At 31.2% G+C, this 56481-nt stretch carries 63 protein-coding genes and 1 other RNA gene (1 of these 64 only partly in view); 26 read left to right on the top strand and 38 right to left on the bottom strand.

The genetic code is table 11. The annotated features are described in order from the left end of the window. Nucleotides 1-643, bottom strand: partial view of a GDSL-type esterase/lipase family protein gene (locus PBN93_RS00320; RefSeq protein WP_271081162.1) — the 5' portion only. 2 nt of this gene lie to the left of the window's left edge; only the first 643 of its 645 coding nucleotides appear in the window; the start codon lies at nucleotides 641-643; only part of the stop codon is in view: it crosses the left edge, with 1 base visible at nucleotide 1. Between the two features lie 275 nt (nucleotides 644-918). Between PBN93_RS00320 and PBN93_RS00315 the strand changes: the two genes are divergently transcribed. From PBN93_RS00315 to PBN93_RS00290, 6 genes are all read left to right on the top strand, one after another. Beyond that, nucleotides 919-2205: a DEAD/DEAH box helicase gene (locus tag PBN93_RS00315; protein ID WP_271081161.1), complete on the top strand. Its 1287-nt coding sequence runs from the start codon at nucleotides 919-921 to the stop codon at nucleotides 2203-2205. 5 nt (nucleotides 2206-2210) lie between these two features. Beyond that, nucleotides 2211-2438, top strand: coding sequence for a VF530 family protein (locus tag PBN93_RS00310; RefSeq protein WP_271081160.1), 228 nt, complete (start codon nucleotides 2211-2213; stop codon nucleotides 2436-2438). A 96-nt stretch (nucleotides 2439-2534) separates the two neighbouring features. Next, entirely contained in the window at nucleotides 2535-3311 is a 777-nt protein-coding gene (mazG, locus tag PBN93_RS00305; protein WP_077402516.1) for a nucleoside triphosphate pyrophosphohydrolase, read from the top strand. 54 nt (nucleotides 3312-3365) lie between these two features. Next, nucleotides 3366-4739: an MATE family efflux transporter gene (locus PBN93_RS00300; RefSeq protein ID WP_271081159.1), complete on the top strand. Its 1374-nt coding sequence runs from the start codon at nucleotides 3366-3368 to the stop codon at nucleotides 4737-4739. A 2-nt stretch (nucleotides 4740-4741) separates the two neighbouring features. After that, complete coding sequence (locus PBN93_RS00295; RefSeq protein WP_013619642.1) at nucleotides 4742-4969, top strand: hypothetical protein; 228 nt, start codon at nucleotides 4742-4744, stop codon at nucleotides 4967-4969. A 9-nt stretch (nucleotides 4970-4978) separates the two neighbouring features. Beyond that, nucleotides 4979-5548: a phosphatase PAP2 family protein gene (locus tag PBN93_RS00290; RefSeq protein ID WP_077402522.1), complete on the top strand. Its 570-nt coding sequence runs from the start codon at nucleotides 4979-4981 to the stop codon at nucleotides 5546-5548. Here the strand turns inward: PBN93_RS00290 and PBN93_RS00285 are convergent, their stop codons facing one another. The 4 genes from PBN93_RS00285 to PBN93_RS00270 all read right to left on the bottom strand — a co-directional run bounded on the left by PBN93_RS00285 (nucleotide 5549) and on the right by PBN93_RS00270 (nucleotide 8623). Next, nucleotides 5549-6211: a hypothetical protein gene (locus tag PBN93_RS00285; protein WP_077402525.1), complete on the bottom strand. Its 663-nt coding sequence runs from the start codon at nucleotides 6209-6211 to the stop codon at nucleotides 5549-5551. An 82-nt stretch (nucleotides 6212-6293) separates the two neighbouring features. Next, nucleotides 6294-7010, bottom strand: coding sequence for a glycosyltransferase family 2 protein (locus tag PBN93_RS00280; protein WP_077402528.1), 717 nt, complete (start codon nucleotides 7008-7010; stop codon nucleotides 6294-6296). 12 nt (nucleotides 7011-7022) lie between these two features. After that, nucleotides 7023-8060 carry a methylmalonyl Co-A mutase-associated GTPase MeaB gene (meaB, locus tag PBN93_RS00275; protein WP_077402530.1) on the bottom strand — a complete coding sequence of 346 codons (1038 nt, stop codon included), beginning with the start codon at nucleotides 8058-8060 and terminating at the stop codon, nucleotides 7023-7025. Nucleotides 8061-8062: 2 nt separating this feature from the next. After that, the gene (locus PBN93_RS00270; protein WP_077402533.1) at nucleotides 8063-8623 is read right to left on the bottom strand and encodes a DUF2911 domain-containing protein; all 561 of its coding nucleotides are present in this window, start codon (nucleotides 8621-8623) and stop codon (nucleotides 8063-8065) included. Between the two features lie 212 nt (nucleotides 8624-8835). On the opposite strand from PBN93_RS00270, the gene PBN93_RS00265 reads away from it, so the two are divergent. The 3 genes from PBN93_RS00265 to PBN93_RS00255 are packed head-to-tail and all read left to right on the top strand — an operon-like array spanning nucleotide 8836 to nucleotide 11291. After that, nucleotides 8836-9378: an RNA polymerase sigma factor gene (locus PBN93_RS00265; RefSeq protein WP_077402536.1), complete on the top strand. Its 543-nt coding sequence runs from the start codon at nucleotides 8836-8838 to the stop codon at nucleotides 9376-9378. Next, on the top strand, nucleotides 9362-9940 hold the full coding sequence (locus PBN93_RS00260) for a hypothetical protein (protein WP_077402539.1): 579 nt from the start codon (nucleotides 9362-9364) through the stop codon (nucleotides 9938-9940). The genes PBN93_RS00265 and PBN93_RS00260 overlap by 17 nt, the downstream gene beginning before the upstream one ends. After that, on the top strand, nucleotides 9921-11291 hold the full coding sequence (locus PBN93_RS00255) for a hypothetical protein (RefSeq protein WP_077402542.1): 1371 nt from the start codon (nucleotides 9921-9923) through the stop codon (nucleotides 11289-11291). The genes PBN93_RS00260 and PBN93_RS00255 overlap by 20 nt, the downstream gene beginning before the upstream one ends. Nucleotides 11292-11299: 8 nt before the next feature. On the opposite strand, the gene msrA is transcribed toward PBN93_RS00255, so the two are convergent. Then, a complete protein-coding gene (gene msrA / locus PBN93_RS00250) occupies nucleotides 11300-11977 on the bottom strand; it encodes a peptide-methionine (S)-S-oxide reductase MsrA (RefSeq protein ID WP_077402545.1) in 678 nt (225 codons plus the stop codon). A gap of 87 nt (nucleotides 11978-12064) precedes the next feature. On the opposite strand from msrA, the gene PBN93_RS00245 reads away from it, so the two are divergent. The 5 genes from PBN93_RS00245 to PBN93_RS00225 all read left to right on the top strand — a co-directional run bounded on the left by PBN93_RS00245 (nucleotide 12065) and on the right by PBN93_RS00225 (nucleotide 14580). Continuing rightward, a complete protein-coding gene (locus tag PBN93_RS00245; protein ID WP_077402548.1) occupies nucleotides 12065-12745 on the top strand; it encodes a peptidoglycan DD-metalloendopeptidase family protein in 681 nt (226 codons plus the stop codon). A gap of 186 nt (nucleotides 12746-12931) precedes the next feature. Beyond that, nucleotides 12932-13168: a hypothetical protein gene (locus PBN93_RS00240; RefSeq protein WP_077402551.1), complete on the top strand. Its 237-nt coding sequence runs from the start codon at nucleotides 12932-12934 to the stop codon at nucleotides 13166-13168. A gap of 204 nt (nucleotides 13169-13372) precedes the next feature. Next, nucleotides 13373-13621: a hypothetical protein gene (locus PBN93_RS00235; protein ID WP_077402554.1), complete on the top strand. Its 249-nt coding sequence runs from the start codon at nucleotides 13373-13375 to the stop codon at nucleotides 13619-13621. A gap of 254 nt (nucleotides 13622-13875) precedes the next feature. Continuing rightward, the gene (locus PBN93_RS00230) at nucleotides 13876-14112 is read left to right on the top strand and encodes a hypothetical protein (protein WP_077402557.1); all 237 of its coding nucleotides are present in this window, start codon (nucleotides 13876-13878) and stop codon (nucleotides 14110-14112) included. A 225-nt stretch (nucleotides 14113-14337) separates the two neighbouring features. Then, nucleotides 14338-14580 carry a hypothetical protein gene (locus PBN93_RS00225; RefSeq protein WP_077402560.1) on the top strand — a complete coding sequence of 81 codons (243 nt, stop codon included), beginning with the start codon at nucleotides 14338-14340 and terminating at the stop codon, nucleotides 14578-14580. Between the two features lie 206 nt (nucleotides 14581-14786). Here the strand turns inward: PBN93_RS00225 and secA are convergent, their stop codons facing one another. The 8 genes from secA to PBN93_RS00185 form a co-directional block, all read right to left on the bottom strand. Continuing rightward, the gene (secA, locus tag PBN93_RS00220) at nucleotides 14787-18149 is read right to left on the bottom strand and encodes a preprotein translocase subunit SecA (protein ID WP_271081158.1); all 3363 of its coding nucleotides are present in this window, start codon (nucleotides 18147-18149) and stop codon (nucleotides 14787-14789) included. Between the two features lie 201 nt (nucleotides 18150-18350). Next, the gene (locus tag PBN93_RS00215; RefSeq protein WP_013551418.1) at nucleotides 18351-18575 is read right to left on the bottom strand and encodes a DUF2795 domain-containing protein; all 225 of its coding nucleotides are present in this window, start codon (nucleotides 18573-18575) and stop codon (nucleotides 18351-18353) included. 134 nt (nucleotides 18576-18709) lie between these two features. After that, nucleotides 18710-19285: a cob(I)yrinic acid a,c-diamide adenosyltransferase gene (locus PBN93_RS00210; protein WP_034645205.1), complete on the bottom strand. Its 576-nt coding sequence runs from the start codon at nucleotides 19283-19285 to the stop codon at nucleotides 18710-18712. A 3-nt stretch (nucleotides 19286-19288) separates the two neighbouring features. Beyond that, the gene (locus PBN93_RS00205) at nucleotides 19289-19639 is read right to left on the bottom strand and encodes an SdpI family protein (RefSeq protein WP_077402566.1); all 351 of its coding nucleotides are present in this window, start codon (nucleotides 19637-19639) and stop codon (nucleotides 19289-19291) included. A 5-nt stretch (nucleotides 19640-19644) separates the two neighbouring features. Further along, on the bottom strand, nucleotides 19645-19776 hold the full coding sequence (locus tag PBN93_RS00200; RefSeq protein ID WP_262487733.1) for a hypothetical protein: 132 nt from the start codon (nucleotides 19774-19776) through the stop codon (nucleotides 19645-19647). A 31-nt stretch (nucleotides 19777-19807) separates the two neighbouring features. Next, nucleotides 19808-20281: a hypothetical protein gene (locus PBN93_RS00195; RefSeq protein WP_077402568.1), complete on the bottom strand. Its 474-nt coding sequence runs from the start codon at nucleotides 20279-20281 to the stop codon at nucleotides 19808-19810. A gap of 12 nt (nucleotides 20282-20293) precedes the next feature. After that, on the bottom strand, nucleotides 20294-22168 hold the full coding sequence (locus tag PBN93_RS00190; protein WP_077402571.1) for an ABC-F family ATP-binding cassette domain-containing protein: 1875 nt from the start codon (nucleotides 22166-22168) through the stop codon (nucleotides 20294-20296). A gap of 13 nt (nucleotides 22169-22181) precedes the next feature. Then, nucleotides 22182-23297, bottom strand: a complete 1116-nt coding sequence (locus tag PBN93_RS00185) for an Lnb N-terminal periplasmic domain-containing protein (protein WP_271081157.1) — start codon at nucleotides 23295-23297, stop codon at nucleotides 22182-22184. 230 nt (nucleotides 23298-23527) lie between these two features. Between PBN93_RS00185 and PBN93_RS00180 the strand changes: the two genes are divergently transcribed. After that, entirely contained in the window at nucleotides 23528-24289 is a 762-nt protein-coding gene (locus tag PBN93_RS00180; RefSeq protein WP_077402577.1) for a CDP-alcohol phosphatidyltransferase family protein, read from the top strand. 18 nt (nucleotides 24290-24307) lie between these two features. Here PBN93_RS00180 and lptB read toward each other — a convergent pair whose 3' ends face one another. The 4 genes from lptB to PBN93_RS00160 form a co-directional block, all read right to left on the bottom strand. Next, nucleotides 24308-25048: an LPS export ABC transporter ATP-binding protein gene (lptB, locus tag PBN93_RS00175; RefSeq protein WP_034645320.1), complete on the bottom strand. Its 741-nt coding sequence runs from the start codon at nucleotides 25046-25048 to the stop codon at nucleotides 24308-24310. 64 nt (nucleotides 25049-25112) lie between these two features. Further along, on the bottom strand, nucleotides 25113-25469 hold the full coding sequence (locus tag PBN93_RS00170) for a carboxymuconolactone decarboxylase family protein (protein ID WP_077402580.1): 357 nt from the start codon (nucleotides 25467-25469) through the stop codon (nucleotides 25113-25115). Continuing rightward, nucleotides 25450-26292: a twin-arginine translocase subunit TatC gene (gene tatC / locus PBN93_RS00165; RefSeq protein WP_077402583.1), complete on the bottom strand. Its 843-nt coding sequence runs from the start codon at nucleotides 26290-26292 to the stop codon at nucleotides 25450-25452. Before tatC ends, PBN93_RS00170 begins: the two co-directional genes overlap by 20 nt. Next, nucleotides 26292-27257, bottom strand: coding sequence for a KpsF/GutQ family sugar-phosphate isomerase (locus tag PBN93_RS00160; protein ID WP_077402586.1), 966 nt, complete (start codon nucleotides 27255-27257; stop codon nucleotides 26292-26294). Before PBN93_RS00160 ends, tatC begins: the two co-directional genes overlap by 1 nt. Nucleotides 27258-27454: 197 nt before the next feature. Between PBN93_RS00160 and recQ the strand changes: the two genes are divergently transcribed. Beyond that, nucleotides 27455-29656: a DNA helicase RecQ gene (recQ, locus tag PBN93_RS00155; protein ID WP_271081156.1), complete on the top strand. Its 2202-nt coding sequence runs from the start codon at nucleotides 27455-27457 to the stop codon at nucleotides 29654-29656. Between the two features lie 86 nt (nucleotides 29657-29742). On the opposite strand, the gene PBN93_RS00150 is transcribed toward recQ, so the two are convergent. Genes PBN93_RS00150 through PBN93_RS00140 form a run of 3 tightly spaced genes read right to left on the bottom strand, consistent with a single transcriptional unit; the run spans nucleotide 29743 to nucleotide 30715 of the window. Beyond that, nucleotides 29743-30054, bottom strand: a complete 312-nt coding sequence (locus PBN93_RS00150) for a CCC motif membrane protein (protein ID WP_077402592.1) — start codon at nucleotides 30052-30054, stop codon at nucleotides 29743-29745. A gap of 14 nt (nucleotides 30055-30068) precedes the next feature. Beyond that, nucleotides 30069-30398: a CCC motif membrane protein gene (locus PBN93_RS00145; protein WP_077402595.1), complete on the bottom strand. Its 330-nt coding sequence runs from the start codon at nucleotides 30396-30398 to the stop codon at nucleotides 30069-30071. A 17-nt stretch (nucleotides 30399-30415) separates the two neighbouring features. Beyond that, complete coding sequence (locus PBN93_RS00140) at nucleotides 30416-30715, bottom strand: DUF2752 domain-containing protein (RefSeq protein ID WP_077402598.1); 300 nt, start codon at nucleotides 30713-30715, stop codon at nucleotides 30416-30418. A 111-nt stretch (nucleotides 30716-30826) separates the two neighbouring features. Here PBN93_RS00140 and PBN93_RS00135 point away from each other — a divergent pair, with 111 nt between their 5' ends. Further along, nucleotides 30827-31372 carry a Smr/MutS family protein gene (locus PBN93_RS00135; protein ID WP_077402601.1) on the top strand — a complete coding sequence of 182 codons (546 nt, stop codon included), beginning with the start codon at nucleotides 30827-30829 and terminating at the stop codon, nucleotides 31370-31372. 2 nt (nucleotides 31373-31374) lie between these two features. Here PBN93_RS00135 and PBN93_RS00130 read toward each other — a convergent pair whose 3' ends face one another. Beyond that, a complete protein-coding gene (locus PBN93_RS00130; protein ID WP_271081155.1) occupies nucleotides 31375-31881 on the bottom strand; it encodes a hypothetical protein in 507 nt (168 codons plus the stop codon). Between the two features lie 112 nt (nucleotides 31882-31993). On the opposite strand from PBN93_RS00130, the gene PBN93_RS00125 reads away from it, so the two are divergent. Beyond that, a complete protein-coding gene (locus tag PBN93_RS00125) occupies nucleotides 31994-33142 on the top strand; it encodes a cysteine desulfurase family protein (RefSeq protein ID WP_077402606.1) in 1149 nt (382 codons plus the stop codon). Here the strand turns inward: PBN93_RS00125 and PBN93_RS00120 are convergent. Further along, on the bottom strand, nucleotides 33139-33792 hold the full coding sequence (locus PBN93_RS00120; protein WP_077402609.1) for a hypothetical protein: 654 nt from the start codon (nucleotides 33790-33792) through the stop codon (nucleotides 33139-33141). The two genes, PBN93_RS00125 and PBN93_RS00120, sit on opposite strands and share 4 nt — an antisense overlap. 174 nt (nucleotides 33793-33966) lie before the next feature. Beyond that, a complete protein-coding gene (locus PBN93_RS00115) occupies nucleotides 33967-35658 on the bottom strand; it encodes a M23 family metallopeptidase (RefSeq protein WP_271081154.1) in 1692 nt (563 codons plus the stop codon). A gap of 196 nt (nucleotides 35659-35854) precedes the next feature. Between PBN93_RS00115 and PBN93_RS00110 the strand changes: the two genes are divergently transcribed. From PBN93_RS00110 to rny, 4 genes are all read left to right on the top strand, one after another. Further along, a complete protein-coding gene (locus tag PBN93_RS00110) occupies nucleotides 35855-36145 on the top strand; it encodes a hypothetical protein (protein ID WP_077402615.1) in 291 nt (96 codons plus the stop codon). A gap of 16 nt (nucleotides 36146-36161) precedes the next feature. Further along, nucleotides 36162-36458: a cell division protein ZapA gene (locus PBN93_RS00105; RefSeq protein WP_077402618.1), complete on the top strand. Its 297-nt coding sequence runs from the start codon at nucleotides 36162-36164 to the stop codon at nucleotides 36456-36458. Between the two features lie 61 nt (nucleotides 36459-36519). Then, a non-coding RNA gene (gene ssrS / locus PBN93_RS00100) (6S RNA) lies at nucleotides 36520-36630 on the top strand. Nucleotides 36631-36676: 46 nt separating this feature from the next. Further along, complete coding sequence (gene rny, locus PBN93_RS00095; RefSeq protein WP_077402621.1) at nucleotides 36677-38248, top strand: ribonuclease Y; 1572 nt, start codon at nucleotides 36677-36679, stop codon at nucleotides 38246-38248. Between the two features lie 84 nt (nucleotides 38249-38332). On the opposite strand, the gene PBN93_RS00090 is transcribed toward rny, so the two are convergent. From PBN93_RS00090 to PBN93_RS00040, 11 genes are all read right to left on the bottom strand, one after another. Then, nucleotides 38333-38566 carry a DUF6095 family protein gene (locus tag PBN93_RS00090; protein WP_077402624.1) on the bottom strand — a complete coding sequence of 78 codons (234 nt, stop codon included), beginning with the start codon at nucleotides 38564-38566 and terminating at the stop codon, nucleotides 38333-38335. 17 nt (nucleotides 38567-38583) lie between these two features. Further along, a complete protein-coding gene (locus PBN93_RS00085) occupies nucleotides 38584-39396 on the bottom strand; it encodes a DUF4249 domain-containing protein (protein ID WP_271081153.1) in 813 nt (270 codons plus the stop codon). A 5-nt stretch (nucleotides 39397-39401) separates the two neighbouring features. After that, nucleotides 39402-41774 (bottom strand): TonB-dependent receptor, encoded by a 2373-nt coding sequence (locus PBN93_RS00080; RefSeq protein ID WP_271081152.1) that lies wholly within the window; start codon nucleotides 41772-41774, stop codon nucleotides 39402-39404. 126 nt (nucleotides 41775-41900) lie between these two features. Further along, entirely contained in the window at nucleotides 41901-44111 is a 2211-nt protein-coding gene (locus tag PBN93_RS00075) for an NADP-dependent isocitrate dehydrogenase (protein ID WP_271081151.1), read from the bottom strand. Between the two features lie 653 nt (nucleotides 44112-44764). Beyond that, complete coding sequence (gene rplS / locus PBN93_RS00070; RefSeq protein WP_013619598.1) at nucleotides 44765-45115, bottom strand: 50S ribosomal protein L19; 351 nt, start codon at nucleotides 45113-45115, stop codon at nucleotides 44765-44767. Nucleotides 45116-45254: 139 nt separating this feature from the next. Beyond that, nucleotides 45255-45575: a hypothetical protein gene (locus tag PBN93_RS00065; protein ID WP_077402634.1), complete on the bottom strand. Its 321-nt coding sequence runs from the start codon at nucleotides 45573-45575 to the stop codon at nucleotides 45255-45257. Next, nucleotides 45568-46248: a tRNA (guanosine(37)-N1)-methyltransferase TrmD gene (gene trmD, locus PBN93_RS00060; protein ID WP_077402637.1), complete on the bottom strand. Its 681-nt coding sequence runs from the start codon at nucleotides 46246-46248 to the stop codon at nucleotides 45568-45570. Before trmD ends, PBN93_RS00065 begins: the two co-directional genes overlap by 8 nt. 38 nt (nucleotides 46249-46286) lie before the next feature. Continuing rightward, entirely contained in the window at nucleotides 46287-46730 is a 444-nt protein-coding gene (locus PBN93_RS00055) for a GNAT family N-acetyltransferase (RefSeq protein ID WP_077402640.1), read from the bottom strand. Between the two features lie 46 nt (nucleotides 46731-46776). After that, nucleotides 46777-47403 carry a tRNA (guanine-N1)-methyltransferase gene (locus tag PBN93_RS00050; RefSeq protein ID WP_077402642.1) on the bottom strand — a complete coding sequence of 209 codons (627 nt, stop codon included), beginning with the start codon at nucleotides 47401-47403 and terminating at the stop codon, nucleotides 46777-46779. 158 nt (nucleotides 47404-47561) lie between these two features. Further along, nucleotides 47562-49010, bottom strand: coding sequence for a glyceraldehyde-3-phosphate dehydrogenase (locus PBN93_RS00045; protein WP_077402644.1), 1449 nt, complete (start codon nucleotides 49008-49010; stop codon nucleotides 47562-47564). 130 nt (nucleotides 49011-49140) lie between these two features. Beyond that, nucleotides 49141-50541 (bottom strand): S1C family serine protease, encoded by a 1401-nt coding sequence (locus PBN93_RS00040; RefSeq protein ID WP_271081150.1) that lies wholly within the window; start codon nucleotides 50539-50541, stop codon nucleotides 49141-49143. 118 nt (nucleotides 50542-50659) lie between these two features. Between PBN93_RS00040 and dapF the strand changes: the two genes are divergently transcribed. From dapF to PBN93_RS00020, 4 genes are all read left to right on the top strand, one after another. Beyond that, on the top strand, nucleotides 50660-51433 hold the full coding sequence (gene dapF, locus PBN93_RS00035; RefSeq protein WP_271081149.1) for a diaminopimelate epimerase: 774 nt from the start codon (nucleotides 50660-50662) through the stop codon (nucleotides 51431-51433). After that, nucleotides 51427-51951, top strand: a complete 525-nt coding sequence (locus tag PBN93_RS00030) for a GNAT family N-acetyltransferase (RefSeq protein ID WP_271081148.1) — start codon at nucleotides 51427-51429, stop codon at nucleotides 51949-51951. Before dapF ends, PBN93_RS00030 begins: the two co-directional genes overlap by 7 nt. Beyond that, nucleotides 51951-52994: an endolytic transglycosylase MltG gene (gene mltG, locus PBN93_RS00025; protein WP_271081147.1), complete on the top strand. Its 1044-nt coding sequence runs from the start codon at nucleotides 51951-51953 to the stop codon at nucleotides 52992-52994. The genes PBN93_RS00030 and mltG overlap by 1 nt, the downstream gene beginning before the upstream one ends. Nucleotides 52995-53156: 162 nt before the next feature. Further along, nucleotides 53157-53813, top strand: coding sequence for a hypothetical protein (locus PBN93_RS00020; protein ID WP_271081146.1), 657 nt, complete (start codon nucleotides 53157-53159; stop codon nucleotides 53811-53813). A 53-nt stretch (nucleotides 53814-53866) separates the two neighbouring features. Here the strand turns inward: PBN93_RS00020 and PBN93_RS00015 are convergent, their stop codons facing one another. The 3 genes from PBN93_RS00015 to dnaA are packed head-to-tail and all read right to left on the bottom strand — an operon-like array spanning nucleotide 53867 to nucleotide 56481. Continuing rightward, nucleotides 53867-54586 (bottom strand): SAM-dependent methyltransferase, encoded by a 720-nt coding sequence (locus tag PBN93_RS00015; protein ID WP_271081145.1) that lies wholly within the window; start codon nucleotides 54584-54586, stop codon nucleotides 53867-53869. Nucleotides 54587-54589: 3 nt separating this feature from the next. Continuing rightward, entirely contained in the window at nucleotides 54590-55045 is a 456-nt protein-coding gene (locus PBN93_RS00010) for a low molecular weight protein-tyrosine-phosphatase (protein WP_077402665.1), read from the bottom strand. A gap of 11 nt (nucleotides 55046-55056) precedes the next feature. Beyond that, nucleotides 55057-56481: a chromosomal replication initiator protein DnaA gene (dnaA, locus tag PBN93_RS00005; protein WP_077402668.1), complete on the bottom strand. Its 1425-nt coding sequence runs from the start codon at nucleotides 56479-56481 to the stop codon at nucleotides 55057-55059.

Raw genomic sequence — 56481 nt, 5'->3', positions numbered from 1 at the left:
AATTAATATAGTTTGTAATTACGCTTTGCCAAATTTGGTAACCTTTAGCGTTCATATGTAGATTATCTTTTGTAAAAATATCAGTCTTAACTTTATTGCCATTTAGCATTGGTTTCCATACATCTACATAACTAATGTTTGGGTCTTTTTTTGCTATTTTTTTGTATTTTCTGTTTAGCTTTTTATAGTCCTTTTTTAAATGCCATCTTGCAATACTGGGCTTAACAGATATTAAAACAATTTGTGTGGTAGTATTAGCACTTTTTATTTTAGTAATTATTTGTTTTAGTTGTGTTAGTATTAGATTGCAGTTTCTGTTCCCTGCTATATCATTATCACCTTCATAAATAAAAACTTGTTTAGGGTTGTATGCTAATATTAAATCATCAGTAAAAAACAATAAATCTTCTGCAGTAGAACCACCAAAACCAGTGTTTATAATGTTCTTGTTTGGAAAATCTTTTTGTATTGTTTTCCAATATTTAATGCTAGAACTACCAGTAAAAACAATGCTTGGTTGTGTGCTATTACGTTTACTACTATATTTTTCTTGAAGCGTTTGTACTTCATTATAAAAACGATGTTTGTTTTGGCTAAAACCAAAAAAGGTGATAAATAAAAAAAAGGATAGTAAAACTCTCATACTTTCAAATATAATGTTAATATGGCTTGCATTTATATGTTATATATGTATTTTTTATAGGTATAAGATAATATTTTAATAAAGGTAATTTTTAAAAGTAACAAACTTTTTTGTAGTGTGTGCAGAGTTTTATTAATGTATTCTATTAGAGTTAATTACAGTTTGGGTCTTAACATTTTCTAAAAGAAAGTGTTAACCATAAAAATAGCATTACTTTTGCATTTAATTTTAAGAACAGACTCTAATATAAAGTTACAGTTCAGTAATACTAATTTATGACATTTAAAAACTTAGGTTTATCTAATAATCTATTAAAAGCAATAGATAAAAAGGGGTATACTACTCCGTCTCCAATACAAGAAAAAGCAATACCACCAGTTTTAGAAGGTAAAGATGTTTTAGCATCTGCACAAACAGGAACAGGTAAAACAGCTGGTTTTACTTTACCATTATTACATTTGTTATCTCAAGAAAAACCATTAAGAAACAGGCCTGTACGTGGTTTAATATTAACGCCAACAAGAGAATTAGCTGCTCAAATATATGCTAATGTTAAAGAGTATAGCGAGTTTTTAGATTTGCGTTCTGCCGTAATATTTGGTGGAGTAAACCAAAAACCGCAAATAGCAAATTTAAAAAGAGGAATGGATGTTTTGGTGGCTACACCTGGGCGCTTACTAGATCTTCATAACCAAAAGTTTTTGTCTTTAAATAAAGTAGAAATTTTTGTTTTAGACGAAGCAGACCGTATGTTAGATATGGGTTTTTTACGAGATATAGAGCGCGTAATGAAATTAATACCAGTAAAGAGGCAAAACTTAATGTTCTCGGCAACTTTTTCTAAAGACATTAAAAAACTAGCTCACGGTATTTTAAATAACCCTATACAGGTTGAAGCTACACCAGAAAATACAGCTGTAGAAGTAATTAAGCAAAAAGTTTATAGAGTTGCAAAAGGTAAAAAAACGGGGTTAATTATAAAGTTAATTTCCGACGGTAATTGGCAACAAGTTTTAGTTTTTACAAGAACTAAACACGGTGCAAATAATTTGTGTAAAAAAATGAGTGCTAAAGGAATTTCTGCAGCAGCTATACACGGTAATAAAAGTCAGGGTGCACGTACAAAAGCTTTAGACGGATTTAAAAAAGGTACCTTACGTGTTTTAGTAGCTACAGATATTGCAGCACGTGGTTTAGATATACCTTTATTACCGCACGTTATTAATTATGAAATTCCAAACGTGTCTGAAGATTATGTACACCGTATTGGTAGAACAGGAAGGGCAGGAGCTAGTGGGGAGGCTGTTTCTTTAGTAAGTGCAGATGAAACAACTTATCTTAAAGACATCCAAAAATTAATTGGAATGCAAATTCCTGTAGAAATTGTAGAAGGTTTTGAGCCAGATCCTAATGCGTCTACAAAACCAATAAAACAAGGGCAACGTGGTGGTTCTAGAAACTCTAGTAACAGACCTAAAAAAACAGGATCTAAAACTAGTTCTAGTAATAATCGTAAACCTAAACGTAATAATGACCGTAGGTCTAACAATAAACACAATTAATAACAATGCAAAAGTCTAATGACCCTTTACACGGTGTAAAACTAGCAACTATTATAGATGAGCTGGTAGACTTTTATGGCTGGGAATATATGGGTAATACAGTTAATATACGCTGTTTTACCCACAGGCCAACAGTAAAATCTAGCCTTCATTTTTTACGCAGAACACCTTGGGCGCGTACTAAAGTAGAGCAAATGTATTTACAATTTTTGCAAGAAAAAGAAAAGCAATAATGCTATTCTACTTTTTGTTAGTTTAAATAAATTACTCTTAATTTTTGTGCCCTAAAAAAATATAGTCTTTGTACTTTTACCAAAACTTTTTTTAGGATGAACTCTAGAAGCAAACAATTACAAGCTATAGACAGGTTATTAACCATAATGGAAGAGTTGCGAGAGCAATGTCCTTGGGATAAAAAGCAAACTCTACAATCTCTGCGTCATTTAACTATAGAAGAAACGTATGAGTTAGGCGATGCTATTTTAGACAACAATTTAGAAGAAGTTAAAAAAGAATTAGGAGACTTATTATTGCACATAGTATTTTATGCTAAAATTGGTAGTGAAACAAATGATTTTGATATAGCAGATGTTGCAAATGAAATTTGTGATAAATTAATTCATCGTCATCCACATATTTACGGAGATGTAAAGGTAGAAGATGAAGAAGAGGTAAAACGCAACTGGGAAAAACTGAAACTAAAAGAAGGAAAAAAAAGTGTTTTAGAAGGTGTTCCTAAAAGTTTGCCTGCCTTAGTAAAAGCAAGTAGAATACAAGACAAAGTTGCCGGTGTAGGATTTGATTGGGAAGAACCACAACAGGTATTTGAAAAAGTGCAGGAAGAACTAGCAGAGTTGCAAGAAGAAGTAAATGATGCTAACCAAGACAAAATAGAGGCAGAGTTTGGTGATGTGTTATTTTCTATGATAAATTACGCACGTTTTTTAAAGGTAAACCCAGAAGATGCTTTAGAACGTACCAATAAAAAGTTTATAAAAAGATTTCAGTATTTAGAGAATAAAGCAATTGAAATGAATACATCTTTACAGGATATGACACTCGCCGAGATGGATGTTTTTTGGAACCAGGCAAAAAAAGAAAATTAATACTGTTATTAGATCTAAAATAATTTTACTTTCATTTTTTAAAGCATTCTAAATTTGAAACAATATACCAAAGAATTTAAATACAACTTAAAGCTAGCATTCCCAGTTATATTAGGCTTGTTGGGGCACACATTTGTAGGTTTTGCAGATAATATAATGGTTGGCCAATTGGGAACAGCAGAATTGGCAGCTGTATCTTTAGGCAACAGCTTTGTGTTTATAGCAATGTCTTTTGGTATTGGTTTTTCTACTGCAATAACACCATTAGTGGCAGAGGCAGACGGAGCAGATAATGTTAACAATGCTAAAAGTGCATTAAAGCACGGACTTATATTGTGTACCGTTTTAGGTTTATTTTTGTTTGGAGTTATACTGTTAGGTAAGCCTTTAATGTATTTAATGAAACAACCGCCAGAGGTTGTAGAATTGGCTATGCCTTATTTAGATTTGGTAGCTTTTTCATTGGTTCCACTGGTAATTTTTCAGGCATTTAAACAATTTTCAGACGGTTTATCGCAAACAAAATATCCTATGTATGTTACCTTAATAGGTAATGCTATAAATATACTTTTAAACTATTTGCTAATTTTTGGAACTTTTGGTTTTCCTAAGCTTGGTATAATTGGTGCCGCTATTGGTACTTTGGTATCTAGGGTTGCTATGGTGGTTTTATTTTGGGTAATACTAAAACAAACCAAAAAATTTCATAAGTACGTTACAGGTTTCAACTTTAAAAAAATAGAAAGTAATGTAATGAAAAAAATTATGAGTATTGGTTTTCCATCTGCATTGCAAATGTTTTTTGAGGTAGCAATTTTTACGGCAGCAATATGGATAAGCGGTGTTCTGGGTAAAAACCCACAGGCAGCAAACCAAATAGCATTAAACCTATCTAGTATGACGTTTATGGTGGGTATGGGGCTAGGTGTAGCTGCAATGGTACGCGTAGGTAACCAAAAAGGATTGGGTAACTTTAAAGATTTGCGCAGAATGGCACAATCTATATTTTTACTCACATTTTTATTAGAAGTTATTTTTGCTGCTCTATTTTTAATATTTAGACATTGGTTACCAACAGTGTATTTAGATGTAAATGATGCCGCAAATATTGTAGATAATACAGAGGTTATTATAATAGCAGCTCAACTACTACTTGTTGCAGCATTTTTTCAAATTTCAGACGGATTGCAAGTTGTAGTGTTAGGAGCATTGCGTGGTTTACAAGATGTTACCATACCAACAATAATTACCTTTATTGCTTATTGGCTAATTGGTTTTCCTATTTGTTTTTATTTAGGGTTATACACACCTTTAAAAAGTACAGGAATTTGGATTGGCTTATTGGCTGGCCTAACTGCATCTGCCTTATTATTGTATATTAGATTTAATATGCTAACAAAAAAATTAATACTTAATACAGAAGAATAATTATGGATTTTCCAAAATTTTTATTGGGCGACAACACAGATTACCCAACCGCTATATTTATTATACATACAGATTATCCTAGGTTTATAATTAATTTAGAGGATGATGAGGTAGAGTGGCTAGAAGATTTTACAAAAGAGGATGAAGCAGAACTAACAGAAGAGGCAGAAAAATTAATTGCTGAAGCTACAGCTTTTTACGACAGAGAAATTTCTCGTTACGAAGAATAATTTACTATTATGCTTGAAGAATTAATACAATACGATACCAACTTTTTTTTATACTTAAATAATTTAGGAACTAGTACTTGGGATGGTTTTTGGATGTTTGTTACCAATAAAAAAAGTTCTATACCATTGTATGCTGTGTTGTTATTTTTTACGTACAAGCAAGTTGGATTTAAAAAAACAATTTTAATATTAGTATCTGTAGGTATTTTAATAGGTGCAACAGACCAATTGGCTAATTTTTTTAAATATGGTATTGCACGTTTAAGGCCTTGCCATAATACAGATTTAGATGGTTTAGTACGTTTGGTAAAAAGTTCCTGTGGTGGTAAATATGGCTACTTTTCTGCACACGCAGCAAATTCTTTTGCTGTTGCAGTATTTTTTGGAAATGTGCTTAAAGATAAATTTAAATACATAAAAGTACTCCTACTTACTTGGGCAGCATTTGTTGCCTACAGCAGAATATACATTGGTGTACATTATACATTAGATGTTGCTACAGGTATTGTAATTGGTAGTTTTTTAGGCTTTATTTTCTGCAAATTAATGCAACTAATGGCAGCTAAGTTAAAGCTATAATTATGGTAGTTTTTTAAATATAGAGTTGTTTAGTGGCGCTAAAAATATAAGTATAAAAATAGCTCCAAAAACTAGTTCATAAACCTCCCAAGTTCTACCAGCAGGGTTGCTAACTACTAATGCTGTTGCTATTAAAAAGGCAATTGTATGGTGCCACTTAACCATTGGCACAGCAAACATATTAACTAGCTTTTTAAACCACTCTTTTTTTCTGTAAAGAATAGGGGACACAATTAAATACATAACCATTACAACCATAAGTAATTGGCTAAAAATAAGTTTATTTACCTTAGTTTCTCCTACAACCATATTGTGTAAGTTGGTTTCTCCCTGTGCATTGTTCTCTATAAAAAACTCACTAGATTCTACACCAAGAATGCGTTGGCCCCATGAAACTTCTTCTCCGGCTCCAAATAAAAACAAAATAGCAAAAAGTAATGTTCCAATTTTCCAGGTAATAGATTTTCCTTTAGATATTGTAACTAACCTGTATAAACAAATTAAACTAATAATAAACAGCATTAGTGCTGTTCCGTACTCTACTAAGCCGTCTTCTTGAGCATATGAAGTATCAAAAAAATCTTTATCTGTTAATCCATAATATAAACCTATACTACAAATTAAAAATAAGGCTGCGTAAACTACTTTATCTAATGTTTTCATTTTGTTTTTTTTGCTAATTATCAAAGGTAATAATTGCCATTTAAAGGTATGTTATACTTTGGTAAGATTTTAACTTTTATGTTTAGTTTCCTTTTTTAACTACTTTGTAATTTAAGTATTTATGTTTCATCCATAAATAGGCAAAGCAGTCTGTTAAAGGTCCAATAGACCTATTCCAAAAACCAAATTTTGATTTTCCTTCAATTCTAGAAGAATGTTGCACAGGAACTTGTTTTATTTTTCCATTTTGTAGCAACACCATTGCGGGTAAAAATCTGTGTAAACCATTAAAAAGGGGTATTTTTTTTGCATAAGTTGCTTTAATCACTTTTAATGGGCAACCAGTATCTTCTACGCCATCTTTAGTAAAAGCACGCCTAATTTTGTTGGCAAGGTTAGAGGATAACTTTTTAAAAAAAGTATCTCTTCTTTGTATTCTAATGCCAGTAACTAAGTCGTATTCTGTTGTGTATTTTAATAAGAGGTTAAAATCTAACGGAGATGTTTGTAAGTCTGCATCAATATAACCAATAAGCTCGGTTTCTGCTGCATCAAAACCTGCTTTAATAGCAGCTGTTAAACCGTAATTTTTATCAAATTGTAAAAAAGAAAAAAGTGGATTATTACAGCATATTTGTTCTAGTAAAGCCTGACTATTATCTGTAGAACCATCATTTACAAACAAAACAACTGTTTTTTTTAGTGCAACTTTTAGGTAATTGTTTAACTCTTTTCCTAACCTGGCTATACTGTTCTCTTCATTATAGATAGGAACAACTATTGTAAATTCATACATCATAATATATAACTATTACTTACTGTGTAACTTTAGTAATTTATCTGCAGCAGTAAAGGGTGATGTTTTATTGTTTATAACAGCATCTATAGCAACTTGTAATTCTGCCTTTACACTTTTATTGTTGTAAAACTGTTGCTTTAATTGGTCTTCAATGGTTTGTAATAGCCAATATTTATTTTGCTCTTGTCTTTTTTGTATAAAAAAGTTGTTTTTGGTGTTAATAGCAACATAGTTTGTTACTGTTTCCCAAACCTCTAAAATACCAATATCTTCTAATGCAGAACAAGCAAGTACTTTTGGTACCCAACCATTATCTTGTGTTTTTAATAAATGCAAGGCCCGCGTAAATTCTACTTTGGCCTTTTTTGCACGTTGTATATTATCTCCATCAGATTTATTTATCACAATAGCATCAGCCATTTCCATAATACCACGTTTAATGCCTTGGAGCTCATCACCAGCACCTGCTAATTTTAAAAGAAGAAAAAAATCTACCATACTATGTACAGCAGTTTCACTTTGTCCAACACCAACAGTTTCAATTAAAATAACGTTGTAACCAGCAGCTTCACATAGCACAATAGTTTCTCTGGTTTTACGTGCAACGCCTCCTAAAGAGCTCCCTGAGGGCGAAGGTCTAATAAAAGCATTTTCATCTTTTACCAGCTCTTCCATACGTGTTTTATCTCCCAATATACTGCCTTTGGTAATAGTACTTGTTGGGTCTACAGCCAAAACAGCCACCTTTTTACCTTGTGCTGTAAGTTTTTTTCCAAAACGCTCTATAAAGGTACTTTTACCAACTCCAGGAACACCAGTTATACCAATTCTAATACTCTTAGTTTTGTGCAGTAGGCATTGCTCTATAATTTCATTAGCTTGTTTTGTATGTGTACTATTAGTACTTTCTATAAGTGTTATAGCTCTACTTAAAGCTGTTTTGTTACCACTTAAAATACCTTTAGCTAAACTGTCTGTGGTAGGTAAATCTCTTCTAAACTTTTTAATTCTAGAAGCACTTTGGTTGCTTATATTTTTATTTGTGTTCAATATTATTTACTAATAGGTACGCTAACTTTGGTTTTGTCCCAAGCTAAAGTTAAGTACGGTTGTTCTTTATGTTCAAAGTTAATGGTAAATCTTTCTTTAACCGAATCTAATTTTGTTACAGGTACAGTTACTGTTACAATATCTTGTTTTGTATTTCTGGTAGTTTCTGCTCCACCGCTTAAAATTGTAACTCCCCAATCTGGAACTTCTTTATTAAAAATGATATCCCAACTATTTTTGTTTGGTTTAGACCATAGGGAGTAAGTGCCAGCGGCTAAATTTTTACCATCTATTTTAATGTTAGAAGTTGTTTTAAAAGTAGTAGGCTCATTAGCACCTGTTCTCCAAACTTTATTGTAAGGGACAAGAGAGCCAAAAATTGCTCTATCTTTTTTAGATGGACTACAATAAACTACACTTAGGTTGTAATTATTTTTGTTATAGGTAACAGTTTCTTCTGGACTAAATTTTTTTGTTTGGTCTTTCATCATTGGTATACCAACAAAAACAGTAAGTAGCCCCAATACAACTACGGTAATAATCATCCATTGTATAACTTTCATTGTGTGGTTTTTTTAGGTTTTTTCTAAGTTACTAAATCTTGTTTAATTAAGAACAGCCCAAATTACACTTTTAGCAGTATTTTATTTAAAGTGTAAAATTGCTTTAAATTTATAGGGATTACCATAAAAAACTAAAAATAAATTATGTTTTTGCAACATCAATAATTTTGTGTCGTCTTTATTTAAACAAACGCAACCAAAAAAAACAATTAATGTCTACTGCTGATATTGTTAAGAAATGTAAAACAAACAACCGTAAAGCTCAAATGCAGCTTTACAAACAATACTGCAATGGTATGTATTGTGTTGCAATGCGTTTTTTAAAAAATGAGAATGATGCAGAAGATGTGGTACAAGAGGCATTTATTAATGCTTTTCAAAAAATAGAGCAGTATAGCGGTGAAGTAACTTTTGGTGCTTGGCTTAAAAAAATTGTAGTACACAAATGTTTAGATTTTATAAAGGTTAAAAAAGATAAATATGTTGCCTTAACGGAAACCAGTTTAACAATTGTAGAAGATGATGATTGGTTGGTAGAAGATACGGTAACCCTACAGCAAATAAAATTTGCAATTGCACAACTACCAGATAAATACCAATGTGTAGTACAATTATATTTAATAGAAGGATATGACCATAAAGAAACATCTGAAATATTAGATATTACAGAGTCTGCTTGTAGAACACGTTTACTAAGAGGCAAAGGCTTATTAAAAGAACTTTTAAAAGAGAAAAGATATGGGACAGGATCTTAGGGAAATATTTAAGAAAGAAAGAGCAAAGCAAAAGCACAACTTAAAAGATGGGCATATTACTAGGTTTGAAGACAAGTTAAACGCTGCTATGCCTGCCCCAAAGCAAAATAAATGGTATGTGTACAAAATTGCCGCAAGTGTGATTGTATTGCTTACTATTTCTATTTTGGTTTATCACAATCAATCTAAAAATACAACAGTTAACAACACCGTAGTAGACATAGAAAAGCCATCTAAGGAAAAAGAAGGTATAACATTAGGAGCTCTTTCTCCAGATTTAAAAAAGATTGAAGATTATTACAAAGTAAATATAAATTTAGAGTTAGCACAGTTGCAAGTGTCTAATGATAATAAAACATTGGTAGATAGTTATATGGAGCGCTTAGCAGAGTTGCATAAAGAGTACCAAGATCTTAATACAGAGTTAAATACCATTGGGCCTAATGATCAATTAATTTCTGCTTTAATTAACAATTTGCAATTGCGTTTGCAGTTGCTACAAAAACTTAGAAAAAAGTTAAACGAATTAAAAAGCAATCAAAATGAAACAATTAGTGTGTAAAAGTATAATAGTATTAACAATACTTGCTTGTACAAGTATATACGCCCAAAGGCAAACAAAAGTATTTAAAGAGGTGTTTAATGTAAATAAAAATGCTGTTTTAGATTTAGATACCAATAATGCAGATATAGAGTTTGATACTTGGAACAAAAATGTAATACAAGTAGAAGCAACCATAGAAGTAGAAGGTATGTCTATAGATGAAGCAGAAAAATACTTTGCTCGTAACAAAATGGATATTTTAGGAAATTCTAGTAAAGTAACTGTATCTACAGGAGGAAATAAATTTTTTAGTAAAACTGATGCTTTTGTTAATGCGCAGCCAATTCATTTTAATACCTCTAATTTTCCTGCAAGAGTGTCTTTTGATATGGACACAATAAGAATGGATACTATAATGTTGGGCTATGATTTGAAAGATGTAAAGTTTGTGGACTTTAATTATGATGAATACCAAAAAGGTGGTAAAGAGTATATAAAAAAGTGGCAACAAGAGTTTCAAAAAGATATGGGAGCAAAAAACGAAGCCGAAATAAAAAAATGGGTAGAAGAAGTTAAAAAGAAGGCTATAATTACTCAAAAAAAGTCAAAAATTTTAGCCGAGAAACATAAGGAGCTTTCAGAAAAAGTAAAAGCTAAAGTCTTAAAAGCACAGCGCAACGGAGATGTAATTTATATGAACTCTAATGAATTTTACACTAGTCCCAATACATTTTACATTTCTAAGGATGGTGGTACAAAGAGCTTAAAAGTTAAAAAAACAATCAAGATTAAAATGCCTAAATCTGCAACCATAAAAATGGATGTACGTCATGGTAAAGTAAAACTTGCGGATAATACAACAAATATAAATGCAAACTTGTCTTATGCAAGTTTGCTAGCTTCTACAATTAAAGGAGAAAAGACGTATGTAAATGCGTCTTATTCTCCTATATATGTTACTAATTGGAATGTTGGGCAGTTAAAAACCAGCTATACTAAAGATGTAGAATTAAAAACGGTAAAAGAGCTTACTTTAAGTTCTGTATCTTCTAACATAACCATAGATCAGTTGTTAAAATCTGCTTTTATGAAAAATGATTTTGGAAATGTACAAATAAACTCAATATCATCAGACTTTGAAGATTTAGATATTACTATTACAAATGGTGAATTAGAGGCCATTTTACCAAAAACACCTTATACTATATATATAAAGAGCAAATCATCAAAAACAGTTTTACCTTCTAATTTATCAATAAAAAAATCTTTAAATCAGAATATGGTAGTGCACAAAGGCTACAACAACTCAAAAAACACAACAAGGTCTCTTAACATAGATGCATCATACAGTGATGTTGTTTTAAAGTAGTACTAAATTTAGTGAGTATTTTTCTTTAATAACTCAGGAAACTTATTTTTGAATCTATTTAATCTTGGTACAGATACATTTTTAATGTACGGGTTATTAGGATGTTTTTTTTCGTAATCTTGGTGGTAGTCTTCTGCCTTGTAAAAAGTTGTAAAAGGGGTAACCTCGGTAACAATTTTAGAGCTAAATACTTTTTCTTTAGTAAGTTTAGCTATATAGTCTGTTATAATTTTTTGTTCTTGCTTGTTCTTATAAAAAGCAATAGATCTATATTGTGTGCCTTTATCTGGTCCTTGGCGGTTTAATGTTGTTGGGTCTTGAGATCCAAAAAAAACTTTAACCAAAGTAGCATAAGAAACTTCCTTGGGATTGTAATATACAACCACAGCTTCTGCATGTGTGCTATTACCACTACCTACTTGCTCGTAAGTAGGATTTTTTTCTGTGCCTCCTGCATAACCAGATATTACTTCCTTAACACCTTTAACACTCTCAAAAACAGCTTCTACACACCAAAAGCAACCACTTGCAAAATAGGCAGTTTCATAAGAGCTTAAATCCTGGATAATTGTTTTTGTCTCTACCTTTACCTCTGTACTAGTTTCTTTTTTTGTATTGTTTTTAGATGAACAACTGGTAGATATTAATATTGTGCTTAGTAATAATGCAACTTTAACTATTCTCATAAATTTTCTTTTTAATAAATTAGTGTGCTACTTTTAAATATACTTACAAGGGTACACTTATTTTAAAAATACATTAACATTTTATCTATGCAAAATACAGCAAATTTTTTGCAATCTGTAACGGCAGGTTTTACTTCTATTATTAATACAACCAATTTAAAAGACAGTTATATTCCTGTGGACTTATCTACAGGTAATAAAGAGTTAGATAAGTTAGATATTACTAGGGCAAATGAATGTGAAGCCTACATTACACAACAATTAGAAAGTAATAATGCCACTGTTGCTTATGGTGGTTATTTAGAAATAAGAAACTTATATGCTAATAACAAAAATTTTTCTAAAGAAAGTGATAATATACGTAATATACATTTGGGTATAGATTTTTGGGCAAATGCTGGGGCAGAAGTTATAGTGCCTGTAAGTGGAGTAGTGCACAGTTTTAAAAATAATAACGTGTTTGGAGATTATGGGCCTACAATAATTTTAGAGCATACTATTAATAATCATTCATTTTATACTTTGTACGGACACTTAGCTCTTTCTTCTTTAAATGATGTGTATGTAGGTAAAGAGTTTGCAAAAGGATCAGTTTTAGCAACTTTAGGAACGGCAGAAGTTAATGTAGGTTATGCGCCACATTTACATTTTCAGGTAATAATAGATATTAAAGATTTTAAAGGAGATTACCCAGGAGTTTGTGCTAAAAAAGATGTAGAGTTTTACAAGCAGAATTGCCCTAATCCAAACTTACTTTTAAAAATATAGCTGTCTTTTACTAAGATTAAATGCACTTAATTTCGATTAGCGGATTTTTACTTATTATCAGTCATCGAAGATTTTTTACACTTTATCATATAATTTGTCAAATACCGAAAAATAAGGGTGTTTAAGCGATTTTGATTTCTGTAACATTATGTTGGTAGTAATTTTACATCAACAAACAAAGTTACTATGAAAGCAATTATCACTTTATTATTCGTTATTACAGTAGGCGTTACAGCACAAGCACAAGAAGCTAAAGTTACTCCTGTTTTAAAAATGGAAACTAAAGAGGTAAAAGCAACAGTAGTAACTGAAGAAGCTGCGGAAAAAGAAACTGAAGTAGCACGTTTGTACAAGTTTAAAAATTCTAAAATTAAAAAGGCATTATCTTTTTCTACAAAACGTAGCAAGTCTAAAATAGCTTAATCTTCTCATTTTATTCAATTAACTAATTTTTTATAGCAAATACCTTAATTTTAGAAATTGCAAACACTATATTTAGTAAAAGTTGAGATAAACGTAGTTTAAAATTGTCTTTTTCCTTTCATCTATAGTTTAGCGTTCTTTATCTACAATTAGCAATTTATGTTGTTTAGGGTAAGTAGCTTTGTAATACAAAACAAAAGTATTATGAAAGCTATTATCACTTTTTTATTTATTCTTACATTAGGATTAACAGCAAAAGCACAAGTACCAACACAAGTAGACAAAACCGTTACAGTTTTAAATTTAAAACCAACACAAGTAATATCTTTAGAAAAAAAAGTAGAAGTTGTTAAAGAAAAAGCTGAGGTAGCGCGTTTATACAGATTTAAAAATGCTAAAATTAAAAGAGAATTAACTTTTACAGTAAAAAAAATAATTACTAAAATAGCTTAGTTTTTTCTTTAAATTTTTGTTTTGTTAACTTTTATCTACTCTTAAAAACTACGTTTATATTTTTTGTAGTCATATAACATCAGTTGTAATGCACTTAATTTCGATTAGCTGATTTTCACCTAATTTCAGTTGTCGAAGATTTTTTACACTTTATCATATAATTTGTCAAACACCTAAAAATAAAGGTGTTTAAGCGATTTTGATTTCTATAACATTATGTTGATAGTAATTTTACATTAACAAACAAAGTTACTATGAAAGCAATTATCACTTTATTATTTGTTATTACAGTAGGCGTTACAGCACAGGCACAAGAGGCTAAAGTTGCTCCTGTTTTAAAAATGGAAACTAAAGAGGTAAAAGCAACAGTAGTAACTGAAGAAGCTGCGGAAAAAGAAACTGAAGTAGCACGTTTGTACAAGTTTAAAAATTCTAAAATTAAAAAGGCATTATCTTTTTCTACAAAACGTAGTAAGTCTAAAATAGCTTAATTTTAAACATTTTGTAACTAATTGTTAAATAGTTGTTTAGTTTTTTTAAATCCGATAAAATGTTTGTTTTTTAGGATTAAGTGTTGGTTAACAAAAAAACTACTATTTTTTAATAGGTAGTTCATCTAAGTTGTTGCAAGTCAACGATAAAAAAGTGTTTTTAAACGAGTAAGAAAAAGTTCGGGAAAATAAGGGTTGTAATTTTATGGTAAACAAAACCTATTTATGAAAACTCTAGTTACCTTATCTTTAATTTTATGTGTTGGTGTATCTGTACAAGCACAAAAAACTAAAAAGTTACCTGTTAGTAAAGTTGAAGTGCCAAAAATAGCTTCAATTGTAAAAGGGTCTACAGTTTTAAATAATACAAAACAGAATAGCGTTGCACGTTTGTATTTAATTAAAAATGCAAATATTATTAAAGCGCTTTCTTTTGAGACAAAAGCAAATAAAGCAAAATTAGTTTAATTATGATATATATAACTTTAATTACAATAGCAGCTATTACATTTGGCCTGTTATTTAATAATAAACCAAAAGTGCGTGCAATTAAAGTTCCTGTTCGTAATAAACATATTAAAAAGTAACTAACGATGACAGCAGTTTTACACTGCATATAAATAAAAAAGCAGCTCTAAAAGAGCTGCTTTTTTTATGACTATTAAGTACTAGTTTTATTCTTCAACTAGTACCCATTCACCTCTAGTTAATAAAGGTTCTGCTTGTTTAAATTTAACAACTTTAGATTCGCCATTCATTACATTTTTAATTGTAACTCTGTCATTTCTACCAATTTTTGGTCTTTCTCTAGTAATTGTTTCTGTTACTTGTGGTCTATTACCCTGTGTTTGGCTAGCAGCCCTGTTTTGTGCAGCTAACTCATCACTGTTAGGTATTTCTTCTTTTGTAGTTTGTAAGTTTGCTTGTGGCCTTCTTACAGTTCTTGCTTCCTGTATGTCTGATGTGTCACCAGTTGGTAATTCTGCTTTAAACAAGAATGATACTACATCTTTATTAACAGTATCTACCATAGCTTTAAAAAGCTCAAAAGCTTCAAACTTATAAATTAATAGCGGATCTTTTTGTTCATGCACAGCTAATTGTACAGATTGTTTTAACTCATCCATTTTACGTAAATGAGTTTTCCAAGCATCATCTAAAATTGCAAGTGTTATATTCTTTTCAAAATCGTTTACCAATTGCTTACCGTTACTTTCGTATGCTTCTTTAAGGTTGGTAACTATTTTAAGAGCTTTAATTCCGTCTGTAAAAGGAACTTCTATACGTTCAAAATTATTGGCAGCATCTTCATAAACATTTTTTATTACCGGAAAAGCAGTAGCAGCATTACGCTCCATTTTATTTTGGTAATAATCATAAACTACCTTATAAGTTTTGTTTGCAATATCTTGTACAGACATTTTAGCAAACTCATCTTCGTTAATAGGAGCTGTTACAGAAAAATACTTAATTAATTCAAATTCAAAGTTTTTATAATCACTAGCAGCTTTATTACCATCTGCAATAGACTCGCAGGTATCATAAATCATATTAGCAATATCTAATTTTAAACGCTCTCCTTGTAAAGCATGACGTCTTCTTTTGTAAATTACCTCTCTTTGGGCATTCATAACATCATCATACTCTAACAAACGTTTACGTACTCCAAAGTTGTTTTCTTCAACTTTTTTCTGTGCACGTTCTATAGATTTTGTCATCATTGAGTGCTGAATAACTTCGCCTTCTTCTAAGCCCATTTTATCCATCATTTTAGCAACTCTATCAGAACCAAATAAACGCATAAGGTTATCTTCTAAAGAAACATAAAATTGAGAACTTCCTGGATCTCCTTGACGCCCGGCTCTACCACGTAGCTGCCTATCTACACGTCTAGAATCGTGACGCTCTGTACCAATAATTGCCAAACCACCAGCATTTTTAACGTCTGTAGATAATTTAATATCGGTACCACGACCTGCCATATTGGTAGCAATAGTTACAATACCAGCATTACCTGCTTGTGCAACTACATCTGCTTCTTTCTTATGTAACTTGGCGTTAAGTACATTGTGCGGTACTTTACGTATGGTTAACATTCTAGATAACAATTCTGATATTTCTACAGAAGTTGTACCAATAAGTACCGGTCTGCCAGAGTTAGATAGTTGTGTAACTTCCTCTATAATGGCATTGTATTTTTCTCTTTTTGTTTTGTAAATTAAATCGTTTCTATCATCACGAGCAATTGGTCTGTTAGTTGGTATTTCCATAACATCTAACTTGTAAATTTCCCAAAATTCACCAGCTTCTGTAATGGCTGTACCAGTCATACCAGCAAGCTTGTTGTACATTCTAAAGTAGTTTTGTAATGTAACTGTAGCAAAGGTTTGTGTCATTGCTTCAATTTTTACATTCTCTTTAGCTTCTATAGATTGGTGTAAACCATCTGAGTAACGACGACCGTCCATAATACGACCTGTTTGCTCATCTACAATCATTACTTTATTGTCCATTACTACGTACTCCACATCTTTCTCAAAAAGAGTGTAAGCTTTTAGTAATTGGTTCATAGTATGTATTCGCTCACTTTTAATAGAGAAATCTTTAAATAACTCTTCTTTTAGTTCAGCTTCTTTTTCTATGTTTAGGTTTTGGTTTTCTATTTGAGCAATTTCATAACCAATATCTGGCATTACAAAGAAATTACTGTCTACATCACCAGAAATATGTTTAATACCTTTATCTGTTAACTCTATTTGATTGTTTTTTTCATCAATTACAAACAGCAACTCTTCATCAACCGTTGGCATTTCACGGTTGTTATCTTGCATATAAAAGTTCTCAGTTTTTTGTAACAACTGTTTAATACCTTCTTCACTTAAAAACTTAATTAGCGCTTTGTTTTTAGGTAAACCACGGTAAACACGTAGTAGTAAAAAACCGCCTTCTTTTGTGTCACCTGCTTTTATTAATTTTTTAGCTTCGGCTAAAACACCAGTTAAGTATTGTTTTTGTAGTTGTACAATGTCTGCAACTTTTGGTTTTAACTCGTTAAACTCGTGTCTGTCTCCTTCGGGTACAGGACCAGAAATAATTAACGGTGTACGTGCATCATCAACCAAAACAGAATCTACTTCATCTACAATAGCAAAGTTATGCGGGCGCTGTACTAGGTCTGTAGGTTTGTGCGCCATATTATCACGCAAATAGTCAAAACCAAATTCATTATTTGTACCGTAGGTTATGTCTGCATTGTATGCAGTTCTACGAGCATCAGAATTAGGTTGATGATAATCTATACAATCTATTGTAAATCCATGAAACTGAAAAATTGGTGCCATCCACGCGCTATCTCTTTTTGCAAGATAATCGTTAACGGTTACTAGGTGTACACCATTACCAGTAAGAGCATTTAAGTAAACTGGCAATGTAGCCACAAGAGTTTTACCTTCACCAGTTTGCATTTCTGCAATTTTACCTTGGTGTAGTGCAATACCACCAATTAGCTGTACATCATAATGTACCATATCCCAAGTTACCTGCTTACCTGCAGCATCCCAAGAGTTTTGCCAAACGGCTTTGTCACCTTCTAAGCTAACATAGTCTTTAATACCAGACAACTGCCTGTCATATTCTGTAGCAGTAACTGTAAGTGTAGTGTTGTTTGCAAAACGTTTAGCAGTTTCTTTTACAACAGCAAAAGCTTCTGGTAAAAGATCTGAAAGTGATTTTTCTAACGTTTTATATACTTCTTCTTGTAAACGATCTATTTCTGTATAAAGATCTTCGTTTTTATCTATATCTGTAGAAGACTCAACCTCAATTTTAAGAGCTTCTATTTGTTCATTTAACTCTTTAGTGTCTGCCTTTAATTTTTCTTTAAACTCTACTGTTTTTGCCCTTAGCTCATCTAGATTAATAGCTTCTAAACTTTGTTCAAAGGCTTTAATTTTATCTACTATTGGCTGTAATTGCTTAACGTCTTTTTTGGCTTTATCACCAACAAAGGCCTTTAGCACGGAATTAATGAAACTCATATGTATTATAATTTATAAAGTCTGTGGTTTACAAAGTAAACACATTCAACTATTTAGATTAATGTTCCGTATAAAATGCGGAATGTAATTTGTTACGCAAAAGGTATTCCAGTTTTTTAAAAGGCTAAAATAGCCACCTGCGTCTGCCAAAATTACATAAAAAAAAAGCCTCCAAGGAGACTTTTTTATGTATTTCTTTATTTAATATTCATCCTCGTTCCAGAGGTAATCTTCTTCTGTAGGATAGTCAGGCCATATCTCCTCAATAGATTCGTAGATTTCTCCACCTTCTTCTTCCATAGATTGTAAATTTTCTACAACTTCTAATGGTGCACCAGTTCTAATGGCGTAATCTATTAATTCATCTTTGGTCGCTGGCCAAGGCGCATCACTTAAATAAGATGCTAGTTCTAATGTCCAATACATGGTAATAGTTAATTTTAATTTTTTGCAAAAATAAATTTTTAAACAAGAAAAGCAAGTTTTTTTGTAGTTTTTTAATTTATTTTTATAAAATTGTTGATATTCAATATGTTGATAACGTTAAAATAATGTAAATATTAGTCTTTCTTCTCAGGAATCCACTTTATTTCGTTTGCATCTAGGTCTTTACTTAGTTTTCTAGAGAGTACAAATAAGTAGTCGGACAATCTATTGATAAATGACAAAACATTTGCTTCAAAAGGTTCGTTCTCGTTTAAATGAGATGCTAAACGTTCTGCTCTACGGCAAACAGTACGTGCAATATGACAGTATGACACGGTTGTGTGTCCGCCAGGTAAAATAAAATGTGTCATCTGTGGTAAAGATTCATTCATTTTATCCATTTCTTGCTCTAATAGTTCAATATCTGCGTTGCTAATTTTTTCTATATTTAGCCTTTCTTTTCCGTTTTTAAGAACCATTTTTTCTGGATCTGTAGCCAAAACAGCACCAACGGTAAATAATTTATCTTGTATAGTAGCTATAATATCTTTGTAGTGGTTATTAATTTTTTGGTCTCTTATAAGTCCCATCCAAGAGTTTAGTTCATCTACAGTACCGTAAGATTCTATACGTAAATGATGTTTGGGAACTCTAGTGCCGCCAAATAGGGCAGTAGTTCCTTTATCTCCTGTTTTTGTATATATTTTCATATGTTATTCTTCTTTGAATTTTGAGTCTATAGCTTTTTCTACTTTTAAAACTAAAGTAATAATACTTGTAAGCAATAGCGCTATACAAATAACAACTGCAATTTCTTTTTTAGGTTGATATAGAATACTAAATAGAGATGATAATGCAAGTAAAAAACCAATTTTTATTAATTGTATTGATGAATATTTTTGCGCAAAATTCCACCTGTTTTGGTTTAACATAGCCTTGCTAGTTCTGTAACCATATAGATTATTTATTTTTTTAGGAGGAAATTTAAGCTGAAAAAGTCCAACAATTATAAATAAGCTGCCGGAGCCAAGAGGAATGTGAAATAATGGGTTGCTAAAATCCAAATTGCTTACTCTTTACGTTTGTAATTACTCATAAATTTACGAGATTTTCTTTCTTTGCTTTTCTTTTTGTTTCTAAAATTTACAACAAGAAAAATAACTAGTACAATTCCGCAAACAATAAATGTAGTATAGTCCATTGTTAATTTTTATAATTTTAAAAATACAGTATTATATTCTTATTTTAAAATGTTCTTTTGCTTGTTCTTTTCTAAAAAATACAGCTGCACCATAAAAAACATCTACAGTAACGGTGACAAAATCTAACATTTTAATTTGCTCCCAGATTTGTTCTGTTTGTTTATTTTTATAAATGTTATTAATAAAAACCATTGTGTTATTATGGTAGTTAACACTTTTAAAAACGGTTAAATCTGGAGTGTTTAAATACCCAAAGTCTACATTAGTATTGGTATAATTTATGTTGGTTTTTATATGTTTTTTTAATTCTTTATTCGTTACAAAAGCAGTTTTTACATTAAAATAAGAAATACTTTTTAGTACAACGTTAAAACTTTTATTACGGTGTAGCTTCTCTTTTTTATACAAACACTTAGTAACGTAATTATATATAAAAGGTGAGTGTACACCGTGTTGGTTAGTTGCTTTTAATAAAAAACCTAAATGCGCAAGTGTTTGAAACATAGTTAAGCAAAATTAACCTTCAACAATTGCAGAAAGCTCAAACCAGCGTTCTGTTTTTTCATCAATTTCATCAATAACAAGTTGTAGTTCTTTAGATAGCTTATCTATCTCATCACCACTTAAGCTAGCATCAGAAAATTTGTTTTGTAGTGCTACCTTTTTTTCTTCTAACTTTTTAATTTTGTTTTCTATGTTGTTATATTCTTTTTGTTCTTGAAAAGATAATTTGTTTGTTTTGCCTTCTGTTTTCCAAGATTTTTTATCTGTTTTAGTTTCTTTCTCTTTATTTTCTCTACTTTCTAATACAGCGCTGTCTTCATAAGACCTAAAATCTGAATAGTTTCCTGGGAAATCTTCTATAACGGCATTGCCTCTAAATACAAATAGGTGATCTACAATCTTATCCATAAAATACCTATCATGGGATACTACTAATAAACATCCAGGAAAATCCATTAAAAAACTTTCTAAAACATTTAATGTAACTATGTCTAAGTCATTTGTAGGTTCATCTAGTATTAAAAAGTTAGGATTTTGTATTAATACAGTACATAAATATAACCTTTTGCGTTCGCCACCACTTAGTTTTTCAACAAAGTCATATTGTTTTTTTCTATCAAATAAAAAGCGTTCTAATAATTGCTGAGCAGATATTTGACGCCCTTTTTTAAGCGGAATATAATCTCCAAATTCTCTTATAACATCTATAACTTTTTGGCCTTCTTTTATTTTTATTCCCTTTTGAGTGTAATAACCAAATTTAATAGTTTCACCAACAATTACTTTTCCGCTATCTGGTTGGTCTGTGCCTGTAATTATATTTAAAAAAGTAGATTTTCCAGTACCATTTTTGCCAATAATACCAATACGCTCACCTTTTAAAAAGTTATACTCAAACTTATCTAAAATAGGTTTGTTTGGGTAGGCTTTAGAGATTTTTACAAGCTCCATAACCTTACTCCCCATACGCTCCATATTAATCTCTAGCTCAATAGTGTGCTCTTTTCTGCGTTGGTGAGCTTTGGCTTTAATATCATTAAAATCGTCTATTCTAGATTTAGATTTGGTGGTACGTGCTTTGGGTTGTTTACGCATCCAACCTAGTTCTTTTTTATATAAAAGTTTAGATTTGTGGTGTTCTACAGCCTCTTGTGTTAAACGCGCCTCTTTTTTTTCTAGGTAGTAAGAGTAGTTACCTTTGTAAGGGTAAAGTGTATTATTATCTAACTCAATAATTTCATTACAAACACGCTCTAAAAAGTACCTATCATGTGTAACCATAAACAGGGTAATACTTTCTTTTGCAAAATATTCTTCTAACCATTCAATCATTTCTAGGTCTAAATGGTTGGTTGGCTCATCTAAAATTAATAAGTCTGGCCTGTTTATAAGCGCATCTGCCATAGCTAAACGCTTTTTTTGTCCGCCCGATAGTAAACCAACTTTTAAAGAAACATCATCTAACTTAAGTTTAGATAATATTTGTTTGTATTGAGTTTCAAAATCCCAAGCTTCAAACCTATCCATAGCATCAAAAGCAAGCTGATATTTTTCTGCATCTTCTGGGTTTGCGAGTGCTTTTTCATAATTTGCTATAACTTTTAAAACTTCATTGTCTGATGCAAAAATGGTTTCTTCAATAGTTAAATCTGGGTTCATATTAGGCTCTTGCTCTAAAAATGAAACTCTAATCCCTTTTCTGTAATTTACCTGTCCGCTATCTGGAGAGTCTTGACCAGATAGGATGTTTAAAATAGAAGTTTTGCCGCTTCCGTTTTTTGCTATTAAAGCAATTTTTTGATCTTTATTTACACCAAACGAAATGTCTGAGAATAGTGCGTGTTCTCCGTAAGATTTTGATATGTTTTCAACCGTAAGTAGGTTCATTTGCTAGTTTTAGTTATTTTGTTTTTTGCCAAATAAATACATATCTAGTGGCAAGTGATAGTAGTATAGGAATAAATACTGGATGAAATTTTTGAATTCCTATTATTTGTACAATAGGCACAGCCAGTAAAAATACAAGTAAAATTATGCTGTATTTATGTAATTTAGTGTTGTTGTTTTTCTTTTTTGGTAATAAAAATAAGGCAACTAAGTTAAAAGGTAATGCCCATAACAAATTAAAGTTATTTGCTGTAGCAGTATGGTCTGTAGCAAACCATAATAAACTTAATATGAAGCCAACTATACCAGTAGTAAACAGTAAAAAAATATCTATCCACCTAGACCATAATTGATTTTTATAATCTGTGTATGTTATAAAAAGAACAAAAATTAAAAATAGAAAAGACCAGAACATAGGAGTTGCTAAAAAGTTAATACTAGTTACTTTTTTATGTTCTTTTAAAATAGTTCTGTTTGACAAAACTAATGGAGCATTTTTAATAGTGCTGTTATTTAATTGAGACCATACATAGTCTGGTAAAAAAGTGTGTTGTAAAACGGTTGCTTTTTTATCTATTTTAGAACCTAAGGCTAAATCTATACCAAAACTAGCCCACGTATTGGTGCTTAATTTTTGATCTAACAACTCTCTAAATGTAAAATTTTTTTCAATGTGGTTTTCTTTAAAAGTAATGTCTTTGCCTATAGATGTGTTTAAAACCTCAATAATTTTAGTTGCACAATTGTTATATAAATAATCATACAAATAATCTCTATTTTCTGGTTTTACATTTTTCTCTAAGTAATTATAAAGTTGCTGTTTTTGTTTGGTGTTAAGGTTTAAAACCTGCTCCTTAACCCATCTTTTTTCATACTGATATTCATATAAAAACCTTGAAAAATCTTGTTTATTTACCTTAAAAAGTAATTTTCCTTTTACAAAATTTAGATAAAAGTTAGGGGCATTAAAATCAAAAATACCATAGTTATATACCTTATCTGTTCTTGTTAAAGGGTCCCATACTCTTATAGCGCTATGGCCAAAGGTAGAGTATAATTGGTCTCCAGAGCCACAGGTAAGTACACTAATTTGAGCATTGTTAGATATAGCACTGTTTTGAGAATACATAATAATTGTATTGCTTAATAACAGTATAAAAACGATTGCTTTAATGTGTTTTTTCAAGTTTACTATTTTTTACGAGTAACAAATATCGAACAAATTAGAAGAACTGCCGTATGCTTTTTAAAAAAGCAGCTTTTTAAATTGTTTTTTTTAAAGAAATACTATTTTTACCAAAGCAACTAATATTACTGTATTTTTGAAGAATATAGCAATACACTAAACTTACTAAAAAAATGAAAAAACAGATACCTAACTTAATTACGCTTTTAAATTTATTTTGTGGTTGTTTAGCGGTGCTTTTTGCTGTACACGGAATTTTTGAAATGGTAGCTGTTTTTGTGTTTTTAGGTATATTTTTTGACTTTTTTGATGGTTTTGCTGCTCGTATGCTAAAAGTACAAAGTGAGCTTGGTTTGCAATTAGACTCTTTGGCCGATATGGTTACAAGTGGTGTTGTACCAGGTATAGTAATGTATAAATTATTATTAATGTCTACTACAGGCGGATGGAGTTCTGCTATGTTTACAGGGTTAGAAGGAAATTTTTATAGTTCAGAATTTCAAATATCTTCAATAATTCCTTTTATAGGTTTTGTAATAACCTTAGCATCTGGTTACAGGCTTGCTAAATTTAATATTGATGAAAACCAAACAGAATCTTTTATCGGATTACCAACACCAGCAAATGCTCTTTTAATAATTTCATTGCCGTTAATATTGGTTTATCAAAACTACACCTTGTTAAATGATTTAATTTTAAATCAATGGTTTTTACTAGCAGTTACTGCTTTAAGCGCATATTTATTAAATGCTAATTTGCCATTGTTTGCATTAAAATTTAAAACTTGGAATTTTAAAGATAATGCTATTCGCTACATTTTTTTAATACTATGCATTGTTTTAATAGTAGTCATTAAATATTTAGCAGTGCCAATTATAATATTGGTTTATGTGCTACTATCTATAGCTAGTAATTTAGGAAGTAAAAAGGTTTAAGCAGAAAGTATAAGGGGCTTAAAAATCTATTTTAGTTTTACGTAGCTCAAAGTTTTGGCCAAGGTATACTTGCCTTACCATTTCATCGGCAGCTAGTTCTTCTGGCTCTCCAGACTTTAAAATGCCACCTTCAAACATAAGGTAAGATCTTTCTGTAATGGCAAGTGTTTCTTGTACGTTGTGGTCTGTAATTAAAATACCAATATTTTTGTTTTTTAACTGAGCAACAATACGTTGTATGTCTTCTACAGCAACAGGATCTACACCAGCAAAGGGCTCATCTAGCAAAATAAATTTTGGATCTGTAGCTAATGCACGTGCAATTTCTGTACGTCTACGCTCTCCTCCAGATAGTAAATCTCCTCTGTTTTTACGTATGTGTCCTAAACTAAACTCTTCAATAAGAGACTCCATTTTCATGTGCTGCTCTTTTTTACTAAGTTTTGTAAGTTGTAGTACACTTAAAATATTTTTTTCAATACTAAGCTTTCTAAAAACTGAAGCTTCTTGTGCCAAATAGCCAATTCCGTTTTGTGCTCTTTTGTACATAGGGAATTGTGTAATATTCATATCATTTAAATAAATATTACCACCATTAGGTTTTACTAGCCCAACAATCATATAAAAAGAAGTTGTTTTACCGGCACCATTTGGGCCCAACAAACCAACAATTTCTCCTTGGTTTACTTCCAAAGATATTCCTTTTACCACTTGTCGTCCTTTATAGGACTTCATTATATTGTCTGCTCTAAGCTTCATTTTTTCCATAGAATATCCAAATCTAAGTTATTCTTTTTGTAAACAGAGAAGATTTACCTTTTTTTTAACCTTCGTGGTTAGCTTCAATAGCTTCCCAATATTCGTGTGCACGTCTTAAATGCGGAATAACAATACTACCACCAACAAGTGTAGCTATACTTAAGGTTTCCATAATTTCTTCTTTGTTTGCACCTTCTCTGTGCGAACTCTCTAAATGATATTTAACACAATCATCGCAACGTAAAACAGCAGAAGCAACCAAGCCTAGTAGTTCTTTAGTTTTAACATCTAATGCGCCTTTACTATATGCATTAGTATCAAGATTAAAAATTCTGTTAATAACCTTATTTTTATCTGCTAATATTTTCTCGTTCATTTTAGAACGATACTCATTAAATTCTTTAACTGGATTTTGTGACATTTTTACCTAATTTTTTAGCTTCGTTTTTTAGCACTCTTTTAGAAATATAAATACTAATTTGGTATAGTATTAAAACGGGTATTGTTACTACAATTTGACTAGCAACATCTGGCGGAGTTATAACAGCAGCTACTATTAATACTACTACCAATGCTATTTTTCTGTGCTTTTTAAGCACTTCTGGAGTAACTAAGCCTACTTTTGTTAAAAAGTATATTATTATAGGTAGCTCAAACATTATGCCGCAGGCAATTACTGATGCTTTTACGGTAGAGATAAAGGAGCTTAAATCAAATTCATTTAAAACCTCTTCACTAACTTGATATGTACCTAAAAAGTTGATAGAAAAGGGAGTAACAATGTAGTAACCAAAAAGTACGCCAGAGAAAAATAAAAACGACGCTGCAAAAATAAAACCTTTAGAGTTTTTGCGCTCTTTTTCATATAAACCAGGACTTATAAAACGCCACATTTCATATAAAATGTAAGGAAAACCAACTATAAAACCAGCCCATATAGACGTCCAAATATGAGCAGAAAACTGCCCTGCCATTGTTCTACTTTGTATGGTAAAGGGTAAAGTTTCTGCACAAAAACTAGAGTCCATACCAAAATAGGTAGCTACAGAGCAAAAGAATTTGTAGGTAGGGAAATTCATTTTTTTAGGGCCCAGTAATACCGTGTCAAAAATAAACTCTTTCATTGCAAATGCAACTATACCAATAATTACAACTGCTAGCGTAGATCTAATTAAGTGCCATCTAAGTTCTTCTAAATGGTCTAAAAAGGACATTTCGTCCGGATTTTTTTTACTCTTTGCCATTATAAAATCCCTTCGTTTACTAGGTTATGTAAATGTAATAAGCCAACGTATTTTAAGTTTTCTATAGCTACTAATTGTGATATTCCTTGTTGTTGCATTAGTTCTAAAGCATCAACAGCTAAAACATCTGTATTTACAGTTTTAGGATTGTTAGACATAATGTCTTTAGCAGTTAAGCTACCAATATTGTCATATGTATTAAGCATTCTTCTAATATCGCCATCTGTTATAATACCAACTACTTTATTATTTTCTAAAACGGCAGTAGCTCCTAACATTTTTTCAGAAATTTCTACTATTACTTGTTTTACAGGAGTGTTGGTAGTAACCTCTGGTTTTTGGTTGTTATTTACAATGTCATTTACGCGTAAATACAATTTTTTACCTAACGCACCACCTGGGTGATATTTTGCAAAATCTTTACTTGTAAATCTTTTTAGTTCTAATAAAGAAACGGCAATTGCATCACCAATAACCAATTGCGCTGTTGTACTTGTTGTAGGAGCTAAATTATTAGGGCAAGCTTCTTTTTCTACATAAGTGTTTAGTACGTGGTTAGATTGTTGTGCTAAAAAAGATTCTGTATTACCGGTCATACCAATTAAAACATTACCTCCTCTTTTAATAAGCGGCACTAGAACTTTAATTTCTGGTGTATTACCACTTTTAGAGATACAAATAACAACATCATCTTTTAAAACAGTGCCAAGGTCGCCATGTATTGCGTCTGCAGCATGCATAAATATAGATGGTGTGCCAGTAGAATTTAAAGTAGCTACAATTTTTTGTGCAATTATGGCACTTTTTCCAATTCCAGAAATTATTAATCTTCCTTTAGAGTTGTAAATAGCATTTACTGCGTCTGTAAAGTTAGAATCTAGCAGGTTAGATAAATTTTTTATAGCATCAGCTTCATTAGAAATTGTTCGCTTAGCAATATCTATAATTGTTTTGGAGTTGCTCAATGTAATCTTAAATTATGTGTTCTTTTAAAAAAGATGTACTATCTTTAAGAATACAAAATTACGTAAACTTATTTTTATGTGATACAGTAATTTGATGGAAATTAATTTTAGCTTAAATTTTGTATGGATTACTAAAATTTGAGTATCTTGAATTTTATTATATTAATAAACAGTAAATACAATCACTATACTATACTATGAGTAACTCTAACATTGATTTGCACGCTTCCTTAAAAAAGCATTTTGGATTTACAAAATTTAAAGGATTACAAGAAAGTGTCATCAATAACTTGCTTAAGGGTAATAATACGTTTGTTATAATGCCAACTGGCGGAGGTAAATCACTCTGCTATCAGTTACCTGCGTTAATGCAAGAAGGTACAGCTATTGTTGTTTCGCCTCTAATAGCTTTGATGAAAAACCAGGTAGATGCCATACGTGGTATCTCTTCTGAACACGGAATAGCACACGTTTTAAACTCTTCTTTAACAAAAACTCAAGTAAAGGAAGTGAAAGAAGATATAGTAAACGGAGTAACTAAATTACTCTATGTGGCCCCAGAATCTTTAATAAAAGAGGAGTACGTAGAGTTCTTAAGATCTGTAAAAATCTCCTTTGTTGCAGTAGATGAAGCACACTGTATTTCTGAGTGGGGACACGATTTTAGACCAGAGTACAGAAACCTTAAAACTATTGTTGGTAAATTAGGAGATAGTATTCCTATGATAGGTTTAACTGCTACTGCTACGCCAAAAGTACAAGAAGATATTGTAAAAAATTTAGGTATTGCAGATGCTAAATTATTTAAGGCATCTTTTAATAGACCTAATTTATTTTATGAAGTACGACCAAAAACTCAGAATATAGAAGCAGACATTATACGTTTTGTAAAGCAAAATGTTGGTAAATCTGGTATTGTGTATTGTTTAAGTCGTAAAAAGGTTGAAGAATTAGCACAAGTGTTACAGGTTAATGGTATAAGTGCAGTGCCTTACCACGCTGGTTTTGATGCAAAAACAAGATCTCGTTACCAGGATATGTTTTTAATGGAAGAGGTAGATGTTGTTGTTGCAACAATTGCCTTTGGTATGGGTATAGATAAACCAGATGTACGTTTTGTAATACACCATGATATACCTAAAAGTTTAGAAAGTTATTATCAAGAAACCGGTAGAGCTGGTAGAGATGGAGGAGAGGGCCATTGTTTGGCTTTTTATTCTTATAAGGACATAGAAAAGTTAGAAAAATTTATGTCAGGGAAACCCGTTGCAGAACAAGAGATAGGAAATGCACTGTTGCAAGAAGTTGTTGCCTTTGCAGAAACATCTATGTCTCGTAGAAAATTTATTCTTCATTATTTTGGAGAGGAATTTGACGAGGTTAATGGAGAAGGAGCAGATATGGATGATAATACCCGTACTCCAAAAGAAAAAGTAGAGGCTAAAGAAAATGTAGTTAAACTTATTAGTGTTGTACAGGGGACTAAAGAAAAATTTAAGTCAAAAGAAATAGTGAATACCTTAATTGGTAAAAAAAATGCACTTATAGCGTCTCATAAAACTAACGAAAAACCATTTTTTGGTATAGGTAAAGATAAAGACGCTGGTTATTGGATGGCATTAATTCGCCAAACTTTAGTAGCAGGTTACTTAAGAAAAGAAATAGAGCAGTACGGAATTTTGCGCGTTACACCAATGGGTGTTGATTATGCTAAGGAGCCAACATCATTTTTAATGACAAAAGACCATGTGTATAGTCAGGCTAATGATGATGCTATTGTGAGTGCAGCAAAAAGTTCTGGTGGTGTAGCAGATAAAGAGCTTGCACAGTTGTTAAGGCAACTTAGAAAGTCTGAAGCTAAAAAGCACGGTGTACCTCCTTTTGTGGTTTTTCAAGATCCGTCTATAGATGACATGGCGCTTAAGTACCCAACCAGTATGGAAGATATGCTTAACATACATGGAGTAGGAGAAGGTAAAGCTAAAAAATACGGAAAACCATTTTTAGCACTTATAGCTAAGTATGTAGAGGATAATGATATTGTTAGGCCAGATGATTTAGTAGTTAAAAGTACAGGAGCTAATTCTGTTTTAAAACTGTATATAATACAAAATGTAGACCGTAAGTTGCCATTAACAGATATTGCAGATGCTAAAGGTTTAGAGCTAGCAGAGTTGATAAAAGAAATGGAACAAATAGTATATAGTGGTACAAAACTAAATATTACTTATTGGGTAGATGAAACTTTAGATGAAGACCAACAAGAAGAAATACACGATTACTTTTTAGAAGCAGAATCTGATAATATTGATGCTGCTGTAGAAGAGTTTGATGGTGACTATGAAGATGAAGAACTACGTTTATATAGAATAAAATTTATTAGTGAAGTAGCAAACTAGTATACGAATAAACTTAAAATAAAAAATCCCAATACATATGCATATGTATTGGGATTTTTTCGTTATCAATATAAATCTATTGAAGTTTAATATTGCATACTATCCATACTTCCTGCTGTAATTGCAGCTATTATAACTCCAAAGTATAGTATTATAAATACAAGATATAGGGCCGCAATAACTAATCCTATAATAGATAAAATCTTTGCGGTTTTTACATTTTCAATTCCTGTATATTGACCTGGATTTTGCTCATAAAGCAATCTTGCTTTTTTACCATTAGATAAACTAATAAAACAAAAAATAGCTCCAAGAGGTCCGCAACATGCAACAGTTGCAATTAAGCCAATTATTCCCATCGTCATAGCGCTACTAGCACCAGGTAATTCTTCTTTCATAATTTATTTAATAATTATAATCCTTGTCCTTGGTTGTATCCCTTCATAAACTCTTCCATCATTTCATCATAAGCACCTGTAGATTTAAAGAATATGTATAGTCCTACAATTATTACACTTAACACTAACCCAATAATGGAAACAATTTTAGCGGTTTTCAACTGTCCAAAATTTGAATATTCTTGAGGGTTTTCTTGGTAGGTTTTAGTGTCTTTATTTATTAAAAATAGAGCTATACCAGAAAAAAGTATACCTCCAAATCCAGAAGTGCAGCAGCATCCTACATAAGAAATTATTCCTAATACTAAGGCAATAGTAACGTTTGGTAATTTTTGTTGTTCCATAATTTTAATGTAATTGGTTAAAGAAATTTATTAATATAGTTGGTAAATATTATTACAAAATTAATGACTAGTAATGTGATAATAATTTTATTGGCGTGTTTTATTTTATAGAAATGGTTAACAGCTATAAAACCAAAAAGCAAAATTAGTGTGTAAATTGCCGGGTACATTTGAAAAGCACCACTAAAGTCTCCTTGTAAAATTAATGATAATGATCTTTGTATACCGCAACCAGGGCATTCAACACCAAAATACTTCTTGTTCATACAAGGAAGCATATAGTCATTAATGTTAAACTCTAATATAGGTAACGGCATTTAGTATTGTAATCTATTTTTGAAACGGAAAAATACTATTATTTTTGTGGAAAGAAAATAAACGCCTTATAATTTTTTAAAAGAAAAATTTTAAAGACGTAAATTAAAGGTATGGCAAATTTTAGTATTGGTGATAAGGTAGAGGTTTTAGACGATACAATTTCTGGTGTTGTTGTGGCTGTAAATGGTTACAATGTCACTATTGAAACAGATATGGGTTTTGAGATTTCTTATTTAAAGAAAGAGCTAATTAAAATTGCAAACGCAGATACAATAAGAGTGTCTAATTATGAAGTGGCTAAAATTAAACAAGAAAAAGAACAGCCCAAGCGTAAAAATAGGCCATCTGTAAAGCCTAAAGAGCGAAATATTCCTAAGATGGAGGTAGATTTACATATAAACCAACTTGTAAAGTCTAGCAAAGGTATGGGTAATTTTGATATGCTCAATCTACAGTTAGAAACAGCTAAACGTCAATTAAACTTCGCTATTCAAAAAAGAATACAAAAAGTAGTTTTTATACACGGAGTAGGAGAGGGAGTTTTAAAAGAAGAGTTGCATTACCTTTTTAATAAATATGACAACTTAAAATTTTATGACGCAGATTATCAAAAATACGGACTAGGAGCCACTGAAGTTTATATTTTTCAGAATTAAAATTATTGAGGAACTGTTGTTGTTAGCACTGCAAAATCTTCAATATTTAAATCTGTTATACGTGTATCATCACTATTGTTTAGTGTAATATCTTTAAGTTTAATGGTGTGTATAAAGGTACCTTCTGTTTCGCCAGCAACTGTGTTTATAGTAATGGTCCCTTTTTCAGCATTAATTTCTTCTAAAACTGTTGGTGTTGCTGGTGGTGGAGAATCACAAAAATAATTACTAGATACTGTGCCAGAAAATGTACGATATGTAAGTTGACTAGCTTCTGGTATTGCACTTGTTATTTCAGCTTCAGAGACTTCATTTTTAAGCAATCCACTTTGTAAGTTTAATATTAAAGTTTCATTACTATTTATTTTAAAAAATAATTCAGTATCAACACTAAGTGTACCGCAGTTTTGAGCTGTTACTGTACTAAAATCTAAAGTTTCAATTTGTAAGTCACCATCACTACAAGATAATAAGGTAAAAAGTGCGCTAAAAAGGAAATATTTCTTCATACTTCAAATGTAAAAGTTTTTCTTTTGATTACATGTAGATTTTAACGTTTTTTAGAATTATTTAATTTTAAATCCCCTATTTTTGGGGGATTATAATTTTTGATAAATTCTGATGCAAAAAGTTTATTTAGATAGCGCAGCTACAACACAGGTTAGAGAAGAGGTTATTGCAAAAATGCAAGATGCTTTAGGAGAATGTTACGGAAACCCGTCTTCTACACACAGTTTTGGTAGAACAGCTAAAACTGCAATAGAAAAAACACGTAAAACAATTGCAAAGTATTTAAATGCACACCCAGCAGAAATTATTTTTACATCTGGAGGTACAGAGGCAGATAATATGATTTTGCGTGGAGCAGTTAGAGATTTAGATGTGCGTACTATTATTACGTCAAAAATAGAGCACCATGCTGTTTTACATACAGTAGAGGAATTAGAAAAAGAATACGGTATTGCTTTGCATTATGTTAATTTAGATGCTAATGGTAATCCAGATTTAATACATTTAAAAGAGTTGTTAGCACAAGATGATACTAAAAAAATAGTGAGTCTTATGCATATTAATAATGAAATAGGCAACAAGTTAGATATTGATGCGGTTTGTGCATTGTGTAAAGAGTACAACGCTCTTTTTCATTCAGATACTGTGCAATCTGTTGGGCATTATGCTTGGGATGTACAGCAAACACCTGTAGATTTTTTAACTGCTGCAGCACATAAATTTCACGGGCCAAAAGGTATAGGTTTTGCTTACATAAAGAAAGATAAAGGTATTAAGCCTTTAATATTTGGAGGTTCACAAGAACGTGGTTTTAGAGCAGGTACAGAGCCATACCATAACATTGTTGGTTTAGAAGAAGCATTTGTAAAATCTTACGAGAATTTAGAGCAAGAAAAAGCCTATGTTATAGAGTTAAAACAATATTTTATAGATAAAATTAAAGCGGATATTCCCGAAATTAAATTTAATGGTTTGTCTGGTAACATGGATAAAAGTACGTACACATTGGTTAATGTAAATATACCAGTAGACGAGAAAAAAGGATTAATGCTTTTATTTCATTTAGATTTAAAAGGTATTGGGTGTTCTAAAGGTAGTGCTTGCCAATCTGGAAGCAGTTTAGGGTCTCATGTATTAACAGAGGTATTGTCTAAAGAAGATTTGCAAAAGCCGTCTGTGCGTTTTTCTTTTTCTAAGTACAATACCAAGCAAGAGTTAGATTATACTATACAAGTATTAAAAGAGTTTGTAGAGAGTTAATTTTTCTTATTCTTTTTTACTCTTTCTTTATCATAAGGAAATTTACGAGTTGCTTTTTTCATCATACCATCTATAAGATCTATGGTGTTTTTGCCAGTCTTCTTGTTAATTTCCTTTTCGTATTTCCATAATAGTTTGCCAGAGTCACCATCACTAACCTTTATTCCAATACGCCCATAATTAGCGTTTCCATCAAAATAATCAAAGAAATTAAAGTCTGTAGAAACTCCATCAGATAACAATACATTTAAATCTATATTACCACTAATAATACCATCTACATTTAATAGCTTGGCTAGTTCTTTAGTGGTATGTATATCTATATTTTTAAATGTAATATTATTTTTAGCTAATAAAGCATTAGTGTTTTTTATGTTCTGAAATTCTACAGCGTATTTCTTCTTTTTTTTACCTCTTAAAAAATAAGTTTCTAGTGCATTTTGCACAGCGTATCCCTCTTTTTCTTCTAACTCTTTTAGCTTTTCTTTTGTAATGTTATCTTTTAGCTCCAAATTAGCTAAAAACGGAATAATTGCCAGTACTTTATGGTCTTTGCTTATGGCATCAAAATGTTTGTTTTCGTATATGTTTTTTTGTGCTTGTACTCCACAAAAAGATAGTACTATTATAAAAAGTAATGTTTTTTTCATTTTTTGTATTCTCTGTAATTACACTGCCGTGTTAAAGTTTAATACACTTTATTTTTTTGCAAAAGTATATGAAATTACTAAACTTATAAGCTTTTAATCTTTTAAACTATTGTTATTTTAGGTGTGTATTTTATTAAATTAACTGTTTTTATTTACCCTTTTGCTATTGCAGTGTTATTTTCTATAAAAAGTAGTTTCATATGTTGTAGTGTTGCCTATGTTATCTGTAACAACAACTTTTAAATTACATTCTTTTTTATCTAGTATTTTATCATCAAAATCATAGGTTATGGTGTTGGTTTTATACTCATAACTCATTAATATCCATTCTCCGTTAATGTAAGCATTGTAAGTGTCAATACCACTTAAATCATCTACAATTTTAAGGCTTAAATATTTGTAATTGTTTAGCCATTGTTTTGCTTTAAAGTTTTTAGGAGTAATAACTGGTGCAACTGTATCTTTTGCTAAAGTATAAGTACCTAAATTTTTTGTTCTTGTAGTAAAGGTATTTCCTCTTTTATATGTAGTTGCGTGTATAGGTAAGTTTTTGCTATTTAACCTGGCAATAAAAAGTTGTTTTTTTTCGGCATCAGTATATTTACTAACATCAAAAGTTATGGTAAAATTACGGTGAGCAGGAACCTCATTGTTATGAATTTTTACAGTATCTGTTCCTTTTTTTAAGTCAATATAAAAATCGTTATAAAATGTATTTGCAGGAAAATATACTTTTGCACCATCTAAATTGTAATTGTTTGGCTTTTTAGCAATTAAATAATTGTTGGTAACTTCTATTTTTTTAGGTGATTTTAATTCTTGCAATTTACCTTCAACAGGAATAATAATTTTGGTGGTGTTATTTTCCCAATCTTTTAGCAATAGTTCTACATTGTAGGTAAGACCATTAGTTATGTTAATTTTACCGTTGTTATGTAAATCAGAATATACACTTAGTTTGTTGCTAGGATCTTTATAGCACTTTACAATGCGCTGGTTATATTTACCATAATGTTGGTAGTCTATTAAGGTGTTAATGTACCTTGTTTCGGCAAAAGAAAATGAATCGAATTTAAATTTAGAATACGTTTTACCATTAACCAGTTGTTCTATGGAGTAAATTCCGTTTTTATTAGCGGCCATATCTTGCCTGTCATACCCATTAAAACCAATACCAATAGTACCAGAAGCGTATACTTTATCTGCTAAGTAAGAGCCATCTGCTTGTTTTTTAAACTTTATTTGCGTTTTATTTGCACTTTGGTTTATTTGTGCATTATCACTTAAAGGGTATGCGTATAGGTTTAAAATTGTTGGGTCTGTAGCGTCTCTAATGTCATATCCGTAAAGTAATGGGTTTGTAGGTTTGCTAGTGGTATTACTTCTAATTTCAAAATGTAAATGTGGACCAGAAGAACCGCCTGTATTGCCAGAATAGGCTATTACTTCTCCTTTTTTAACTTTAAGCTCACCAAAATCAGGAAAAGTCTCTACTTGGTATGATTGCTTTTTGTATTGTATTTTTTTTATGTACTCTTCAATTTTAGGAGAAAATTTTTGCAAATGGGCATACACAGAGGTGTAACCGCTTGGGTGTGTAATGTAAAGAGCTTTACCATATCCCCAATGCGATATTTTAATACGTGTTACAGATGCATCATCTATAGCGTAAACAGCTAAACCTTCTCTTTGTTGGGTTTTAATATCTATACCAGAATGAAAATGATTAGAACGTAATTCGCCAAAATTACCCGCTAAAATTAACGGAATGTCTAAAGGAGATTGAAATTTATTTTGAGGATATTTCTCTTGTCCGTTTACAGATGTTAGTAAAAATAGTGCAGCTATAAATGCGTAGATTCTCATAAGTATTTTTAAAGTTGATACGAAAATAACCAATCCCGTTTAATTGAAAAAAACTAATATGCTATAAAAATTACAAAACACCTTATTACAGAGGGTTAAGTGCTAATATTTAATTCTTTACAAGAATAATTGAAAAAAGTATTGCGCACTAGTTTAATCTATGTTAACTTTGTGATAAATGCATCGATTTTTGTAAATGAGCGAATTAGTTGAAATTGTTGATTCTTTAGAAAACAAAGTTAGCAAGCTACTTCATAAAATGGAGTTATTAAAGCAAGCAAATACTAGGTTGTATGAAGAATTACTATCGCTTAAACAAGAGCAAGCACAAACTTCTAATTTGGTTTTAGAATGGGAAGAAAAATACAATGCTCTTAAACTTGCAAATTCTATGCTAGGCAGTAATAAAAATAAAACAGAAGCAAAGCTTAAAATAAATACATTAATAAGAGAGTTAGATCATTGTATTGCTCAACTTGCTGAATAATGTAATATTAATACTTATGGCAGAAAAGCTAAAAATTAAACTTTCTATTGCAGATAGGGTTTATCCATTAACTATAGATCCTAGTCAGGAAGAAGGTTTACGCAAAGCTGCAAAAAATATAGAGCAGTTAGCAAAAAAGTTTGAGCAAAACTATGCCGTTAGAGATAAACAAGATGTATTGGCAATGTGTGCCTTGCAATTTGCCTCTAAAATAGAACAGAAAAGTATTGATAAACAAGAAGATACAACAGAGGTTACTAAGCGTTTACAGGCTTTAGAACACATTGTAGATTCTAAGCTTAGCTCTATATAATATAAAATACGTTCATTACATAACATTAAATTACTGCCCACATTGGTATTTTTTTTGACAAACTCAACATTAATTTGTTTTTAAAGGGTGAGTTTAGTTTGTAAAAGCAAGCCTTACTAGTATAAGGATCCTTGATCATGCTGTTAGCCCTAATCCTGTTTTATAGGAGTTTGTACAAAACATCCCCAATGTGGGTTTTTTAATATATATAAACAACCATGGAGAATATTACATTTATAATTATAGGAACTATAGTAGGTTTAGCAATTGGCTTTATAATAGCTAAGTTTTTAGAAAAAGGAAAAGCCTCTAAAACAATTGCTAGTGCTAAATTAGAAGCAGAATCAATACTAAGAAATGCAAAAACCGAAGGTGAAAGCATTAAAAAAGATAAAATATTACAGGCTAAGGAAAAGTTTTTAGAACTTAAGGCAGAGCATGAAAAAGTAATTATTGCTAAGGATAAAAAAATGTCTGAAGCAGAAAAACGAACAAGGGACAAAGAATCTCAGGTGAGTAATGAGCTTGCAAAAAATAAAAAGTTAAACGACCAGTTGCAATCTAAATTACAGTCTGTAGATCATAAAAACGATTATTTAGAGAAAAAGCAATCTGAGTTAGATAAATTACATAAAAATCAAGTTCAGCAATTAGAGGTAATTTCTGGTTTGTCTGCGGATGAAGCAAAAGAGCAATTGGTAAATTCTTTAAAAGAAACAGCTAAGTCTGATGCTATGGCATTTATGCAAACAGCTATGGAAGAAGCTAAACTTACTGCAGAGCAAGATGCTAAAAAAATTATAATAAATACCATACAGCGCATAGGAACAGAGGAAGCAGTAGAAAACTGTGTGTCTGTTTTTAACCTAGAGTCTGATGATGTAAAAGGGCGTATTATTGGTAGAGAAGGTAGAAACATTAGAGCTTTAGAAGCGGCAACAGGAGTAGAAATTATTGTTGATGATACGCCAGAGGCAATTATACTTTCTTGTTTTGATTCTGTTAGAAGGGAAGTTGCGCGTTTATCTTTACATAAATTAGTAACAGATGGTCGTATACACCCTGCGCGTATTGAAGAAGTTGTGCGTAAAACAGAAAAGCAAATTGAGCAAGAAATTGTAGAAGTTGGTAAGCGTACAATTATAGACTTAGGTATTCACGGTTTGCACCCAGAGTTAATTAGAGCTGTTGGGCGTATGAAATACCGTTCTTCTTACGGACAAAACTTATTGCAGCACTCTAGAGAGGTAGCTAAACTTTGTGGTGTAATGGCAGCAGAACTAGGTTTAAATCCTAAAACAGCTAAAAGAGCAGGATTATTACACGATATAGGTAAAGTTCCAAATACTGAGGTAGAGGTAGAGACTCCACACGCTATTTTAGGTATGCAATGGGCAGAGAAATATGGAGAAAAACCAGACGTATGTAATGCAATTGGAGCTCACCATGATGAAATTGAAATGAAAACTTTAATAGCTCCAATTGTACAAGTTTGTGATGCTATTAGTGGTGCAAGACCTGGAGCAAGAAGACAAGTGTTGGATTCTTACATACAACGATTAAAAGATTTAGAGGAAGTTGCATTTGGATTTGTAGGCGTACAAAAAGCATATGCAATACAAGCCGGTAGAGAATTACGTGTTATAGTAGAGAGTGAAAAGGTAAATGATGATAAGGCAGCTGAATTGTCTTTTGAGATATCTCAAAAAATACAAACAGATATGACGTATCCAGGACAAGTTAAAGTTACGGTTATACGAGAAACAAGAGCAGTTAATGTAGCTAAGTAAAAACAAGTTAATTTTATAATATAATATAATGTAAAAGCCTCCAATTTGGAGGCTTTTTATTTGTGTAGAAGATAAAGAAATATGTTATTTTTTTCTTTTTCCAAAAATTGCTGTCATCATTAAACGTAAGCTGTAATAAAATAATGCTAATGCGGCTAATGAAAGTATAAAGCCAAGTATAAGTACAGGTAGGTATAAAGGATGATTCTCGTTTTTAAAAGCTTCATAAATAGCTCCAGGACCAGAAAACATAAGTAATACTGTTAACCCAAAAAACTTAATGCTTTTGTAAAAAGAGTCTGACTGTGTTGTGGGCATATTAAAAATAGTATTTGTTAGTTTATAGTAATTTTATATTCGTATGTCTCAGAAAGGTTAAAATAGCCTAAGGCGTAATCTTCTTCATTAGTAACATTAACAATATTTCCTCTAATTGTAGCTGGTGTTGTTTGAAAAGGTCCACCAGCACTTTCTCCACTTTGTGCTAAAATTAGATTCATATAATTATAAAACTGTTCATCTGTTCCATTTAACTTTATAAGAACTTCCTTGCCAGGGGATAAATCGTCATAAAAATAAGAGAATTTAAAAGTTTCACCCTGAAAAAATTCATCGGAAGTAGTTAAAAACTCTCCAAAGTCCAAATCAAATAAGTAAAAATCATCTCTATTTGGGTTGTCTGTAAAAGATACTATTAATTCTGTATCATCGTCATCAAAAAGTGTAGCATCTCCTTGCTCAACATTATCAATTGCAACACTAGGTATTAATGTTGTTTCAGCAATGTATGTATTGTTGTTGTACTCTACATTTAACTGATAGGTTTTGTTAAATTCTGGTGTAAAATTATTAGAATTAGCCTGGTAGTAACCGGCATTTCCGTTAGATGAAAATGGGTAAACCGTTCCTGTGCTTAAATCTTCAATAAAAACATTTGCAGTAGTTACGGGATTATCTTCTGTATCAAAATAATTTGTTGTTAAAGATAGTTTTACAAATCCGTCAGTTCTTACTGGGGTTTCTGTTGTGTAAACATTAAAACTAGCGTCTATAACTAATTTAGGCTCCGAGTTTGGTACTTCTATATCTACTACATCTTCGCATCCAAAAATTAATAGCAATGGTATAATGTATAATAACTTTTTCATTAGTATTAAAATTTAAAATTATAAGTTACAGATGGTACTACACCAAAAATTGAGGTACGCAATGCTTCATTGTTACCTGTGTCTTCATTTCTAGAAAAATTGATAGAAGCGGCATTTTTACGATTGTAAACGTTGTAAACACCAAAAATCCATTGTGCTTGTAGCTTTCTATTTTTATTTTTTTTAGGTGTTAGTGTAGCAGATATATCTAACCTATTGTAGCTTGGTAGACGTTGATTGTTGCGTTCTCCATAAATAGGAATACTTAAATCTTTATATTCAAATTGTCCTATTGGGTAGTTTGTAGGTTGCCCAGATTGGTATATTAAATTGCTATTAATGCTCCATTTGTCATTAATGTTATAACTTGCATTTAATGATAAATCGTGGGTTTTATCAAAAGAGGTTGTATACCATTTTCCGTTATTTATTCCTGTTTCTTCTATAGTTCTGCCGGGTGTTTGTTGTTCAGATTTTGATAAGGTATATGATAGCCATCCGTTTAATTTTCCACTATTTTTTTTGAACATAAACTCTAAGCCGTAAGATCTCATTTTTCCGTTTAAAATCACTTGTTCTATTGCATCATTAGCAATTAAATTAGCGCCATCTATATAATCTATTCTGTTTTTTACATCTTTATAATACGCCTCAGTCTCTAAAGAGTAATTATCATTTTTAAAATTTTTAAAATAGCCTATAGCATATTGATCTAAAATTTGTGGTTTTATATATCTTCCACTAGGAGACCAAACGTCTAAAGGAGTAGGGGAGCTAGTGTTAGATAGTAAATGCAAGTACTGCGCCATATGATTGTAACTTGCTTTAATAGAGTTGTTGTTGTTTAATGCGTATGATAAGGCTAGTCTAGGTTCTAAATTATTAAAAGTTGTTATTTGGGCAGTTCTTTTAAAGCGTTCTTTACCTATAGGTTCTGCACTTTCATATATCTGAAAATCAGTATTAAAATTAACTGCTTGGTTGTTTTCGTATATAAAAAGTTCATCTTGGCCAAGTCTAGTGAAATGGCTCCAGCGTACTCCGTATTGTAAGGTAAGTTGGTTAGTAATTTTGTGTTCTGTGTCTATATAAGCGGCAAATTCGTTGGCGTATTTATCTGTTAATTTATTTGGTAAAATGCCAGAGTCACTGCGGTTTGGCTTTATCTCACCAGGATTAAACCTGTAATAGGTGTTATTTATGCCGTAATTTAACTTTAAATTATTAGAAATGTAATTTTTAAAATCGTATTTAAGATTAAAATTTTGAATACCTGAGTTCCATTTAAAACCAACAAAATCTAATTCTAGCCCATAAAAGTAGTCTGAGTAAATTAAAGATAAGTTGCTAAATAATTTATCAGTAAATAAATGATTCCATCTCAAGTTAATAACAGAGTTTCCATATGTGTTTTCAAAACTATTAGCAATACTAAAAACATCTCTTCCAAAATAACCAGAAAGATATAAGTTGTTGTTTTTGTTTATTTTATAATTTAGTTTGGTGTTTAAATCATAAAAATACGCTTTATTATCATTGTCTATTAATGGTAAAAATAGGTGGGCGTAAGAACTGCGGCCACCTACTAAAAAAGCTCCTTTATCCTTTTTTAAAGGGCCTTCTAATAATAATCTGCTAGAAACAATGCCAATACCTCCGTTAGCTTTAAACTCTTTACTGTTTCCTTCTTTTTGATAAATATCTAGTACAGATGAAATTCTGCCTCCGTATTTAGCGGGAATACCGCCCTTGTATAGCTTTAGATCTTTTATAGCATCTGGGTTAAAAACGGAAAAGAAACCAAATAAATGTGAAGAATTGTAAATTGTAGCCTCGTCTAATAAAATTAAATTTTGATCTACAGAGCCTCCTCTAACATTAAAGCCAGATGCACCTTCACCACCACTTGTTACACCAGGTAGTAGTAAAATTGACTTTAGAACATCTGCCTCTCCTAATATAGCTGGTATCTTTTTAATACTGCTTGATGACAAGGAGTTAACACTCATTTGTGGTTTTCTAATATTAATTTTTTCTATGTCTTTGGTGAGTATTACTTCGTTTAGCTCTTCAACAGCTTCATTAAGTTGAAGGTTTAAAGTAGTGTCTTTTGTTAAATTTATTTGCTTTTTTACCTCATTAAAGCCAATATAGCTAACAATTATAGTATGTGACCCTTTGGGTAAGGTTAAGGAATAAAATCCGTATTCATTAGTAATAACACCTGTCTGTAGTTCTGGTATTGTTATAGAAACGCCAATTAGTGTTTCGTTGCTAGAAGCCTCAGTTATAGTGCCGTATAGTGTATATTTTTCCTGAGCATTACTTTTGGCAAAAATAAACAAGAATATAAAAAGGCAGACAATGGGTCTGTGCATAATTGGTGTGGTTTTTTGGTAAAAATAACCACTTTTAGAGCTAGATAATAATAGTTAACATTTATTTAAAATAAAAAAAAGCCTACTCTTGGTTAAGAATAGGCTTTTTTTATGATAATAAAAATATTAAATACTGTTAATAATTGTATTTAAGGTATTACTAGGCCTCATAGCCTTAGCTAAAATTTCTTGATTAGGCAGGTAATAGCCTTCTATTTCTACACTAGAACCTTGAGCATTAATTAATTCTTGATTAATTTTATCTTCGTTATCTTTTAAAGAGGCATAAACTTCTTTAAATTTTGCTTGTAAAGCGGGACTCTTAGTTTGGTTTGCTAAGGCTTCTGCCCAATATAACGTTAAATAAAAATGAGAACCTCGGTTGTCTATTTCGTTCACTTTTCTAGACGGAGATTTATCATTTAATAAAAACTTTTCTGTTGCATCTCCTAATGCTTCAGCAAGCACAAGAGTATCTTTATTTCCAGATTTTTCTGCTTCGTGTTCTAACGAAACTTCTAGAGCTAAAAATTCACCTAAAGAATCCCAACGTAAATGGCCTTCTTCTGTAAATTGCTCTACGTGTTTTGGGGCAGATCCACCAGCGCCAGTTTCAAATAAACCACCACCATTCATTAACGGTACAATAGATAACATTTTAGCACTTGTGCCAACCTCTAAAATTGGGAATAAATCTGTTAAGTAGTCTCTAAGTACATTACCAGAAACAGAAATTGTGTCTTTACCATCTTTAATTCTGGCAAGTGTGTATTCTGTAGCTTTTAAAGGTGAAAGAATTAAAATTTCTAAACCAGAGGTATCGTGGTTAGGCAAGTATGTGTTAACTTTTTTAATTAATTCTGCATCATGAGCTCTGTTTTCATCTAGCCAAAAAACAGCTGGTGTATTTGTAGCTCTAGCTCTAGAAACTGCTAGTTTAACCCAGTCCTGTATAGGTGCATCTTTAACTTGGCACATTCTCCAAATATCACCAACTTCTACATTATGCTCTATTAGTACATTACCATCTGCATCTATAACTTGTACTTTTCCGTTGTTTGCAATTTCAAAAGTTTTATCATGAGAGCCGTATTCTTCAGCCTTTTGAGCCATTAAGCCAACATTTGGAACTGTACCCATTGTTGTAGGGTCAAAAGCACCGTGTTTTTTACAAAAGTCTATAGTTGCAGCATATATTTCTGCATAACTGCTATCTGGAATAACAGCTTTTGTATCTTGAGATTTACCATCTTTATTCCACATTTGTCCAGAATTACGAATCATTGCTGGCATAGATGCATCAATAATAACATCACTAGGAACGTGTAAATTTGTAATTCCTTTGTCAGAATTTACCATAGCTAAATCCGGCCCATTTTCAATTGCCTTTTCTATTTCAGCTTTAATTTCTGCTCCGTTAGAAATTTTATCTAATTTATTAAACAAACTCTCTAAGCCATTATTTGCACTGATACCGTTTTCTTCAAAAACTTTACCATATTTTTTAAATACATCTGCAAAGTAAGCTTCTACTGCATGACCAAAAATAATTGGGTCAGATACTTTCATCATTGTAGCTTTCATATGAATAGAAAACAATACTCCTGCATCTTTGGCATCTTTAATTTGCTCTTGTAAAAAGGCTAAAAGTGCCTTGTTGCTCATTACTGTAGCATCTATAATTTCTCCAGGTAATAAAGCAATTTTTTCTTTTAAAACGTCCTTAGAGCCGTCTTCTTTAACTAGTACAACGCTAACGTCTGTACCTTTGTCTAGTGTAAGAGATTTTTCGTTAGACTTAAAATCTCCAGCAGACATAGTTGCTACATGGGATTTAGAATCTGGTGTCCATGCTCCCATTGAGTGTGGGTTAGCTTTTGCGTAATTTTTAACTGCTTTAGGGGCTCTACGATCAGAGTTTCCTTCACGTAATACAGGATTTACAGCACTACCTTTAATTTTGTCATAACGACCTTTAATTTCTTTTTCCTTAGCGTCTTTAGGATCGTCTGGGTAGCTAGGAATTGCATATCCTTTTGATTGTAATTCTGCTATGGCTTCTTTAAGTTGTGGTATAGAAGCACTAATATTTGGTAATTTTATAATGTTAGCCTCAGGACTTTTTGCCAATTCTCCTAATTGAGCTAAAGCATCTTCAAATTGTTGCTCTTTAGAAAGGTAATCTGGAAAAACAGCTAATATACGAGCTGCTAAAGAGATATCTTTTGTTTCCATTTCTATACCTGTAGTTTTGGTAAAAGCTTGTACAATTGGTAAGAAAGATTGAGTTGCTAAAGCTGGAGCTTCATCAGTTTTTGTATATATTATTTTTGGCATATTATATTGATTTATTTTAAGCGAAACAAATATACAATTTTCAGTTATCTTAAGGAATGAGATATTTTTAAAAAACTATTAAAAATTGTGATTATTATGCAATAAATCAATAGAAAAACAAAAGCCATATCATAGTATTGTATACATTGATATGGCTTTTAGAAACAATTCTTAACTTTTGTGTGTTTTATACCTTCTATAAAACGGCAACCATTGATTGCAGTTAACTTTTGTTTCTACGTTTAAAACATAACAATACTTAATTTTAATTAAGTCAATATATTATGTTTCTTCTTGTTGCTATTTTTAAGTTTATTAAACATATAATTTAAAAAGTTAAAAATCTAAAGTAAGGTTTTATCAACCCGCTATAGGTCTTCTGTATAACATTAATTTAAGATGTGCACTTAATTAACATAATAAAGAGATCTTGCAACAATATAAAGAACGCAACTTTATAGTTACTTACTATACATTTACCTAATAATGATATTAATAGCAAATAACTCTTAAATTTAATAAATATAAATTAATTAAGCAATAAATTTAACATATTATGATTATTTGGCTTTGTAAATAAAAATAACATATATGTGTTAATAAAAAAAAGTCTACCGCTAGGTAGACTTTTTAGTATTGTGTAAGAAGTAGTTTTATTTACGAACTTCTTTAATTCTTGCTTTTTTACCAGTAAGACCTCTAAAGTAGAAGATACGAGCTCTACGTACTTTACCTTTCTTATTGATTTCAATTTTTTGTAATGCAGGTAAATTAACAGGGAAAATACGCTCTACACCAACAGTACCAGACATTTTACGGATTGTAAAAGTTTCTGTAGCACCGCTACCTCTTCTTTGGATAACTACTCCTCTAAAGAACTGAGTACGAGTTTTTTCACCTTCCTTAATTTCGTAGTATACAGTAATTGTATCACCAGCAGAGAATTTTGGAAAATCTTTTTTAGGAACAAATTCGTCTTCAACAAATTTAATTAATGCTTCCATCTTATGTTTTTTTATGTAAGTTTATTAAAATCAACAATTCACGTATTTCGCCAGAGGTTAATTTTAAATCGAGTGCAAAAATACATTATTAATTTTATGTGGCAAGTTTTGAATAGAATTTTTTGCTATAATAAAGTTGTTATGACTCTTTTTTTAGTTTGCTAACAGCTATAATAAAGCCAATAACAAAAATAATAGAGAAGAAGCAGCTTAACACATTAATACTATAGTTAGCTAACATTAGTTGTTCTGGCTCTAAATTAAGTACACTTGTTAAAGTTGCTATTAGTGGGTATGCAATTGTGCAGAGCAAGCTTACAATACTACCAATAATCATAAAAATACCCTCTATACCTTTTCGTTTGGTAGTATAAATTATAGCGCCAATTATTGTGGCAATAGCTATTAAGGCGTAAATTATAGAGGTTATTCCGTATAATATTTCAAAATTGTCAATCATTATCTAGTAAATCTGGTCTTAGTTGTTTGGTTCTTTCATAGGCTTGGTCTTCTCTCCATTTTTCAATTTTTGGAAAGTTGCCATTAAGTAATATTTCCGGTACTTTTAATCCTTTGTATTCTGCAGGTCTGGTGTATACAGGCGGAGCTAACAAATTATCCTGAAAAGTATCTGTTAGTGCAGATGTTTCGTTATTTAATACACCAGGTATTAATCTAATTATAGTATCACATAATACAGCTGCTCCAAGTTCACCTCCAGATAAAACGTAGTCTCCAATAGATATTTCTTTTGTAATTAGGGTATCTCTTACTCTTTGGTCTACACCTTTATAATGTCCGCAAAGAATAATTATATTTTTAGATAATGATAGTGTATTTGCCATTTTTTGGTTTAACGTACTACCATCTGGCGTCATATATATAACATCGTCATACGCACGTTCTGCCTTTAGTTTGCTAATGCACTTATCTATTGGTTCTATCATCATAACCATACCTGCACCACCACCAAATTGATAATCATCTATTTGGTTGTAACTTTTATCTGTATAGTCTCTTAAATTGTGAAAATGAACTTCTACTAACCCTTTTTCTATAGATCTTTTTAGAATTGAAGCTTCAAAAGGACTCTTTAATAATTCTGGTAAAACCGTAATAATATCTATTCTCATACTAAATTATTGGCAGCAAATATACAATTTAGATTTTGCTAATTGGCTGTCCAAAAGTAGTGAAAAGAGTTTGTATCTTTTTTCCAGTTTAATTTTTCGTATAATTTTTGTGCAGGGTTGTTTGTTGCGGTCTCTAGTGCAATCCCTTTGTAGTTGTTAAATAAGCAAAACTCTTGAGCTTTTTGGAGTAGGGCAGCACCAATATTTTTAGATCTATGGTTTGCATCAACAAATAAGTCGTTTAAAATAAAAATGGGTAGTAGAGATACAGAAGAGTACGAAGTATAAAGTTGTGTAAAACCAACGGCTTCAACTCCTTTAAAAGCAATAAAAATATGGGATTGTTCTTTAGTTAATCTTTCTTTTAAAAAAAGAGTGGCAGCCTCTAAATTAGACTCTTGTTTGTAAAATATTCTGTAGTTATTAAACAGAGGAGCTATAGATGAAATATCTTTTACTGTTGCCTTTTTTACTGTTACCATAGTTTTAAAAATAAAAAAAGCTCCTTAAAAAAGGAGCTTTTATGTGTTATTTTTTATGCTTATTAAGTTCATCCATGAGCTGTCTGCTTATTTTTTGCTCTCGTTCTAAAGCTCTTCTTCTGTGGTCTTCAAACTCAGTTTCTAACTCTGCTAAGTTTGTTTTAGCTTCTTGGGTTAGTACATTACTTTTTCTAAATCTGTAAATAAATAAAAGTAATAACGTAAGTAAGCCTCCAATAATAGACCAAAGTATAAGGTTATAAGTTACTTTGGACACCTGCATACCTAAAAAAAACATACTGTCTTTTTCTTCTGTAATTGCAGTAAGGTTTTTTGTGGTAGCGTCTAGTTTTTGGTTTAAATCATTAATTGTCGTTTCGTTTTCTTTAATAGTACTTTTTAAAGATATTTCGGTTTTATTGTAAGCAGATAAAGAATCTAAAACATTCTTTTTTAGTTTTTCTAAACTTGTAACTTTTACAACTTCATATCTTACACCTGCAGCTCTATAATTTCCAGACTTTTTAGCAACGTAATCAAATTGAGATTCAATTGGTCCACTCTCTAAAGAAAAAGTGGAGTCTCCATCTTCAGAGTCGTTATCTTCCTGAGCAAACTGTAGGTTCCATACTAGTAAAGCAATAAATATTGGTAATAGCTTTAAGCCTTTCATATAATGTTGTGTTTAAAAAAAATTATGAGTTGGCTAAAGTAATTTAATATTTTTAGATAAGAAAAAAACTCCGCTGAAACTTGAAGAATAAAATAGAAAAATGTCTAAAAAATGCTCCAATTTATGAGTTACAACGAAGTTTTCCAACACATAATCGATTAATAGTACGTAAATCTTCTTACTTTAGAGATGTACTTAGCTAACCTTATTACTTGATGAGAGTATCCATATTCATTATCATACCAAATGTATAAAATAATGTTTTTACCATCTTTAGAAACTATGGTGGCAGGGCTATCATAAATTGATGGGGCAGAAGTACCAACAATATCAGATGATACTAACTCATTGTTTAAAGAATATTTAATTTGCTCTACAAGATCTCCTTCTAAAGCATATTTTTTAAGAATAGTGTTTATACCTTCTTTAGATGTTTTATTGTTAACGTCTAAGTTTAATATAGCTAAAGATCCGTTTGGTACTGGTACCCTAATTGCATTAGAACTTAATTTACCTTCTAAACTAGGTAAAGCTAAACATACTGCTTTACCAGCACCAGTTTCTGTAATTACCATATTTAGTGCTGCAGCTCTACCACGACGGTATTTATTGTGCATATTGTCTACTAAATTCTGGTCGTTGGTATAAGCGTGTATAGTTTCTAAATGTCCTTTTTTAACACCTAAAGAATCTTCAATAATTTTTAAAATTGGTGTAATTGCATTTGTAGTACAAGATGCCGCTGAAAATATTTTAGTAGTATCTGGGTTGTGCTCTAAGTGGTTTACACCGTGTACAATATTTGGTATTCCTTTACCAGGAGCTGTTAGTAAAACTCTAGATGCACCTTTAGATTGCAAATGTCTGCTTAAGGCTTCTTTATCTCTAAAAGCACCTGTATTGTCTATAATTAAAGCGCTAATTATACCGTATTTAGTATAATCTATATCTTCTGGTTTTTGCGCAGAAATAATATGTACTGTAGTGCCATTAATAATTAAAGCACTGTTTTCTACATCTACATCAATAGTACCTGTAAAATGTCCGTGTACAGAGTCTGTACGCAAAAGGCTAGCTCTTTTTTCTAAAACCTCTTGGTTAATTGCTCCTCTGGTAACAATGGCTCTAAGGCGTAATTGGTTTCCTTTACCAGTTTTAGCCATAAGCTCTCTGGCAACTAATCTACCAATTCTACCAAAACCATAAAGAACCACATCTTTTGGTTTTATTGTTTTGGCGCCATTAGCATCTTTTAACTTGTCTAAAACAAATGCTTTTACATTACTGTAATTATTATCATCTGCGTGGTATTCATAAGTTAATTTACCTATATCTAATTTAGCAGGTGGTAATTTAATGTCGTTAATTGCTCTTAAGATTTCAACAGAATCAAAAATTGAAATTGGTTTTTGTACAAATTCACCTGCATACTCGTGTAGGTTAATAATGTCACTAACATTTTTATCAATAATCTGATTTTTGAAAAGAACTACCTCAATAGACTTGTCATACCACAGGTTGCTCACAATTTTTATGAACTCTGTAGTTGCTTTTCTACGGTCTGCTTGAAAAGCTAATTCTTTCTCGTACGATTTACTGGCACTCATTAAATATGATTTAAAATGAATTTAATTTTGGGCAAAAGTACTATATTTCAAACGTTTTCGTAAAGTGTTTTATAAAAAAAAATGCAGACTTCGTTAAGTCTGCATTTTTAATCGTTTAAAAGGTTTGTGTTTATTGAAAGATTAGTCGTTCTCTTTCTCCTTTTTCGTTAACCATAGTTATACTAGTGTACCCGTATCTGCCAATAGAGCTAAATAGGTTTTTGGCATCATACACATTTTTAATCTCTTTTTTTCCTACAGCTATAAGTACTTTGCCTTCTAAATTGTACATTCTGTATAATTCCGGGACTCCTATAATTTTTACACCGTTTTTAGTTTTAAATTTTTTACGGTCTTTATCATTTAGGTTTTTTACTTCCAATCCAAGTCCTTCAATAATTATAGTTTGTCTTTCTTTTAAAATTACAGGCTTTATAATTTCTTCATTATCTCTTTTAATAGCTATTTGTATTGTGTCTCCTGGTCTTTTAGAAGATAAATAACCATTTAAGTCAGATAGCTTGTGAATTTCAACTTCATCAGTTTTTTTAATAATGTCTCCGCTTTGTAAACCGGCTTCAAAAGCACCAGAATCTTCAGTTACATCTTCAATATAAACACCATCAACTTCATTTAAGCCATTTTCTACAGCATATCTAGAGTTTACTTTTGGTGTAGAAATTCCTAAAATTCCGTCTAAAACATTTCCATATTCAATTATATCATCTACAACCTTTTTTGCAATATTGCTTGGTACGGCAAAAGAATAGCCAACATAAGATCCTGTTCTAGAGGTAATAGCTGTATTTACACCAATTAAATCTCCGTTAGTATTTACTAAAGCACCGCCACTGTTTCCTGGGTTTACAGCAGCATCTGTCTGTATAAAAGATTGCGACTTATTGCTCATATCTAAATTACGAGCCTTAGCGCTAATAATACCTGCTGTTACTGTAGATGTTAAATTAAAAGGGTTGCCAACAGCTAACACCCACTCGCCAACTTTAACACTATTGCTGTCTCCAAAAGCCAAATAAGGTAATTTCTTTTTTGCATCAATTTTTAAAAGAGCAATATCTGTATTTGGGTCTGTGCCTACTAATTCTGCTATATAAGTTTTGTTATTGTTTAGCGTAACTTGTAATTGTGTGGCATTGTCTATAACGTGGTTATTTGTAACTATATAACCATCCTCAGATATTATAACACCAGATCCGGTACCAACTTGTGGTTTTGCAGAAACACTTTGTCCGTAAAAAAACTGTAGTACACGATTTTGTTCTTGGTCTATAGATACATTTTTAACGTGCACAACTGCATTAACCGTATTTTCTGCCGCAGTGGTAAAATCTACTTCATTAATACCAGCACCTCTAAAAGAAACAGGGGTGTTACTTGTTGTAAAAGTAGATGCATTAGAGTCTTCTGTTATAATGTGATAATTTTTCTCCTCCAAAAATAATTTATATGCTCCTAAAGTTATTGTGCCTGCAAGCACAGAAACGGCTAGTAAACTTGTTATTTTTTTCATAATCATTCAATATATTAACATTTTCAACTGTAAAATTATCAATTTTATATTTCAATAAGTCTAATTTAACGTCTTTTTAACTGCTAAAAAAACCTTAACAAATTATATATTTGTGACTATGCAAATTACATTTTATAAATATCAAGGAACAGGGAACGATTTTGTTATGATAGATAATAGATCTTTAAGTTTTCCAAAGGAAGATACCAAGTTAATTAATAAGCTGTGCGACCGTAAGTTTGGAGTGGGAGCAGACGGTTTAATTTTACTTGAGAATGATGAGGAATTAGATTTTAAAATGGTGTATTACAATGCAGATGGTAATGAAAGTACTATGTGCGGTAATGGAGGAAGGTGTCTTGTTGCATTTGCTAATTTTTTAGGTGTGATAAAAGAAAAAACCACATTTAATGCTGTAGATGGTTTACACAATGCTACTATTAATGCAGATATAGTAAGTTTACAAATGATTGATGTTGAAAATGTAAAGGAAAAAGAAAATTACTCTTTTTTAAATACGGGTTCTCCGCATCATGTGCAATTGGTAGATGATGTTACTAATTTTGATGTTTTTACAGAAGGGAAAAAAATTAGGTACGGACTTTATGGTGAAGCTGGTAGTAATATAAATTTTGTAGCTAAAAATGATAACGGCTATACTGTACGTACTTATGAAAGAGGTGTAGAAGATGAGACCTTATCATGCGGTACAGGTGTTACCGCTGTAGCTATAGCAATGCATAAATCTAAAAATACTAATTTAACAACAATACCTATTAAGGTAATGGGTGGTAATTTAGAAATTAGCTTTACGGTAGATAAAGATGGTTATAAAAATGTGTTTTTAACAGGTCCAGCAAAACAAGTTTTTAAAGGAGAAATAGTATGCTAAGTTTACAAGGAGATCGCATATATTTGCGTGCTATAGAGCCTAGTGATCTAGATTTTTTGTATCAATTAGAAAATGATACTAATATTTGGGAAATTAGCGGTACTACAGCTCCTTATGCAAAACATATTTTAGAATTGTATTTGCAAAATGCCTATAAAGATATTTATGAAGCTAAACAATTACGCCTTTGTATTTGTGATACAGAAGATCTTGTTATTGGATTGGTAGATTTGTTTGATTTTGACCCTGCCAATAAAAAGGTAGGTTTGGGCATTATAGTATCAGAAAAAAAGAAAAGAAATAAAGGAATTGGAGCAGAAGCGTTAGATTTGGTTTGTGCTTACGTGTTTCAAGTTTTGCAAGTGCATCAAATTTATGCAAATGTTTTAGCAGATAATGAGGCTAGTAAACATTTGTTTAAAAAAATGGGCTTTATTGCTGCTGGTGTTAAAAAAGATTGGATTTTTACTGGCAGTACGTTTAAAGATGAAATATTATATCAAAAGATAAACAATTAATGTATTTAAAAAGAATTTTAGTAGCAGTTTTACTTATAGGTTTAGTAGGTTGTAGTGTTTTTGCCTATATGGTTTACGGTGTGTTTTTTGTTGATAACACTAATTTTAATAATGATGCGGCATACGTATATATAAAGTCTACAGACGATTTTAACGATATAAAAGAGCAAGTTACGCCGTTACTAAGTAGTATACAAGATTTTGAAGCGGCTGCTAAACGTAAGGGTTATATAAATAATGTTAAAGCAGGTAAGTTTGAAATTAAAAAAGGAATGAATAATAATGAGATCATTAACTCGCTTCGTGGTCGTAACATACCTGTTAAGGTTTCATTTAATAACCAAGAAACCTTAGAAGACTTAGCAGGTAGAGTAGCGGTTCAGATTGAAGCTGATAGTGTGTCTTTAATAAACGCATTTAATGAACCTCAATTCTTAAAAGAAAATAATTTTACTCAAGCTAATAAATTAGCAATGTATATTCCTAATAGTTATGAGTTTTATTGGAATAGTTCTGCTGAAACTTTTAGGACTAAAATGCTTACAGAATACAAGCGTTTTTGGAATGATGAAAGAAAAGCCAAAGCAAAATCTTTAGGATTAACAGAAAATGAAGTTGTTGCATTAGCATCTATAGTGCATAAAGAAACAGCTAAAGTAGATGAAAGGCCAAGAGTTGCTGGTGTATACTTAAACAGGTTGCGTAAAGGGATGTTGTTGCAAGCAGATCCCACTGTTATTTATGCGTTAAAATTACATCAAAATAATTTTAAGCAAGTAATTAAAAGAGTTCTTTATAAAGATTTAAAATTAGACTCTCCTTATAATACATATATGTACGCTGGTTTGCCTCCTGGGCCAATTGCAATGCCAGACATTTCTGCTGTAAATGCTGTTTTAAATTCGGAAAAACATAACTACTATTACTTTGTTGCTAACGTAGAAAACTTTGGTTATCACAAGTTTGCAAAAACATTATCGCAACACAACCGAAATAAAGAGCAATATATCCGATGGATAAACAAGCAAAACATTAACAGATAAACACTTAATCCGTTAATTGGTGTCGAATATCCTAAAAATCTCATCTTTTATGCTTTTTTAACATTTTAAGAACAATATGAGGAGTAAATTTGCACCCGAGAAATTTAAGCTGACTTAATATTAATTTAATATTAGACCGTAAGTCTTAAGAAATGAAACTATATGAGAAAGTGGATTAATAAGTTAATCCCCCTAATCATGATTTTTATTTTAACGAGTTTTAGTTACAATATTATTGTGCCAAAAATAGGTACAGTGGCATTACCTAAAACACTTAAAATAGATGAACCTACAGAAGTTTTGTATCCCAAATACAAAACTGCTATTGAGAATGATGATGAAATGTTGAGTGTAAGTCCTCCTTTTTTAGGAGATTCATACAACGCATTTAAAGAAGCTCTTGCATTTAAGGAGTCTCAGGGAGATTATTTTGTGACAAACACATTAGGGTACTTAGGAAAGTATCAGTTTGGATCAGAAACACTGCAACTATTAGGGGTTACCAATGTAACTGCCTTTTTGAGCAATCCTATTTTACAAGAAAAGGTGTTTTACACCAATTTATGTAGAAATAAATGGATTTTGCGTAGAGATATTAAGCGATTTGCAGGTCGTAAAATAGCTGGGTTAGAAATAACCGAATCTGGAATATTGGCAGCAGCACATCTAGCAGGGCCAGGCAATGTAAAAAAGTTTTTACGTTCTAGAGGTACGCACACAGTACAAGATGCTTATGGATCTAGTATTGTTTATTACATGAAAATTTTTGCAGGTTATGATGTATCTGTTGTGAAAGCACTACGAAACCCAAGAATTTAAAATACTACACAATGAAAATGGAAAAAGCCTCAGCGTTATTGCGAGGCTTTTTTTTATGCTTGAAAAATAAATATTGTAGGTCTTTTATTTAAGTCTATATTTATTTTTTTCCATTCTGCTACAGAGTTTGTTGCTATTTGTTCTGTTGGTAATGTAATGTCTGTTGCAATGCATAACAATGTATGTGGGGCAAGTGTTTTTAAAAACTCAGCCAACAACTTGTCATTTCTATAAGGGGTTTCTATAAATATTTGCGATTGATTGTTGTCTTTAGAAATGCGCTCCATTTTTTTTATAACAGCTTTCCTTTCACTACCATCAATAGGTAAGTAGCCATTAAAAGCAAAACTTTGACCGTTTAAACCACTGGCCATAAGTGCTAAAAATATAGAGGAGGGTCCTACTAAAGGTACTACTTGTATGTTTTTTTGATGAGCAATTTTAACCACTTCTGCTCCGGGATCTGCTATTCCTGGGCATCCAGCTTCAGATATTATACCTATACTTTTTCCTTCAAGGCAAGGATCTAAAAAACTTGGTATTATTTGTGGATCTGTAAACTTATTAATTAACTCTATTTGTAAACTAGGTTGAGATTTACCTGAGCTTATTTTTTTTATAAATCGCCTTGCAGTTTTTTCATTTTCAACAATATAGTAATCTATTTGCTCTATTGTTCTTTTTATAGATATTGGTAACACTTCCAATGGTTCATTGTCACCCAAAGTAGTAGGTATTAAATATAGTTTTCCTTTTTTGGTAGTGTTTTCCATAGGTTATTGGTTTTTTAATGTTTTGGCAATATTTGTACAGGCTTGGTCTATTAAGTTGTAAACATTTTCAAAACCTTGGTCGCCACCATAATAAGGGTCAGGTACTTCGGTAATTTTTGTATCGCCAAAATTTAGTAATAATTTCACCTTATTTTTGTGTTCTGGTGATTGGGCTAGTGCAATAACATTATTGTAATTGCTATTATCCATTACAAAAATGGTTGTAAAATTATTAAAATCTTCTACAGTAAATTTTCTGCATACTTGTTTACTAATATCTATTCCGTATTTATTGGCTACGGCAATAGATCTTGGGTCAGGAGCATTTCCTATGTGGTAACCTGCAGTGCCGGCAGAGTCTACAAATACAGTATTTGGATTTACTTTGTTTTTTAGTATCCCTTCGGCCAATGGTGACCTACAAATATTTCCTAGGCAAACCATTAGTATTTTTGTCATTATCTTAAAATTTAAGAGAATTTTTTAGTAAGATCTTCTATGTATTTGCGAAACTGTTTGTCTGTTTCTGCTAAATTATCTACAGTTTTACAAGCGTGTAGCACTGTAGCGTGGTCTCTTTTTCCTATTTGTGATCCTATACTTGCTAAAGATGCTTTTGTAAATCTTTTTGCAAAAAACATTGCCAATTGTCTAGCTTGTACAATATGTCTTTTTCTGGTTTTAGATTGTAATGTAGAAACATCCATTTCAAAATAATCAGAAACAACTTTTTGTATATAATCTATAGAAACTTCTCTTTTTGTATTTTTTACAAATTTCTCAACTATTTGTTGGGCAAGCTCTATTGTAATTTCTTTTTTGTTAAAGGAAGATTGAGCTATTAACGAAATAACAGCGCCTTCTAGCTCTCTAATATTAGATTTTATGTTTTTGGCAACATAATCTATAATCTCTTCAGGCATCTCTACGCCATCTCTATAAAGCTTGTTCTTTAAAATAGAGACTCTTGTTTCGTAATCTGGAGTTTGTAACTCTGCAGATAATCCCCATTTAAATCTAGATAACAAACGCTGCTCTATGTCTTGCATATCTACAGGAGCTTTGTCTGATGTTAAGATTACCTGTTTTCCATTTTGGTGTAAATGGTTAAAAATATGAAAGAAAACATCTTGCGTACCTGATTTTCCAGATAAAAACTGAACATCATCAATAATTAAAATATCTATTAATTGGTAAAAATGAATAAAATCATTTCTAGTATTCTTTTTAACAGACTCTATATATTGTTGAGTGAATTTTTCAGCAGAAATATATAATACAGTCCTTTCTGGGTATTTATCTTTTATTTCTACACCAATTGCGTGTGCAAGGTGAGTTTTACCTAAACCAACACCGCCAAAAATTAATAATGGGTTAAAAGATGTTCCTCCAGGCTTATTAGCTACTGCCATACCAGCAGATCTTGCAAGCCTATTAGAGTCACCTTCTAAAAAGTTATCAAAATTATAGTTAGGGTTTAACTGAGATTCTATTTTTATGTTTCTAATACCAGGAATAACAAACGGATTTCTTAACTCAGGATTTTTAGATTTTATTGGTACATCTAACTCTTGAGGTGAAACGGTTGTTCTGTTTGAACTTGGTATTTTTTCTGTAAAAGGTTCTCTGTTGCCGTAAGTGTTTTCCATTCTAATAATGTAAACCAGCTTAGCGCTTTCCCCTAATTCTTTTGTAAGTGAAACTTTTAGTAGTTTCACATAGTGCTCTTCTAGCCATTCATAAAAGAATTTACTAGGAACCTGGACACTTAAAGAATTATCTGATAGTTTAATTGGTTTTATAGGTTCAAACCAGGTTTTGAATGCTTGGGGTTGTATATTGTCTTTGATAAAAGACAAACAATTATTCCATACTGATTCTGCAGTAACACTCAT

It is taken from the genome of Cellulophaga omnivescoria (assembly GCF_027915275.1).
GTDB lineage: Bacteria > Bacteroidota > Bacteroidia > Flavobacteriales > Flavobacteriaceae > Cellulophaga > Cellulophaga omnivescoria.
Note: the sequence above shows the minus strand (reverse complement) of the source record. Positions and strands in the feature narration are given on the sequence as shown.

Excerpts from the sequence above, each read along its gene's own strand:
- PBN93_RS00315 (WP_271081161.1), top strand. The coding sequence starts at position 919 with ATGACATTTAAAAACTTAGGTTTATCTAATAATCTATTAAAAGCAATA.
- PBN93_RS00310 (WP_271081160.1), top strand. The coding sequence starts at position 2,211 with ATGCAAAAGTCTAATGACCCTTTACACGGTGTAAAACTAGCAACTATT.
- mazG (WP_077402516.1), top strand. The coding sequence starts at position 2,535 with ATGAACTCTAGAAGCAAACAATTACAAGCTATAGACAGGTTATTAACC.
- PBN93_RS00295 (WP_013619642.1), top strand. The coding sequence starts at position 4,742 with ATGGATTTTCCAAAATTTTTATTGGGCGACAACACAGATTACCCAACC.
- PBN93_RS00290 (WP_077402522.1), top strand. The coding sequence starts at position 4,979 with ATGCTTGAAGAATTAATACAATACGATACCAACTTTTTTTTATACTTA.
- PBN93_RS00285 (WP_077402525.1), bottom strand. The coding sequence starts at position 6,211 with ATGAAAACATTAGATAAAGTAGTTTACGCAGCCTTATTTTTAATTTGT.
- PBN93_RS00280 (WP_077402528.1), bottom strand. The coding sequence starts at position 7,010 with ATGATGTATGAATTTACAATAGTTGTTCCTATCTATAATGAAGAGAAC.
- PBN93_RS00270 (WP_077402533.1), bottom strand. The coding sequence starts at position 8,623 with ATGAAAGTTATACAATGGATGATTATTACCGTAGTTGTATTGGGGCTA.
- PBN93_RS00265 (WP_077402536.1), top strand. The coding sequence starts at position 8,836 with ATGTCTACTGCTGATATTGTTAAGAAATGTAAAACAAACAACCGTAAA.
- PBN93_RS00260 (WP_077402539.1), top strand. The coding sequence starts at position 9,362 with ATGGGACAGGATCTTAGGGAAATATTTAAGAAAGAAAGAGCAAAGCAA.
- PBN93_RS00255 (WP_077402542.1), top strand. The coding sequence starts at position 9,921 with ATGAAACAATTAGTGTGTAAAAGTATAATAGTATTAACAATACTTGCT.
- msrA (WP_077402545.1), bottom strand. The coding sequence starts at position 11,977 with ATGAGAATAGTTAAAGTTGCATTATTACTAAGCACAATATTAATATCT.
- PBN93_RS00245 (WP_077402548.1), top strand. The coding sequence starts at position 12,065 with ATGCAAAATACAGCAAATTTTTTGCAATCTGTAACGGCAGGTTTTACT.
- PBN93_RS00240 (WP_077402551.1), top strand. The coding sequence starts at position 12,932 with ATGAAAGCAATTATCACTTTATTATTCGTTATTACAGTAGGCGTTACA.
- PBN93_RS00235 (WP_077402554.1), top strand. The coding sequence starts at position 13,373 with ATGAAAGCTATTATCACTTTTTTATTTATTCTTACATTAGGATTAACA.
- PBN93_RS00230 (WP_077402557.1), top strand. The coding sequence starts at position 13,876 with ATGAAAGCAATTATCACTTTATTATTTGTTATTACAGTAGGCGTTACA.
- PBN93_RS00225 (WP_077402560.1), top strand. The coding sequence starts at position 14,338 with ATGAAAACTCTAGTTACCTTATCTTTAATTTTATGTGTTGGTGTATCT.
- secA (WP_271081158.1), bottom strand. The coding sequence starts at position 18,149 with ATGAGTTTCATTAATTCCGTGCTAAAGGCCTTTGTTGGTGATAAAGCC.
- PBN93_RS00215 (WP_013551418.1), bottom strand. The coding sequence starts at position 18,575 with ATGTATTGGACATTAGAACTAGCATCTTATTTAAGTGATGCGCCTTGG.
- PBN93_RS00210 (WP_034645205.1), bottom strand. The coding sequence starts at position 19,285 with ATGAAAATATATACAAAAACAGGAGATAAAGGAACTACTGCCCTATTT.
- PBN93_RS00200 (WP_262487733.1), bottom strand. The coding sequence starts at position 19,776 with ATGGACTATACTACATTTATTGTTTGCGGAATTGTACTAGTTATTTTT.
- PBN93_RS00195 (WP_077402568.1), bottom strand. The coding sequence starts at position 20,281 with ATGTTTCAAACACTTGCGCATTTAGGTTTTTTATTAAAAGCAACTAAC.
- PBN93_RS00190 (WP_077402571.1), bottom strand. The coding sequence starts at position 22,168 with ATGAACCTACTTACGGTTGAAAACATATCAAAATCTTACGGAGAACAC.
- PBN93_RS00185 (WP_271081157.1), bottom strand. The coding sequence starts at position 23,297 with ATGTATTCTCAAAACAGTGCTATATCTAACAATGCTCAAATTAGTGTA.
- PBN93_RS00180 (WP_077402577.1), top strand. The coding sequence starts at position 23,528 with ATGAAAAAACAGATACCTAACTTAATTACGCTTTTAAATTTATTTTGT.
- lptB (WP_034645320.1), bottom strand. The coding sequence starts at position 25,048 with ATGAAGCTTAGAGCAGACAATATAATGAAGTCCTATAAAGGACGACAA.
- PBN93_RS00170 (WP_077402580.1), bottom strand. The coding sequence starts at position 25,469 with ATGTCACAAAATCCAGTTAAAGAATTTAATGAGTATCGTTCTAAAATG.
- tatC (WP_077402583.1), bottom strand. The coding sequence starts at position 26,292 with ATGGCAAAGAGTAAAAAAAATCCGGACGAAATGTCCTTTTTAGACCAT.
- recQ (WP_271081156.1), top strand. The coding sequence starts at position 27,455 with ATGAGTAACTCTAACATTGATTTGCACGCTTCCTTAAAAAAGCATTTT.
- PBN93_RS00150 (WP_077402592.1), bottom strand. The coding sequence starts at position 30,054 with ATGAAAGAAGAATTACCTGGTGCTAGTAGCGCTATGACGATGGGAATA.
- PBN93_RS00145 (WP_077402595.1), bottom strand. The coding sequence starts at position 30,398 with ATGGAACAACAAAAATTACCAAACGTTACTATTGCCTTAGTATTAGGA.
- PBN93_RS00140 (WP_077402598.1), bottom strand. The coding sequence starts at position 30,715 with ATGCCGTTACCTATATTAGAGTTTAACATTAATGACTATATGCTTCCT.
- PBN93_RS00135 (WP_077402601.1), top strand. The coding sequence starts at position 30,827 with ATGGCAAATTTTAGTATTGGTGATAAGGTAGAGGTTTTAGACGATACA.
- PBN93_RS00130 (WP_271081155.1), bottom strand. The coding sequence starts at position 31,881 with ATGAAGAAATATTTCCTTTTTAGCGCACTTTTTACCTTATTATCTTGT.
- PBN93_RS00125 (WP_077402606.1), top strand. The coding sequence starts at position 31,994 with ATGCAAAAAGTTTATTTAGATAGCGCAGCTACAACACAGGTTAGAGAA.
- PBN93_RS00120 (WP_077402609.1), bottom strand. The coding sequence starts at position 33,792 with ATGAAAAAAACATTACTTTTTATAATAGTACTATCTTTTTGTGGAGTA.
- PBN93_RS00115 (WP_271081154.1), bottom strand. The coding sequence starts at position 35,658 with ATGAGAATCTACGCATTTATAGCTGCACTATTTTTACTAACATCTGTA.
- PBN93_RS00110 (WP_077402615.1), top strand. The coding sequence starts at position 35,855 with ATGAGCGAATTAGTTGAAATTGTTGATTCTTTAGAAAACAAAGTTAGC.
- PBN93_RS00105 (WP_077402618.1), top strand. The coding sequence starts at position 36,162 with ATGGCAGAAAAGCTAAAAATTAAACTTTCTATTGCAGATAGGGTTTAT.
- rny (WP_077402621.1), top strand. The coding sequence starts at position 36,677 with ATGGAGAATATTACATTTATAATTATAGGAACTATAGTAGGTTTAGCA.
- PBN93_RS00090 (WP_077402624.1), bottom strand. The coding sequence starts at position 38,566 with ATGCCCACAACACAGTCAGACTCTTTTTACAAAAGCATTAAGTTTTTT.
- PBN93_RS00085 (WP_271081153.1), bottom strand. The coding sequence starts at position 39,396 with ATGAAAAAGTTATTATACATTATACCATTGCTATTAATTTTTGGATGC.
- PBN93_RS00080 (WP_271081152.1), bottom strand. The coding sequence starts at position 41,774 with ATGCACAGACCCATTGTCTGCCTTTTTATATTCTTGTTTATTTTTGCC.
- PBN93_RS00075 (WP_271081151.1), bottom strand. The coding sequence starts at position 44,111 with ATGCCAAAAATAATATATACAAAAACTGATGAAGCTCCAGCTTTAGCA.
- rplS (WP_013619598.1), bottom strand. The coding sequence starts at position 45,115 with ATGGAAGCATTAATTAAATTTGTTGAAGACGAATTTGTTCCTAAAAAA.
- PBN93_RS00065 (WP_077402634.1), bottom strand. The coding sequence starts at position 45,575 with ATGATTGACAATTTTGAAATATTATACGGAATAACCTCTATAATTTAC.
- trmD (WP_077402637.1), bottom strand. The coding sequence starts at position 46,248 with ATGAGAATAGATATTATTACGGTTTTACCAGAATTATTAAAGAGTCCT.
- PBN93_RS00055 (WP_077402640.1), bottom strand. The coding sequence starts at position 46,730 with ATGGTAACAGTAAAAAAGGCAACAGTAAAAGATATTTCATCTATAGCT.
- PBN93_RS00050 (WP_077402642.1), bottom strand. The coding sequence starts at position 47,403 with ATGAAAGGCTTAAAGCTATTACCAATATTTATTGCTTTACTAGTATGG.
- PBN93_RS00045 (WP_077402644.1), bottom strand. The coding sequence starts at position 49,010 with ATGAGTGCCAGTAAATCGTACGAGAAAGAATTAGCTTTTCAAGCAGAC.
- PBN93_RS00040 (WP_271081150.1), bottom strand. The coding sequence starts at position 50,541 with ATGAAAAAAATAACAAGTTTACTAGCCGTTTCTGTGCTTGCAGGCACA.
- dapF (WP_271081149.1), top strand. The coding sequence starts at position 50,660 with ATGCAAATTACATTTTATAAATATCAAGGAACAGGGAACGATTTTGTT.
- PBN93_RS00030 (WP_271081148.1), top strand. The coding sequence starts at position 51,427 with ATGCTAAGTTTACAAGGAGATCGCATATATTTGCGTGCTATAGAGCCT.
- mltG (WP_271081147.1), top strand. The coding sequence starts at position 51,951 with ATGTATTTAAAAAGAATTTTAGTAGCAGTTTTACTTATAGGTTTAGTA.
- PBN93_RS00020 (WP_271081146.1), top strand. The coding sequence starts at position 53,157 with ATGAGAAAGTGGATTAATAAGTTAATCCCCCTAATCATGATTTTTATT.
- PBN93_RS00015 (WP_271081145.1), bottom strand. The coding sequence starts at position 54,586 with ATGGAAAACACTACCAAAAAAGGAAAACTATATTTAATACCTACTACT.
- PBN93_RS00010 (WP_077402665.1), bottom strand. The coding sequence starts at position 55,045 with ATGACAAAAATACTAATGGTTTGCCTAGGAAATATTTGTAGGTCACCA.
- dnaA (WP_077402668.1), bottom strand. The coding sequence starts at position 56,481 with ATGAGTGTTACTGCAGAATCAGTATGGAATAATTGTTTGTCTTTTATC.